A 57,671-nucleotide genomic window follows, 5' to 3' on the forward strand; every position below is an offset into this window, starting at 1 on the left:
AGACGTCACACACCGGCAATATGGGTTCTGTTGCCCGTGCCATGAAAACAATGGGATTAACCAATCTGTGGTTGGTTAATCCACTGGTGAAACCTGACTCTCAGGCCATCGCGCTGGCGGCGGGAGCCAGCGATGTGATTGGTAATGCTCACATCGTCGATACGCTCGACGAAGCGTTAGCCGGTTGTAGCCTGGTGGTTGGCACCAGCGCACGCTCCCGCACGCTGCCGTGGCCGATGCTCGACCCGCGCGAATGCGGTCTGAAAAGCGTCGCTGAAGCGGCAAATACCCCGGTGGCGCTGGTTTTTGGTCGCGAGCGCGTCGGCTTGACCAATGAAGAGTTGCAGAAATGCCATTATCATGTCGCGATTGCCGCTAACCCGGAATACAGCTCGCTGAACCTGGCGATGGCGGTTCAGGTTATTGCGTATGAAGTGCGCATGGCCTGGCTGGCGACTCAGGAAAACGGCGAGCAGGTTGAGTATGAAGAGACGCCGTATCCGCTGGTCGATGATCTTGAGCGTTTTTACGGTCATCTGGAGCAAACGCTGCTGGCAACCGGCTTTATTCGTGAAAACCATCCGGGGCAGGTGATGAATAAATTGCGCCGTCTGTTTACCCGTGCGCGCCCGGAAAGCCAGGAGTTGAATATCCTGCGCGGGATTCTGGCTTCCATTGAGCAGCAGAATAAAGGTAACAAGGCTGAATAACAGTCGTTGCCTGATGCGACGCTTATCGCGTCTTATCAGGCCTGGAAGTGTACAGAACCCCAGGTCGGATAAGGCGTTCACGCCGCATCCGATAACAGGTACAAACGCCACGATAAAAAATGGCACTGAAGGTTAAATACCCGACTAAATCAGTCAAGTAAATAGTTGACCAAATTACTCGGGAATGTCAGACTTGACCCTGCTATGCAATACCCCCACTTTTACAATAAAAAACCCCGGGCAGGGGCGAGTTTGAGGTGAAGTAAGACATGAGACTGACATCTAAAGGGCGCTATGCCGTGACCGCAATGCTGGACGTTGCGCTCAACTCCGAAGCAGGCCCGGTACCGTTGGCTGATATTTCCGAACGTCAGGGAATTTCCCTTTCCTATCTGGAACAACTGTTTTCCCGTCTGCGTAAAAATGGTCTGGTTTCCAGCGTACGTGGACCTGGCGGTGGTTATCTGTTGGGCAAAGATGCCAGCAGCATCGCCGTTGGCGAAGTGATTAGCGCCGTTGACGAATCTGTAGATGCCACCCGTTGTCAGGGTAAAGGCGGCTGCCAGGGCGGCGATAAATGCCTGACCCACGCGCTGTGGCGTGATTTGAGCGACCGTCTCACCGGTTTTCTCAACAACATTACTTTAGGCGAACTGGTTAATAACCAGGAAGTGCTGGATGTGTCTGGTCGTCAGCATACTCACGACGCGCCACGCAGCCGCACACAAGACGCGATCGACGTTAAGTTGCGCGCATAAAAGATAAAAAGTATTCAGAATCAGGCCGGGGCGTATCGCGCTCCGTAAACACGGTCGTACATCCAGCCGGTAGCCTGATTCCTTGCATTGAGTGATGTACGGAGTTTATAGAGCAATGAAATTACCGATTTATCTCGACTACTCCGCAACCACGCCGGTGGACCCGCGTGTTGCCGAGAAAATGATGCAGTTTATGACGATGGACGGAACCTTTGGTAACCCGGCCTCCCGTTCTCACCGTTTCGGCTGGCAGGCTGAAGAAGCCGTAGATATCGCCCGTAATCAGATTGCCGATCTGGTCGGTGCTGACCCGCGTGAAATCGTTTTTACCTCTGGTGCAACCGAATCTGACAACCTGGCAATCAAAGGTGCAGCCAACTTTTATCAGAAAAAAGGCAAGCACATCATCACCAGCAAAACCGAACACAAAGCGGTACTGGACACCTGCCGTCAGCTGGAGCGCGAAGGTTTTGAAGTCACTTACCTGGCACCGCAGCGTAACGGCATTATCGACCTGAAAGAACTTGAAGCAGCGATGCGTGACGACACCATCCTCGTTTCTATCATGCACGTAAATAACGAAATCGGCGTGGTACAGGATATCGCGGCTATCGGCGAAATGTGCCGTGCTCGCGGCATTATCTATCACGTTGATGCAACCCAGAGCGTGGGCAAACTGCCTATCGACCTGAGCCAGTTGAAAGTTGACCTGATGTCTTTCTCCGGTCACAAAATCTATGGCCCGAAAGGTATCGGTGCGCTGTATGTGCGTCGTAAACCGCGCGTACGCATTGAAGCTCAAATGCACGGCGGCGGTCACGAGCGCGGTATGCGTTCCGGTACTCTGCCTGTTCACCAGATCGTCGGTATGGGCGAAGCCTATCGCATCGCAAAAGAAGAGATGGCGACCGAGATGGAACGTCTGCGCGGTCTGCGTAACCGTCTGTGGAACGGCATCAAAGATATCGAAGAAGTTTACCTGAACGGTGACCTGGAACATGGTGCGCCGAACATTCTCAACGTCAGCTTTAACTACGTTGAAGGTGAGTCGCTGATTATGGCGCTGAAAGACCTCGCGGTTTCTTCAGGTTCCGCCTGTACGTCGGCAAGCCTCGAACCGTCCTATGTGCTGCGCGCGCTGGGGCTGAACGACGAGCTGGCACATAGCTCTATCCGTTTCTCTTTAGGTCGTTTTACTACTGAAGAAGAGATCGACTACACCATCGAGTTAGTTCGTAAATCCATCGGTCGTCTGCGTGACCTTTCTCCGCTGTGGGAAATGTACAAGCAGGGCGTGGATCTGAACAGCATCGAATGGGCTCATCATTAATCGGTATCGGAATCAGGAGAATTTATAATGGCTTACAGCGAAAAAGTTATCGACCATTACGAGAATCCGCGTAACGTGGGTTCCTTCGACAACAACGACGAGAACGTGGGCAGCGGCATGGTGGGTGCACCGGCCTGTGGCGACGTGATGAAGTTGCAGATTAAAGTCAACGATGAAGGTATCATTGAAGACGCGCGTTTTAAAACTTACGGCTGCGGTTCCGCTATCGCTTCCAGCTCCCTGGTGACCGAATGGGTGAAAGGGAAATCTCTGGACGAAGCACAGGCGATTAAAAACACCGATATTGCTGAAGAACTTGAACTGCCGCCGGTGAAAATTCACTGTTCTATTCTGGCAGAAGACGCGATCAAAGCCGCCATTGCGGACTATAAAAGCAAACGTGAAGCAAAATAAGAGTTGAGGTTTGGTTATGTCGATTACACTGAGCGACAGTGCAGCAGCGCGAGTAAATACCTTTCTGGCTAACCGTGGTAAAGGGTTTGGCCTGCGTCTGGGCGTGAGAACCTCCGGGTGTTCAGGTATGGCTTATGTACTGGAATTTGTTGACGAACCGACGCCGGAAGACATCGTGTTTGAAGACAAAGGCGTGAAAGTCGTGGTCGATGGAAAAAGCCTGCAATTTCTGGACGGTACGCAACTGGACTTCGTAAAAGAAGGCCTGAACGAAGGGTTTAAATTCACCAACCCGAACGTCAAAGATGAATGTGGTTGCGGCGAAAGCTTCCACGTCTGATGCGCATACCGATAACCCCACCGTGGTCGCCTGCGCGTGGGGTTTGTTTTACCTGATTCGCCGCCATCGCGGCGGATCGCAGCCCTGAGAATGTTATGGATTACTTCACCCTCTTTGGCTTGCCTGCCCGTTATCAACTCGATACCCAGGCACTGAGCCTGCGTTTTCAGGATCTACAACGTCAGTATCATCCTGATAAATTCGCCAGCGGAAGCCAGGCGGAACAACTCGCCGCCGTACAGCAATCCGCAACCATTAACCAGGCATGGCAAACGCTGCGTCATCCATTGATGCGGGCAGAATACCTGCTTTCGTTGCATGGTTTTGATCTCGCCAGCGAGCAGCATACTGTGCGCGACACCGCGTTCCTGATGGAACAGCTGGAACTGCGCGAAGAACTGGACGAGATCGAACAGGCGAAAGACGAAGCGCGGCTGGAAAGCTTTATCAAACGCGTTAAAAAGATGTTTGATACCCGTCACCAGTTGATGGTTGAACAGTTAGACAACGAGACGTGGGACGCGGCGGCGGATACCGTGCGTAAGCTGCGTTTTCTCGATAAACTGCGAAGCAGTGCCGAACAACTCGAAGAAAAACTGCTCGATTTTTAATTTCTGGAAGCTAAACATGGCCTTATTACAAATTAGTGAACCTGGTTTGAGTGCTGCGCCGCATCAGCGTCGTCTGGCGGCCGGTATCGACCTGGGCACAACCAACTCGCTGGTGGCGACAGTACGCAGCGGTCAGGCCGAAACGTTAGCCGACCATGAAGGCCGTCACCTGCTGCCGTCTGTTGTTCACTATCAACAGCAAGGGCATTCGGTGGGTTATGACGCGCGTACTAACGCTGCGCTTGATACCGCCAACACCATTAGTTCTGTTAAACGCCTGATGGGGCGCTCGCTGGCTGATATCCAGCAACGCTATCCGCATCTGCCTTATCAATTTCAGGCCAGCGAAAACGGCTTGCCAATGATTGAAACGGCGGCGGGGTTGCTGAACCCGGTGCGCGTTTCTGCGGACATCCTCAAAGCACTGGCGGCCCGGGCAACTGAAGCCCTGGCCGGCGAGCTGGATGGTGTGGTTATCACCGTTCCGGCGTACTTTGACGATGCCCAGCGTCAGGGCACCAAAGATGCCGCGCGCCTGGCTGGCCTGCACGTCCTGCGCCTGCTTAACGAACCGACCGCTGCGGCTATCGCCTACGGGTTGGATTCCGGTCAGGAAGGTGTGATCGCCGTTTATGACCTTGGCGGTGGGACTTTTGATATATCCATTCTGCGCTTAAGTCGCGGCGTGTTTGAAGTGCTGGCGACCGGCGGTGATTCCGCGCTCGGCGGCGATGACTTTGACCATCTGCTGGCGGATTACATTCGCGAGCAGGCGGGCATTCCTGACCGTAGCGATAACCGTGTTCAGCGTGAACTGCTGGATGCCGCCATTGCAGCCAAAATCGCGCTGAGCGATGCGGACTCTGTGACCGTTAACGTCGCGGGCTGGCAGGGCGAAATCAGCCGTGAACAATTCAACGAACTGATCGCACCGCTGGTAAAACGTACCTTATTGGCCTGTCGTCGTGCGTTGAAAGACGCGGGCGTAGAGGCTGATGAAGTACTGGAAGTGGTGATGGTTGGCGGTTCTACTCGCGTGCCGCTGGTGCGTGAACGAGTGGGCGAGTTTTTCGGTCGTCCACCGCTGACTTCCATCGACCCAGATAAAGTTGTGGCCATTGGCGCGGCGATTCAGGCGGATATTCTGGTGGGTAACAAGCCGGACAGCGAAATGCTGCTGCTTGATGTGATCCCGCTGTCGCTGGGCCTCGAAACCATGGGCGGCCTGGTGGAGAAAGTGATCCCGCGTAATACCACGATTCCGGTGGCTCGTGCCCAGGATTTCACCACTTTCAAAGATGGCCAGACAGCGATGTCTATCCATGTTATGCAGGGTGAGCGTGAACTGGTGCAGGACTGCCGTTCGCTGGCGCGTTTTGCGCTGCGTGGTATCCCGGCGTTACCGGCTGGCGGCGCGCATATTCGCGTAACGTTCCAGGTCGATGCCGACGGTCTTTTGAGCGTGACGGCGATGGAAAAATCGACCGGCGTTGAGGCGTCTATTCAGGTCAAACCGTCTTATGGTCTGACTGACAGCGAAATCGCCTCAATGATCAAAGACTCAATGAGCTATGCCGAGCAGGACGTAAAAGCCCGTATGCTGGCAGAACAAAAAGTCGAAGCGGCACGCGTACTGGAAAGTCTGCACGGTGCGCTGGCTGCTGATGCCGCGCTGTTAAGCGCCGCAGAGCGTCAGGTCATTGACGATGCTGCCGCTCATCTGAGTGAAGTGGCGCAGGGCGATGACGTTGATGCCATCGAACAAGCGATTAAAAACGTAGACAAACAAACCCAGGATTTCGCCGCTCGCCGCATGGACCAGTCGGTTCGTCGTGCGCTGAAAGGCCATTCCGTGGACGAGGTTTAATATGCCAAAGATTGTTATTTTGCCTCATCAGGATCTCTGCCCTGATGGCGCTGTTCTGGAAGCTAATAGCGGTGAAACCATTCTTGATGCTGCGTTGCGTAACGGTATCGAGATTGAACACGCCTGTGAAAAATCATGTGCCTGCACCACCTGCCACTGCATCGTGCGTGAAGGTTTTGACTCGCTGCCGGAAAGCTCAGAGCAGGAAGACGACATGCTGGACAAAGCCTGGGGGCTGGAGCCGGAAAGCCGTTTAAGCTGCCAGGCGCGCGTCACTGACGAAGATTTAGTGGTCGAAATTCCGCGTTACACTATCAACCATGCGCGTGAGCATTAACAGAGGTTAGTATGGGACTTAAGTGGACCGATAGCCGCGAAATTGGCGAAGCACTGTACGATGCGTATCCCGATCTCGACCCGAAAACGGTTCGATTCACCGATATGCATCAGTGGATTTGCGATCTGGAAGATTTCGACGACGACCCGCAGGCATCTAACGAGAAAATCCTCGAAGCGATTTTGTTAGTCTGGCTGGACGAAGCTGAGTGAATAAACGGGCTGCCTGGGGGTGGCCCGTTTTGCTGTTAAACAAATAAGGATAACTAAAATGACAGAAGCGATGAAAATTACCCTCTCGACCCAGCCTGCCGACGCGCGCTGGGGAGAAAAAGCGACTTACAGCATTAATAATGATGGCATTACCCTGCATTTGAACGGGGCGGACGATCTGGGGCTGATCCAGCGTGCGGCGCGCAAGATTGACGGTCTGGGCATCAAACATGTTCAGCTAAGCGGTGAAGGCTGGGATGCGGATCGTTGCTGGGCATTCTGGCAAGGTTACAAAGCCCCGAAAGGCACGCGTAAAGTGGAGTGGCCGGATCTGGACGATGTTCAACGTCAGGAGCTGGATAACCGCCTGATGATCATCGACTGGGTGCGTGACACCATCAACGCACCGGCGGAAGAACTGGGGCCATCGCAACTGGCACAGCGTGCTGTTGATCTGATCAGCAACGTCGCGGGCGATCGTGTGACTTACCGGATCACCAAAGGCGAAGATCTACGCGAACAAGGCTATATGGGGCTGCACACCGTCGGGCGCGGTTCAGAACGTTCTCCAGTATTGCTGTCGCTGGATTACAACCCAACTGGCGATAAAGAAGCGCCGGTGTACGCGTGCCTGGTAGGTAAAGGTATCACCTTTGATTCCGGCGGCTACAGCATCAAACAGACTGCGTTTATGGATTCGATGAAGTCCGATATGGGCGGTGCGGCAACGGTTACCGGGGCGCTGGCATTTGCCATCACTCGCGGTCTGAACAAGCGCGTGAAGCTTTTCCTCTGCTGTGCGGATAACCTGATCAGCGGCAACGCGTTCAAGCTGGGCGATATCATCACCTATCGCAACGGTAAAAAAGTCGAAGTGATGAACACCGATGCGGAAGGGCGCCTGGTGCTGGCAGATGGCCTGATTGACGCCAGTGCGCAGAAACCAGAACTGATTATTGATGCCGCGACCTTGACCGGAGCGGCGAAAACCGCGCTGGGTAATGATTATCACGCGCTGTTTAGTTTTGACGATGCGCTGGCAGGGCGTTTGCTGGCGAGTGCCGCGCAAGAGAACGAACCATTCTGGCGTCTGCCGCTGGCAGAATTCCACCGCAGCCAGTTGCCGTCAAACTTTGCTGAACTGAACAACACCGGAAGCGCGGCGTATCCGGCAGGCGCGAGCACGGCGGCGGGCTTCCTGTCGCACTTTGTTGAGAACTATCAGCAAGGCTGGTTGCATATAGATTGTTCGGCGACTTACCGTAAAGCGCCGGTTGAACAGTGGTCTGCGGGCGCGACCGGGCTGGGTGTGCGCACGATTGCTAATCTGTTAACGGCGTAATCGTTTATGCCGGATGCGGCATAAACGCCTTATCCAGCCTACAAAGTATTGCAAATTCAACAAATTGCGATTCCTTTGTAGGCCTGATAAGCGTAGCGCATCAGGCACTTCCGCCCCGAACGTTGAATGAATTGTGGTTCTTATGTCCGAAACAAAAAACGAACTTGAAGACCTGCTGGAAAAAGCAGCAACCGAACCGGCGCATCGTCCGGCTTTTTTCCGTACTCTACTGGAATCCACCGTCTGGGTGCCAGGTACAGCGGCGCAGGGCGAGGCTGTGGTTGAAGATAGCGCGCTTGATTTACAACATTGGGAAAAAGAAGACGGCACCAGCGTCATTCCTTTTTTCACCTCGTTAGAAGCACTTCAACAGGCGGTTGACGGCGAACAGGCATTTGTCGTAATGCCCGTTCGCACATTGTTTGAGATGACCCTTGGCGAAACGCTTTTCCTTAATGCCAAACTGCCTACCGGTAAAGAATTTATGCCGCGTGAAATCAGTTTGCTGATCGGTGAAGAGGGTAATCCGCTGAGCAGTCAGGAAGTACTGGAAGGCGGCGAATCGCTGATATTATCGGAAGTCGCAGAGCCGCCAGCACAAATGATTGATTCACTCACTACCTTATTTAAAACTATTAAGCCGGTGAAGCGCGCTTTTATTTGTTCAATTAAAGAGAACGAAGAGGCACAGCCTAATCTGCTTATTGGCATTGAAGCCGATGGTGATATCGAAGAAATTATTCAGGCGACGGGAAGTGTAGCGACCGATACATTACCAGGCGATGAACCTATTGATATTTGCCAGGTGAAAAAAGGGGAAAAAGGAATTAGCCACTTTATTACCGAACATATTGCGCCATTCTATGAACGTCGCTGGGGTGGGTTTCTGCGTGATTTTAAACAGAATCGGATAATCTAAAATATGCCGCCCAAAAGGGCGGCATTCGGGCTTACTTGCTGTTCTGAAGGTTGTGAGCCACCAGTAAATTATTACCAGAGAGATTCCGGTTATTATTTACCAGGGAAAACAGCGCACCAGAAACAATAAGTACGATACAAAAGCACCGTATCTTCATTGTGCGGTCCATGCGAAGACCGCATCACGACAGCACCACTGGCGATATTGCCGCGATAGCAAGCACTGTGGGGTACCTGCATTTACGGTCATGGAACATCCTTTCCTAAAGCCAGCGCCCGTTTGCGAGACGGCGAAAAGGGCCGTCAAGAATAATACCCTCATGTTTGAATAATTACTCTATTTATTATCTTGACATGGCCAGGCATAAAAGAGAATATTTCAACACTGTGGGGTGCCTGCGTTGCTCCGGCAACACAAGTCAACCAGCTGGAAAGGCCGCGAACCAGACCAGCAACAAAAAACCGCCAAATTCGGCGGTTTTTTGTTGCCTGTAAAAAGCTTATTTCACTGGCTCAACCGGTAAATCTGCTCGCGCGCCCCATTCACTCCATGCGCCGTCGTACAGTTTCACGTTTGGCACATCCAGCGTAGCAAGTGCCAGCAACACAACGGCGGCCGTTACACCAGAGCCACAGCTGACAATGATCGGTTTGTCATAGCTGATACCGTAACCAAAAAATATCGCATCGAGTTCATCTGTCGTTTTCAGTTCACCTTCACGCACCAGTTCTGTCCACGGAACATTCAGCGCACCAGGAATATGCCCGCGACGTAAACCAGGGCGAGGTTCATCAATTTCAGCGTTAAAACGCGCAGCCGGACGGGCATCAATAATTTGTGCCGTTTTTTCATGGCTTGCCAGCAATACATCGGTTACTTTCACCACGGCTTCCGGGTTAAAGGCGGTGTTAAACTCTCCTTCTGGCAGCTCCACTTCGCCTTCTTCTAACAGTAGGTCATCACGCTGCCAGCCCGCCAGTCCACCGCCAAGAATCGACACTTTCTCCACGCCAAAGGTGCGCAGCATCCACCATGCTCGCGGGGCTGAGAAAAGATTACCTTCGTCATAGACAATCAGATGTTTGTCCTGATTAACGCCCAGTTCACGCATCGCTACGGCGAACGTTTCCGGGCGCGGCAGCATGTGCGGAAGCGGGGAGGTGTGATCGGAAAGAGCTTCGATATCGAAAAATACTGCGCCGGGGATATGCCCATTGAGATACTCCTGGGCAACGTTACGATCTTCCTGTCCGGGCGGTGCCATGCGGGCATCAATAATCTGAATTTCAGGATCATCAATATGTTCGGCGAGCCAGTCGGCTCCTACAAACCATGTCGTGGACATAGGCATCTCCATTTTTGCCGGGGTAGGCTAAATTGTCGGACGTTTAGTGAAAAGCGACAAGCAAAAGAGGCTGATTTGGCTGCCTGAGCCACATTTATCACCAAAATTCAGATTCTGTGGACGTGATACTGAATTACATAACGCTAATTCTCACGCATAATAATTATTCGACGTTGCTAACGGGCCATTGTGGCAGGGATGATAAATGAAAAAGTTACGCATAGCCGCCTGCATGTTAATGCTGGCGCTGGCAGGGTGCGACAACAACGATAACGCGCCAACAGCGGTGAAAAAAGATACCCCTTCTGAAGCTGCTAAAGGTACATCTTCAGAAAACGCGAGTTCTGCAAAACTCTCTGCGCCGGAGCGACAAAAACTGGCACAACAGAGTGCCGGTAAGGCACTGACATTGCTTGATCTCTCTGAGGTTCAACTCGATGGTGCAGCCACGCTGGTGCTGACTTTCTCCATCCCCCTTGACCCGGATCAGGATTTCTCGCGTGTTATTCATGTCGTCGATAAAAAGAGCGGTAAAGTGGATGGTGCCTGGGAGCTGTCAGATAATCTTAAAGAGCTGCGTTTACGCCACCTCGAACCTAAACGTGATTTGATCGTGACTATTGGGCAGGAAATGAAGGCGCTCAATAACGCAACCTTCAGTAAAGATTACGAAAAGACGATCACCACCCGCGATATTCAACCCAGCGTCGGTTTTGCCAGCCGTGGTTCGCTGCTGCCTGGAAAAGTCGTTGAAGGACTGCCGGTAATGGCGCTCAACGTTAACAATGTCGATGTTAACTTCTTCCGTGTTAAACCCGAATCTCTGCCAGCATTCATTAGCCAATGGGAATACCGCAATTCGCTGGCGAACTGGCAATCTGACAAATTGCTGCAGATGGCAGATCTAGTCTACACCGGACGTTTTGATCTCAATCCTGCGCGTAATACCCGTGAAAAATTATTGCTGCCGCTGGGTGATATCAAACCGCTTCAGCAGGCAGGCGTGTATCTGGCTGTGATGAATCAGGCCGGACGTTACGATTACAGTAATCCCGCGACTCTATTTACATTAAGTGATATCGGCGTATCGGCTCACCGTTATCACAATCGTCTGGATATCTTTACCCAAAGCCTGGAAAACGGTGCGGCTCAGCAAGGAATTGAAGTCTCGTTATTAAATGAGAAAGGGCAGACTCTGACTCAGGCGACCAGTGATGCACAGGGTCATGTACAGCTGGAAAACGACAAAAACGCGGCATTACTGCTGGCACGTAAAGATGGTCAGACAACGCTGCTCGATTTAAAACTTCCCGCGCTGGACTTAGCGGAATTTAACATTGCTGGTGCACCGGGTTATAGCAAACAGTTCTTTATGTTTGGCCCGCGCGATCTTTATCGCCCGGGTGAAACCGTAATCCTCAACGGCTTACTGCGTGATGCAGACGGTAAAGCATTGCCCGATCAACCCATCAAGTTAGATGTGATTAAACCTGACGGGCAGGTACTGCGTAGTGTCGTTAGTCAGCCGGAGAATGGCCTCTATCACTTTACCTGGCAACTGGATAGCAGTGCGGCAACCGGCATGTGGCATATTCGCGCTAACACTGGCGATAACCAGTATCGGATGTGGGATTTCCACGTCGAAGATTTTATGCCAGAACGCATGGCGTTGAACCTGACCGGCGAGAAAATCCCGTTAACGCCGAAAGATGAGGTGAAATTCTCCGTGGTGGGTTACTACCTGTACGGTGCGCCTGCTAACGGTAATACTTTGCAGGGGCAGCTTTTCCTGCGCCCTCTGCGTGAAGCGGTTTCTGCATTACCTGGTTTCGAATTTGGCGATATAGCTGCCGAAAACCTTTTCCGCACGCTGGATGAAGTTCAGTTGACGCTGGATGATAAAGGGCGCGGCGAAGTTTCTACAGAAAGCCAGTGGAAGGAAACGCATTCCCCATTGCAGGTTATTCTCCAGGGCAGTTTGCTGGAATCTGGCGGTCGCCCGGTGACGCGCCGTGCTGAACAGGCTATATGGCCTGCCGATGCGCTCCCTGGGATCCGCCCGCAGTTCGCCTTGAAATCGGTTTACGATTACCGTACTGACACGACTGTAAAACAACCCATTGTTAATGAAGGCAGCAACGCCGCTTTTGACATCGTTTATAGCGATGCGCAGGGCGTGAAAAAAGCCGTTTCGGGCTTGCAGGTGCGTCTGATTCGCGAACGTCGAGATTACTACTGGAACTGGTCAGAAGATGAAGGCTGGCAGTCACAGTTTGATCAAAAAGATCTGATCGAAAATGAACAAACGCTGGATCTCCAAGCGGATGAAACTGGTAAGGTAAGTTTTCCGGTAGAGTGGGGCGCTTATCGTCTGGAAGTCAAAGCGCCGAATGAAGCGGTTAGTAGCGTGCGTTTCTGGGCTGGCTATAGCTGGCAGGACAACAGCGACGGTAGCGGTGTGGTACGTCCGGATCGCGTCACGATGAAACTGGATAAAGCCAGTTATCGTCCTGGCGATACCATTAAGTTGCACATTGCCGCGCCAACGGCGGGTAAAGGCTACGCGATGGTCGAGTCCAGTGAAGGGCCGCTGTGGTGGCAAGAGATTGATGTTCCGGCACAAGGGCTGGATTTAACGATTCCGGTCGATAAAACCTGGAATCGGCACGACCTCTATTTAAGTACGCTGGTGGTGCGTCCTGGCGATAAATCTCGCTCTGCGACGCCAAAACGCGCGGTTGGCGTGTTGCATTTGCCGCTTGGCGATGAAAACCGTCGTCTCAGTCTGGCGCTGGAAACACCGGCAAAAATGCGCCCCAATCAGCCATTAACTGTGAAAATCAAAGCCAGCAATAAAAATGGTGAGATGCCAAAACAGGTGAATGTACTGGTGTCTGCCGTTGATAGCGGTGTGCTGAATATTACTGATTACGTTACGCCAGATCCGTGGCAGGCGTTCTTCGGTCAGAAACGCTATGGCGCAGACATATACGATATTTACGGTCAGGTCATTGAAGGACAGGGACGCCTGGCAGCACTGCGTTTTGGTGGCGATGGTGATGAACTGAAACGTGGTGGTAAGCCACCGGTCAATCACGTCAATATTGTCGCGCAACAGGCACAGCCGGTAACGATCAACGAACAGGGCGAAGGTACGGTTACACTGCTGATTGGCGATTTTAACGGTGAATTGCGCGTCATGGCGCAAGCCTGGACGGCAGATGACTTCGGCAGCAACGAAAGCAAAGTGATTGTTGCTGCACCAGTGATAGCCGAACTGAACATGCCGCGCTTTATGGCGAGTGGCGACACTTCGCGTCTGACGCTGGATATCACTAATCTTACTGATAAACCGCAAAAACTGAACGTTGCCCTGACCGCCAGCGGTTTGGTTGAACTAGTAAGCGATTCACCCGCACCTGTTGAATTAGCGCCAGGCGTGCGTACTACGCTGTTTATCCCGGTGCGAGCATTGCCGGGTTATGGCGATGGTGAAATTCAGGCGACTATCAGTGGCCTGAATTTGCCAGGAGAAACCGTTGCCGATCAGCATAAGCAGTGGAAAATTGGCGTCCGTCCGGCATTCCCGGCGCAAACCGTCAATTATGGTACGGTGTTGCAGCCTGGTGAAACATGGGCGATACCGGCGGGCGGACTGCAAAACTTCTCGCCTGTTACGCTGGAAGGGCAATTGTTGTTGAGCGGCAAGCCACCGCTGAACATCGCACGTTATATCAAAGAGTTAAAAGCATATCCGTACGGCTGTCTGGAGCAAACCACCAGCGGTCTGTTCCCGTCGCTCTATACCAATGCAGCCCAGCTACAGGCGTTGGGCATCAAAGGCGACAGTGATGATAAACGCCGTGCGGCAGTTGATATTGGCATTTCCCGTTTGTTGCAAATGCAACGCGATAATGGCGGTTTTGCGCTATGGGATAAATACAGTGACGAAGAGTACTGGCTGACGGCTTATGTGATGGATTTCCTGGTTCGCGCAGGTGAGCAGGGTTACAGCGTGCCGACAGAAGCTATTAACCGGGGTAATGAGCGTCTGCTGCGCTATTTACAAGATCCGGGCATGATGTCGATCCCGTATGCCGATAATCTCAAAGCCAGTAAATTCGCAGTACAGTCTTACGCGGCGCTGGTGCTGGCTCGTCAGCAAAAGGCACCGCTGGGTGCGCTGCGTGAAATCTGGGAGCGTCGTGCAGATGCCGCTTCTGGTTTACCGCTACTGCAACTTGGCATTGCGCTGAAAACCATGGGTGATGCGACGCGGAGTGTAGACGCAATTGCGCTGGCGCTGAAAACGCCGCGTAATAATGATGAGCGGATATGGCTTGGCGATTACGGTAGCCCACTGCGCGACAACGCGTTGATGCTCTCCTTACTGGAAGAGAACAAACTGTTGCCAGATGAGCAGAACACCTTGCTGAATACACTTTCGCAGCAGGTGTTTGGTGAACGCTGGCTATCAACTCAGGAAAGTAATGCGTTGTTCCTGGCTGCCCGTTCGATTCAGGATTTACTGGGTAAATGGCAAACGCAAACCTCTTTCTCTGCCGAGCCGCTGACTGGCGAGAAAGCGCAAAACAGCAATCTGAATAGCGATCAACTTGCAACTTTGCAGGTAACTAACAGTGGCACCCAGCCGTTATGGCTGCGTGTGGATGCCAGCGGTTATCCGCAATCCGCACCTTTACCTGCGAGTAATGTGCTGCAAATCGAGCGTCATATTCTTGGTACTGACGGTAAGAGCAAATCGCTGGACTCTTTACGTAGCGGCGATCTGGTACTGGTCTGGTTGCAGGTAAAAGCCAGTAACAGCGTGCCAGATGCGCTGGTGGTTGATTTGCTGCCAGCGGGTCTGGAGCTGGAAAACCAGAACCTGGCTAACGGCAACGCCAGTCTGGAGCAAAGTGGTAGCGAAGTGCAAAACCTGCTTAATCAAATGCAGCAGGCGAGCATTAAGCACATTGAGTTTCGTGACGATCGCTTTGTGGCGGCGGTTGCCGTTGATGAATACCAGCCGGTTACGCTGGTATATCTGGCGCGGGCGGTGACGCCGGGAACGTATCAGGTGCCGCAGCCGATGGTGGAATCGATGTATGTTCCTCAATGGCGGGCGACCGGCGCGGCTGAAGATCTGTTGATTGTCAGACCGTAAATGCCTCGTCTGTTAAGTAAACGCGGCTGCTGGATAACGCTGGCAGCTGCGCCCTTTATTATCATTCTGGCGGCGTGGGGAGCAGATAAACTCTGGCCTCTGCCGCTGCATGAAGTCAATCCCGCACGTGTGGTCGTGGCGCAGGATGGAACGCCGCTCTGGCGCTTCGCCGATGCTGACGGTATCTGGCGTTATCCAGTGACTATCGAAGATGTTTCTCCGCGTTACCTTGAAGCACTGATCAATTACGAAGATCGCTGGTTCTGGAAGCATCCGGGCGTAAACCCGTTCTCGGTGATGCGCGCCGCCTGGCAGGATCTAACTTCTGGTCGGGTTATCTCCGGCGGGAGCACGCTCACCATGCAGGTTGCTCGTTTGCTTGATCCTCACCCCAAAACGTTTGGCGGTAAAATTCGCCAGCTCTGGCGCGCGTTGCAACTGGAGTGGCATCTGTCTAAACGTGACATTCTGACCCTGTATCTTAATCGCGCCCCGTTTGGTGGCACGTTGCAGGGGATTGGAGCGGCAAGCTGGGCTTATCTTGGAAAATCGCCCGCGAATTTAAGCTATTCCGAGGCAGCAATGCTGGCTGTGTTACCGCAAGCGCCCAGCCGACTGCGCCCGGATCGCTGGCCGGAGCGTGCTGAGGCCGCGCGTAATAAAGTGCTCGAACGGATGGCTGTGCAAGGTGTGTGGTCCCGCGAGCAGGTAAAAGAGTCAAGGGAAGAACCCATCTGGCTGGCACCCCGACAAATGCCGCAACTGGCACCGCTGTTTTCACGGATGATGCTCGGTAAAAGTAAAAGCGACAAAATTGTTACTACGCTGGATGCCGGTCTTCAGCGGCGTCTGGAAGAACTGGCGCAAAACTGGAAAGGACGATTGCCACCGCGCAGTTCACTCGCGATGATCGTGATTGATCATACCGATATGCGTGTTCGCGGCTGGGTGGGATCGGTCGATCTCAACGATGATTCACGCTTTGGTCATGTTGATATGGTCAATGCGATCCGATCGCCAGGATCAGTGCTCAAACCCTTTGTTTATGGTCTGGCGCTGGATGAGGGATTGATCCATCCGGCATCGCTGTTGCAAGACGTCCCACGACGCACTGGTGATTACCGGCCTGGAAACTTTGACAGCGGTTTTCATGGCCCGATCAGCATGAGTGAGGCGCTGGTACGCTCGCTGAACTTACCTGCTGTGCAGGTGCTGGAAGCCTATGGCCCGAAACGGTTTGCGGCAACATTACGCAATGTTGGGTTGCCGTTGTATCTGCCCAATGGTGCTGTGCCGAATCTTTCGCTCATTCTCGGCGGTGCTGGCGCAAAACTGGAGGATATGGCGGCAGCGTACACCGCTTTTGCCCGCCACGGTAAGGCAGGAAAATTGCGCTTACAGCCTGACGATCCGCTGCTTGAACGCCCCTTAATGTCGCCGGGCGCCGCATGGATCATCCGCCGAATCATGGCTGATGAAGCGCAGCCCTTGCCGGACGGTGCCTTGCTGCGCGTCGTACCCCTGGCGTGGAAAACGGGCACCAGCTACGGCTATCGTGATGCCTGGGCGATAGGTGTAAACGCTCGCTATGTGATTGGCATCTGGACTGGCAGACCGGACGGCACGCCCGTTGTCGGTCAGTTTGGCTTTGCCAGCGCCGTACCGTTGTTGAATCAGGTTAATAATATTTTGTTGTCGCGCAGTGCAAATCTGCCGGAAGATCCGCGCCCGAACTCAGTCACTCGTGGCGTTATCTGCTGGCCTGGCGGGCAGTCTTTACCAGAAGGTGACAGTAACTGTCGCCGTCGTCTGGCAACCTGGTTATTGGATGGAAGCCAGCCGCCAACCCTGTTACTGCCAGAGCAAGAAGGGATTAATGGCATCCGTTTTCCCATCTGGCTGGATGAAAATGGTAAACGCGTCGCCGCCGATTGCCCACAGGCGCGACAAGAAATGATGAATGTCTGGCCACTACCGCTGGAACCCTGGTTGCCTGCATCAGAACGCCGCGCTGTGCGCTTGCCACCAGCCTCGACAATTTGCCCACCGTACGGTCACGACGCTCAGCTCCCGCTGCAATTGACTGGCGTTCGTGATGGCACCATTATCAAGCGTTTACCTGGTGCGGCGGAAGCGACTTTGCCGGTGCAATCCAACGGTGGTGCCGGAGAACGCTGGTGGTTTCTGAATGGCGAACCGTTAGCTGAACGCGGGCGCAGTGTGACTCTGCATTTAACGGAAAAAGGTGATTATCAATTGCTGGTAATGGATGAAGTGGGGCAGGTAGCGACAGTGAAATTTGTTATGCAATAGCCTGTTTTCACCATGTTTGTTGCTTAAACTGGGTTTATTTTAAAAAAATGTTACCTTCATCAATAGTCAACGGCTCTGTTGCTCATTATAATCCGCGCCATCTCGTACGCTGGTACAGACAACAACAGAATAATTTACAGAGGTAAAAATGGCTATTGAACGTACTTTTTCCATCATTAAACCGAACGCGGTAGCAAAAAACGTCATTGGTAATATCTTTGCGCGCTTTGAAGCTGCAGGGTTCAAAATTGTCGGCACCAAAATGCTGCACCTGACCGTTGAGCAGGCTCGTGGCTTTTATGCTGAACACGATGGGAAACCGTTCTTTGATGGTCTGGTTGAGTTCATGACCTCTGGTCCGATCGTAGTTTCCGTGCTGGAAGGTGAAAATGCCGTTCAGCGTCACCGCGATCTGCTGGGCGCGACCAACCCGGCGAACGCTCTGGCGGGAACTCTGCGCGCAGACTACGCTGACAGCCTGACTGAAAACGGCACTCATGGCTCCGATTCTGTAGAATCTGCCGCTCGCGAAATCGCCTACTTCTTCGGGGAAGGCGAAGTGTGCCCGCGCACCCGTTAATAATTTCGTAAATGCCGCGTGCAAACGTGGCATCCGTGCGCCAGAATTTGTACAATGCAGCGCCCCCGGACGAGCAGCCGCTCACCGGGGCGTTTCTTTTTTCAACCCTCCAGGGGCCATAACGTGTAATAACGAGGCCGGAATAGCATATGTCTGAACAATTAGTCACACCTGAAAACGTCACCACGAAAGATGGAAAAATTAACCTGCTGGATCTCAACCGTCAGCAGATGCGGGAGTTTTTTAAAGATTTAGGTGAAAAACCCTTCCGCGCCGATCAGGTGATGAAGTGGATGTATCACTATTGCTGCGACAACTTTGATGAGATGACCGACATAAACAAAGTGTTGCGTGGCAAACTGAAAGAGGTGGCGGAAATCCGCGCACCGGAAGTGGTTGAAGAACAGCGTTCATCCGACGGCACCATCAAATGGGCGATTGCTGTGGGCGATCAGCGTGTCGAAACGGTGTATATCCCGGAAGACGACCGCGCCACGCTTTGTGTCTCCTCGCAGGTTGGTTGTGCGCTGGAGTGTAAATTCTGTTCCACTGCCCAGCAGGGTTTTAACCGTAACCTGCGGGTGTCGGAAATTATCGGTCAGGTGTGGCGTGCGGCGAAAATCGTCGGCGCAGCAAAAATCACTGGTCAGCGTCCGATCACTAACGTAGTGATGATGGGCATGGGCGAACCGCTGCTCAACCTGAACAATGTCGTTCCGGCGATGGAAATCATGCTCGATGATTTCGGTTTTGGTCTGTCTAAACGTCGCGTGACGCTTTCCACTTCCGGTGTGGTTCCGGCGCTGGATAAACTGGGCGATATGATTGACGTTGCGCTGGCAATTTCCCTGCACGCGCCGAACGACGAAATTCGTGATGAAATTGTACCAATCAACAAAAAGTACAATATCGAAACGTTCCTTGCTGCAGTGCGCCGTTATCTGGAGAAATCCAATGCTAATCAGGGGCGCGTCACTATCGAGTACGTGATGCTTGACCACGTTAACGATGGCACTGAACACGCGCACCAACTGGCGGAGCTGCTGAAAGATACGCCGTGTAAGATTAACCTGATCCCATGGAACCCGTTCCCGGGCGCGCCGTATGGTCGTAGTTCGAACAGCCGTATCGACCGCTTCTCAAAAGTGCTGATGAGCTACGGTTTCACCACCATTGTGCGTAAAACTCGTGGTGATGATATCGATGCCGCCTGTGGTCAGTTAGCGGGAGATGTCATCGACCGTACTAAACGTACTCTGCGTAAACGGATGCAGGGTGAAGCCATCGATATTAAAACGGTCTGATAGTTATTACGCCATGGTTACTTTATGTACCGTGGCGTAATGTTTTATGAATGTAGCATTAAGTTGCAATTGTCTGATCAATATTAACGGTGCGTTTTTGCTGACTTTAAGGCAGTATGTAACGATGCAACAGTAAGTTAGCTTTGATTCATGTGGGCTTTGTCACGAGCACACAGACAGTCTTATACTGTATGATAAAGGTTAACTTTACGGATGTTTCGCGGTGTGGGTGGGCGTGATGGTTCACCGGCATCCCAATTCTCTTTTAAACGTACCTGCAGCGAATGAATACTGAAGCCACGCACGACCAAAATGAAGCACTTACCACCGGCGCTCGCTTGCGTAATGCCCGTGAACAACTTGGACTTAGCCAGCAAGCCGTTGCCGAACGACTTTGTTTGAAGGTTTCCACGGTACGCGATATTGAAGAAGATAAGGCACCCGCCGATCTTGCTTCAACATTCTTGCGCGGGTATATCCGCTCTTATGCGCGTCTGGTCCATATTCCGGAAGAAGAACTGCTGCCGGGACTGGAAAAGCAGGCTCCACTGCGAGCCGCAAAAGTTGCGCCAATGCAGAGTTTTTCCCTCGGCAAACGCCGCAAAAAACGCGATGGCTGGTTGATGACTTTCACCTGGCTGGTGCTGTTTGTGGTGATTGGCCTGAGCGGCGCCTGGTGGTGGCAGGATCACAAAGCCCAGCAGGAAGAGATTAGCACCATGGCTGATCAATCCACTGCGGAGCTGAATAATAACCAGAGCCAGAGTGTACCGTTAGATACATCTGCTACCGAAACCCAGACGACTACATCGCCTGCGGCTGTAGATACCACCGCCACGAACACGCAAACACCAGCCGTGACGACGCCAGCACCCGCTGTAGCGCCGCAGCAGGACGCGGTTGTTCCTCCTTCACAGGCAAATGTTGATATCGCGGCTACTACTACAGCAGCGGCGCCGGTTGCAACAACAACGCCAGATGGCGCTGCGCCGTTGCCAATTGATCAGGCTGGCGTGACCACTCCAGCGGCTGATCCTAATGCGCTGGTGATGAACTTTACTGCTGATTGCTGGCTGGAAGTCACCGATTCTACCGGCAAAAAACTGTTTAGCGGGATGCAGCGTAAAGGCGGTAATTTGAATTTAAGCGGTCAGGCACCGTATAAACTGAAAATTGGTGCACCAGCCGCAGTACAGATCCAGTATCAAGGGAAACCTGTCGATCTGAGTCGTTTTATCAGAACTAACCAGGTTGCGCGTCTGACCCTCAATGCCGAACAATCACCGGCGCAGTAACAGACGGGTAACGCGGGAGATTTTTCATGCATAACCAGGCTCCAATTCAACGTAGAAAATCAACACGTATTTACGTTGGGAATGTGCCGATTGGCGATGGTGCTCCCATCGCCGTACAGTCCATGACCAATACGCGTACGACAGACGTCGAAGCAACGGTCAATCAAATTAAGGCGCTGGAACGTGTCGGCGCTGATATCGTTCGCGTCTCTGTACCGACGATGGACGCGGCAGAAGCGTTCAAGCTCATCAAGCAGCAGGTTAACGTACCGCTGGTGGCCGACATCCACTTCGACTATCGCATTGCACTGAAAGTAGCGGAATACGGCGTTGACTGTCTGCGCATTAACCCAGGCAATATTGGTAATGAAGAACGCATTCGCATGGTGGTTGACTGTGCGCGCGATAAAAACATTCCGATTCGTATTGGTGTTAACGCCGGATCGCTGGAAAAAGATCTGCAAGAAAAGTATGGCGAACCGACGCCGCAGGCGTTGCTGGAATCTGCCATGCGCCATGTTGATCATCTCGATCGTCTGAACTTTGATCAGTTCAAGGTCAGTGTGAAAGCATCTGACGTTTTCCTCGCGGTTGAGTCTTATCGTCTGCTGGCAAAACAGATCGATCAGCCGTTGCACCTGGGGATCACCGAAGCCGGTGGCGCACGCAGCGGGGCGGTGAAATCGGCCATTGGTTTAGGTCTGCTGTTGTCGGAAGGCATTGGCGACACGCTGCGCGTCTCGCTGGCGGCTGATCCGGTCGAAGAGATCAAAGTCGGTTTTGATATTTTGAAATCGCTGCGTATTCGTTCGCGTGGCATCAACTTCATCGCCTGCCCGACCTGCTCACGCCAGGAGTTTGACGTTATCGGTACGGTTAACGCGCTGGAGCAACGTCTGGAAGATATCATCACCCCGATGGACGTTTCGATTATTGGCTGCGTGGTGAATGGCCCAGGCGAGGCGCTGGTTTCTACGCTTGGCGTTACGGGCGGCAACAAGAAAAGCGGCCTCTATGAAGATGGCGTGCGCAAAGACCGTCTGGACAATAACGACATGATCGATCAGCTGGAAGCACGCATTCGTGCGAAAGCCAGCCAACTGGACGAAGCGCGTCGAATTGACGTTCAGCAGGTTGAAAAATAATAACGTGATGGGAAGCGTCTCGCTTCCCGTGTATGATTGAACCCGCATGGCTCCCGAAATATTGAGGGAAGCGTTGAGGGTTCATTTTTATATTCAGAAAGAGAATAAACGTGGCAAAAAACATTCAAGCCATTCGCGGCATGAACGATTACCTGCCTGGCGAAACGGCCATCTGGCAGCGCATTGAAGGCACACTGAAAAACGTGCTCGGCAGCTACGGTTACAGTGAAATCCGCTTGCCGATTGTAGAGCAGACCCCGCTATTCAAACGTGCGATTGGTGAAGTCACCGACGTGGTTGAAAAAGAGATGTACACCTTTGAGGATCGCAATGGCGACAGCCTGACTCTGCGTCCTGAAGGGACGGCGGGCTGTGTACGCGCCGGCATCGAGCATGGTCTTCTGTACAATCAGGAACAGCGTCTGTGGTATATCGGGCCAATGTTCCGTCACGAGCGTCCGCAGAAAGGACGTTATCGTCAGTTCCATCAGTTGGGCTGCGAAGTTTTCGGTCTGCAAGGCCCGGATATCGATGCCGAACTGATTATGCTCACCGCCCGCTGGTGGCGTGCGCTGGGTATCTCTGAGCACGTTACTCTCGAACTGAACTCTATTGGTTCGCTGGAAGCTCGCGCCAATTACCGCGATGCGCTGGTTGCGTTCCTTGAACAGCATAAAGAAAAGCTGGACGAAGACTGTAAACGTCGTATGTACACCAACCCGTTGCGCGTGCTGGATTCTAAAAATCCGGAAGTGCAGGCGTTACTCAACGACGCTCCGGCGTTGGGCGATTATCTGGATGAAGAGTCTCGCGAGCATTTTGCCGGTCTGTGCAAACTGCTTGAGAGCGCAGGCATTGCCTATACCGTAAACCAGCGTCTGGTGCGTGGTCTGGATTACTACAACCGTACCGTTTTCGAGTGGGTGACTAACAGCCTCGGTTCTCAGGGCACCGTATGTGCAGGCGGTCGTTATGACGGTCTGGTGGAACAACTGGGCGGTCGCGCCACACCGGCAGTCGGTTTTGCGATGGGCCTCGAACGTCTGGTGTTGTTAGTTCAGGCAGTTAACCCGGAATTTAAAGCCGATCCCGTTGTCGATATATACCTGGTGGCTTCGGGTACTGATACACAATCTGCGGCTATGGCATTAGCTGAGCGTCTGCGTGATGAATTACCTGGCGTGAAACTGATGACCAACCACGGCGGCGGCAACTTTAAGAAACAGTTTGCCCGTGCTGATAAATGGGGTGCCCGCGTTGCTGTGGTGCTGGGTGAGTCTGAAGTAGCTAATGGCACGGCAGTAGTGAAGGATTTGCGCTCTGGTGAGCAAACGGCAGTTGCGCAGGATAGCGTAGCCGCGCATTTGCACACGTTACTGGGTTAAGGAAGGAGAAGGACAGCGTGGAAATTTACGAGAACGAAAACGACCAGGTTGAAGCGGTTAAACGCTTTTTTGCTGAAAATGGCAAAGCACTGGCTGTTGGGGTGATTTTAGGCGTTGGCGCACTGATTGGCTGGCGCTACTGGAACAGCCATCAGGTTGAGTCCGCACGCTCCGCTTCTCTTGCCTATCAAAATGCGGTTACCGCAGTTAGCGAAGGCAAACCGGACAGCATCCCAGCGGCAGAAAAATTTGCTGTTGAAAATAAAAATACTTACGGCGCGCTGGCTTCTTTGGAACTTGCGCAGCAATTTGTTGACAAAAATGAACTAGAGAAAGCCGCCGCTCAATTGCAACAAGGGTTGGCGGACACGAGCGATGAAAATCTCAAAGCCGTGATAAATCTGCGTCTTGCCCGAGTTCAGGTGCAGCTCAAGCAGACTGATGCTGCGCTGAAAACCCTTGATACCATAAAAGGTGAAGGGTGGGCTGCCATTGTTGCCGACTTGCGTGGTGAAGCATTACTGAGCAAAGGTGATAAGCAAGGTGCGCGTAGTGCATGGGAAGCAGGCGTGAAAAGCGATGTGACCCCGGCACTGAGTGAAATGATGCAGATGAAAATTAATAATTTGTCCATCTGAGAGGGACCCGATGCAATTGCGTAAATTACTGCTGCCAGGAGTGCTTTCCGTTACCCTTTTAAGCGGCTGTTCGCTGTTTAACAGTGAAGAAGATGTGGTCAAGATGTCCCCATTGCCGACCGTTGAAAACCAGTTTACGCCGACCACGGCGTGGAGCACTTCCGTTGGTAGCGGCATTGGTAACTTCTACTCTAATCTTCATCCGGCACTGGCGGATAACGTTGTCTATGCAGCCGATCGCGCTGGTTTGGTAAAGGCGATGAATGCGGATGACGGTAAAGAAATCTGGTCTGTCAGCCTGGCTGAGAAAGATGGCTGGTTATCTAAAGAGCCGGCATTACTTTCTGGCGGTGTGACCGTCGCAGGTGGTCATGTCTATATTGGCAGTGAAAAAGCGCAGGTTTACGCGCTGAACACCAGCGATGGCACTGTGGCATGGCAAACCAAAGTAGCGGGTGAAGCACTTTCTCGCCCGGTGGTCAGCGACGGTCTGGTGTTAATTCACACCAGCAACGGTCAGCTGCAGGCGCTGAACGAAGCTGACGGCGCTGTTAAATGGACTGTTAACCTTGATATGCCTTCGCTTTCTCTGCGTGGAGAGTCTGCGCCAGCAACTGCATTTGGTGCGGCAGTCGTCGGTGGCGATAATGGTCGCGTCAGTGCTGTGTTGATGCAGCAGGGACAGATGATTTGGCAGCAGCGTATCTCCCAGGCGACCGGTTCAACCGAAATTGACCGTCTGAGCGATGTTGATACTACGCCAGTGGTTGTGAACGGTGTTGTTTTCGCGCTGGCCTATAATGGTAACCTGACGGCGCTTGATTTGCGCAGTGGTCAGATTATGTGGAAACGCGAACTGGGTTCGGTGAATGATTTCATTGTCGACGGTAACCGTATCTATCTGGTTGATCAAAATGACCGGGTAATGGCGTTGACCATCGATGGTGGCGTGACGCTGTGGACACAAAGCGATCTGCTGCACCGCCTGCTGACTTCTCCGGTGCTGTATAATGGCAACCTGGTGGTGGGTGATAGCGAAGGTTATCTGCACTGGATTAATGTGGAAGATGGACGTTTCGTTGCCCAACAAAAAGTTGATAGCTCCGGTTTCCAGACTGACCCGGTTGCCGCTGATGGCAAACTGCTGATCCAGGCAAAAGACGGAACCGTGTACTCCATTACACGTTAATCGTCTCTGTCGTTCACTTTGAAAACGGCTCCTGGACAGGAGCCGTTTTCCTGTTTTTAACAACGACGCGAAAATAGCGTGCGTTGTCTGATGATTTATAAAAATGAGGCTTTAAACATGGTACCTGTGGTCGCGCTTGTCGGGCGCCCTAACGTAGGAAAATCCACGTTATTTAACCGTCTAACTCGCACCCGAGATGCGCTGGTTGCGGATTTCCCGGGTCTGACTCGTGACCGTAAGTACGGTCGTGCGGAAATTGAAGGCCGCGAGTTTATCTGTATTGATACCGGCGGGATTGACGGTACAGAAGACGGTGTAGAAACTCGCATGGCGGAACAGTCGCTGCTGGCGATTGAAGAGGCGGATGTGGTGCTGTTTATGGTGGATGCGCGCGCGGGTCTGATGCCTGCGGATGAAGCCATTGCCAAACATCTGCGTTCTCGCGAAAAGCCAACCTTCCTGGTGGCGAACAAAACCGATGGACTGGATCCGGATCAAGCAATCGTTGATTTTTATTCACTTGGTTTAGGTGAAATTTACCCAATTGCCGCTTCGCATGGTCGTGGCGTATTAAGTCTGCTGGAGCACGTGCTGCTGCCGTGGATGGAAGATATCGCGCCGCAAGAAGAAGTCGACGAAGACGCTGAATACTGGGCGCAATTTGAAGCGCAAGAGAACGGCGAAGAAGAAGAGGAAGACGACTTTGATCCGCAAAGTCTGCCGATCAAACTGGCGATTGTTGGTCGTCCAAACGTCGGTAAGTCTACACTCACTAACCGTATCCTGGGTGAAGAGCGCGTCGTGGTTTACGACATGCCAGGCACGACGCGTGACAGTATCTACATTCCGATGGAACGCGATGGACGTGAGTATGTGCTCATTGACACCGCTGGCGTACGTAAACGCGGCAAAATCACCGATGCTGTAGAGAAATTCTCCGTAATCAAAACGTTGCAGGCGATTGAAGATGCCAACGTGGTGATGTTGGTGATTGACGCACGCGAAGGTATTTCCGATCAGGATCTCTCCCTGCTTGGCTTTATTCTCAATAGTGGGCGCTCACTTGTGATTGTGGTGAACAAGTGGGACGGCCTGAGCCAGGAAGTGAAAGAGCAGGTGAAAGAGACGCTGGACTTCCGTCTGGGCTTTATCGACTTCGCTCGTGTGCATTTTATCTCTGCATTGCACGGTAGCGGTGTTGGTAACCTGTTTGAATCAGTACGTGAAGCATATGACAGCTCTACCCGTCGTGTGGGGACATCTATGCTGACGCGTATCATGACCATGGCTGTTGAAGATCACCAGCCGCCACTGGTTCGCGGGCGTCGTGTGAAGCTGAAATATGCCCACGCTGGTGGTTATAACCCGCCGATTGTGGTGATTCACGGCAACCAGGTGAAAGACCTGCCTGACTCGTACAAACGTTACCTGATGAATTACTTCCGTAAATCTCTGGACGTGATGGGTACGCCGATTCGTATTCAGTTCAAGGAAGGGGAAAACCCGTATGCGAACAAGCGTAACACTCTAACGCCGACCCAGATGCGTAAACGTAAGCGTCTGATGAAGCACATTAAGAAAAGTAAGTAATTACTTATTGGGTTTCTCTTGCCATCCAGGAAGGGAAACCCAACCAATCGCGAGGAAGAAATATGGAACTCAACTGCCCAGTCTGCCAAAGCCCTCTCGAACGCAATGGCGAGACGGCTCACTGCACAACTTGCGATAAAGATTTCACTGTTCAGGCGCTTTGCCCTGACTGTCATCAGCCGTTACAGGTATTAAAAGCCTGTGGCGCGGTGGATTATTTCTGCCAGAATGGACACGGTTTAATTTCTAAAAAACGCGTTGAATTTACCACTGCTTAATATCACGGGAATATATATTTTTCTTTTATATATTCCCGGTATAAATTTTATGAGCTATTTTCTATTACTTTAACACGTAATTAGAGTGAACAAACTCCCATTATTATAACTTTAAGAATATATTTAGCATTTCTGGTGTGCAATCTCTGAACTATCTGGAATACAATGCCGAAGCTAATTTCAGATTATAAAATAGTTACAGGGAAAAGGCATGTTGCGATGGATACGCTATTTTATGCTAATTTTTATCTCTGGTGCTGCTTATGCGGAGCCAGAGATAAATGTTAAGAAAAGTGACTCTTCATTACCGGATTTGGGAAGCGAAGCTGCCTTACAAGAAGAACAAAATAATAAAGGTAAATCCTTCAAAGAGCGTGGTGCCAACTACGTCGCCGAATCCGCCCAGCAGGGGTTTGAGAACCTGACCCCAGAAGCTCTGGAATCCCAGGCCAGAAGCTATCTGCAAGGGCAAATCACCTCATCTGCACAGTCTTATATTGAAGGTGCGCTTTCTCCATACGGTAAAGTCCGCTCAAATCTTTCTATCGGTCAGGATGGCTCGCTGGACGGTAGTTCAATCGACTATTTTGTTCCTTTATATGACAATCAAAAAAGCGTTTATTTCAGCCAGTTATCCGCTCAACGTAAAGAGGAACGCACGATAGGTAATATAGGTTTTGGGGTGAGGCATAATTTTGATAAATGGCTTCTGGGTGGAAATATATTTTACGATTATGATTTCACTCGCGGACATCGCCGTTTAGGGTTAGGGACTGAAGCCTGGACGGATTATTTAAAGCTTTCTGGTAACTATTACCATCCACTTTCTGACTGGAAAGACTCAAAAGATTTCGACTTCTATTTAGAACGACCTGCGCGTGGTTGGGATGTTCGTGCGGAAGCCTGGCTACCTTCTTATCCACAGTTGGGGGGCAAAGTTGTTTTCGAGCAATATTATGGTGACGAAGTTGCGCTGTTCGGCACTGATAATTTAGAGAAAGATCCGTATGCGGTGACGCTTGGAGTTAACTATCAACCAGTTCCGTTATTGACAGTCGGGACGGAATATAAAGCAGGCACTGGAGATAACAGTGATCTTAGTATTAACGCTACTGTTAACTATCAGTTCGGTGTACCACTTAAAGATCAACTGAATAGCGATAATGTCAAAGCAGCCCACTCGCTGATGGGTAGCCGACATGACTTTGTTGAGCGAAATAATTTTATTGTTCTGGAATATAAAGAAAAAGACCCTCTCGACGTTACGCTCTGGCTAAAGGCTGATTCCACTAACGAACATCCAGAATGTGTTATCAAGGACACCCCGGAAGCTGCGGTGGGACTGGAAAAATGTAAGTGGACCATTAATGCGCTGATCAACCACCACTATAAAATTGTCGCCGCCTCCTGGCAGGCGAAAAACAATGCCGCCCGCACGCTAGTGATGCCTGTGGTGAAAGCCAACACCATCACCGAGGGTAACAATAATCACTGGAATCTGGTGTTGCCTGCCTGGCAATACAGCTCTGATCAAGCCGAACAAGAAAAGCTCAACACCTGGCGAGTGCGTCTGGCGCTGGAAGATGAAAAGGGTCATCGGCAAAACTCCGGTGTGGTGGAAATTACCGTACAGCAGGACCGTAAAATTGAGCTGATCGTTAATAATATTGCTAACGTGCCTGAAGAAAACAATCACAGCCATGAAGCCAGCGCCCAGGCGGATGGTGTCGATGGTGTGGTGATGGATCTCGATATCACTGACAGTTTTGGTGATGACACGGATCGTAACGGTGATCCGCTTCCAGACAATGGTCTGAGTCCACAACTTTATGATGCACAAGACAAAAAAGTCACGCTCGCCAATAAGCCCTGCTCAACCGATAACCCCTGTGTCTTTATCGCGAAGCAAGATAAAGAGAAAGGAACCGTCACACTCTCCAGTACGTTACCCGGCACTTTCCGTTGGAAAGCAAAAGCTGCTCCGTATGACGACAGCAACTATGTGGATGTGACATTCCTTGGTGCCGGGGAGAATGATGTTAATGCGTTTATCTACCGTATATCTGCGACTAACCCCGTCAATCTTATCGACAATGAGAAAGAGCATTTGCCTGTGGATAACGCCTACCGTTTTGTCTTATGGCGTGACGCCAATAAAGATGGCGTTTTCCAGCAGTCGGAAAAACTGACGGAAGAAGAGATGGCGCAATACGACTACCAGTGGGAATTTACCGGGCACAGCGTTAATGGCTACACCGGTGCGCAATCGAATACCAGTAATGAAGATATTGTCATCCCTGCCACCAACGACGAGGCCGTGCAGAAGTTCGGTGCTCAAAAAGAAGATGGCGTGCAGGGATATGGATTACGTGTGGTTTACAGCAAGCACTAGATCGGCGTAATGGCCGATCGGCCAGCCGCTGGAAATTAATCAAGGAGAGAGTTGAATGAAACATTATTTAAAGCGACCGATGACCAAAGTCGCGCTGGCACTGGCTCTGGCAGGGTACTGCGCAGTACCTGCCGCCATGGCAGAAGGGCAGGGCAATCTAAGAGCTGGCCAGTGGCAATCAGAGACGCAATCAACCGGAACGATTCAGGGTACAGTGCCATGGATAACCCGTAGCGCGACAGAAATCACCGACGCCGATAAATCTCATGTGTCCATAACCGTTGATCGCGGTGGTCGTACTGCATCTACGGATGGCGAAAAGCAATTTCATGTTGGCGATAAGTTAACGGCAAACTGGGCCATTGGCGATACCCAGGGCGATCTTGATGACAACAACACCGCGACAAAAGCGACGCTGCAATGGATGAGCTTTAGTGACCAGGCGGGGGGCGATCCGAAGGAGATCGGTACTGCTGGCAGTGATACTTACACCATTGCCGCAGCAGATGCTGACCGCTATATCGGTTTGAAAATTACCCCAACCACGACAACCGGCGACCCTAACGTCGCAGAACAACTGGTGCTGTTGGATCTCTCTACTAACGCAGGCGGTGGTTCTGACAGCGATGATATTCCTGAAGGGCCAGTATTTGATGACGCAGTTAAAGTTGTCATTCACGAGAAGGATATCAATACCAACCTGCTGGGTAAAGATACCAAACTTAAAACGAATACCACCTATCAGGTCATGCTGTGGAAAGATAAAAACAGCAACGGTTCCTACGATACGGGTGAAGAGGTTACCAGCCAGTACAACTACCGCTGGCGCTTTACCGGCACCAGTCTACAGTTGCGGACGGCGGGGGGGATTGTCAACCCGAGCTACAACAACAGCGACCTGGTTATCCCGGTTACCAATGCCGAAGCGAAGACTGCGTTCGACTACAGCGAAGGCGGCCTCACAATTGGCGCAGATGGTGTTCAGGGCTACGGTTTGTCCATCGACTACCAGAGAAAATAATCGTCACCGGCACCATTCCCCTAGGGGAATGGTGCTTTTCCGCGCACTTTGCTTAACCTGCGTTAAGCAAAGTGGGTTGAGGTGAAAAAGTAACTTTAAACGGGCAGGTTTCAATTATGGGCGGGGCTTTGAAACTGATAAAAGCGATAACGGCGGTTTTACTGCTCTCCCTTTCTTTTCAGGTAGTGGCAGTGTTAAAAGGTGGCCAGTGGCAACAAACGGGTATCTCGACCGACGCAATCAATGGCACTGTGCCTGGTGCAGAGAACGCCAGTGTACCCGTTTATCAGGGCAGCACCCTGCTTGAACCGACAGAACCTCACGATGTTCAGGCCTTTGCAAAACCCAGTGAATTTAGCGTAGATGATACGGCTACGCAGATGATCTTACAGAACCCTCTGGATACTGAAGGGGACGTTTTCGCCACGCCACCGCTGCTGCGTTGGGAAAATCAAAATCCACCTTCTGTTTCTCTGGTGTGGGCTGAGGCCGCCACGCCGGATACGCCGTTAGATCCACAGCCGCGCCCAGACAGGTCATTTTGTGCCCAGGATCTGGCTGGACATTCTCTGGTTGCCTGGCCGCGAATTGACCAACAACAAACGATACCTTTACTTTATCTCTTTACCTTAACGGGCGTACCTAATCAGGGGTCAGTGCCGTTGGTTGATAATAAAGTGACGCTGAACATCGCGGCTGCACAGGGTGATCTGGTTACCATTACCGCTAACGGATATGACGATACGCTGAAAGCGGCAAAAACGACCGTAGATGGTTCAATTACGCTAACGGTGACGACGAAAGACTGTCAGGGCAATCTGGCAGGAAATATTCCTTTTATTATCAAACGTCGGGATGCAGAAAACCGTCAGGGCGTGGTGAATAACATCGGTCCGGTAAAACTGGGGAGTACGGAACTTACCACCACGGCAACGGAATATCACGGCACGACGGATGAAAATGGTACGGCGACGGTAACGGTGGCTCAACCGAACGGGCAAGGCGTAAAAACGCCGCTGGTCGTAAGCCTGTCTGGCATTAGCCAAACCAGCGAAACGGCGGTCATTTTTAGCGTTCTCACCAGCCCGGACGTACCACAGGCAAACATGTGGGGTCATATGGCGGATACGCTCAAGGCTCGGGATTATACCTTCAGCCGTCCGAAACTGGCGGCTGAAGTCGATAATGAAGCAGGCAGTGTCGACGATCATAATGAAACCTGGTCAATCTTCACCTGGAGTGGCGCAGATAATCACTGCGATATTTTGCCAGGTATGCGCCAGTTTGGCGCGATGGCGACGGTGGTTCCTACATCAATTCAGGAAGTCGCTGGCTGGCCGATGCAGGGAGATTATTACTGGTCATCCCTCGCGGGCATGACCGGACAGCATCATGCGGCAGATGTGTCTAACCGTAGCGAAGCGCAAAAACCGGACGATACAAAACTTATTGTTAGCTGTGTGGATAAAGAGGCACCGGACGTTGAACCAAAACTGATTCTCACACCTGCAAGCTATGACTCAACGGTACAGGCGATGAAGGTTAAGGTGGGTGAAGATGCCTCTATGCGACTGACAATCACCGATAACAAAAATAATGGTCAGCCGCTGGCTTACTACTATTTCTCGCTGCATCTGGATGATGGCATCAACCGAAAGAATCAATCCGACGACGCATGGGAAGCGCATCCGGTGCAAATAACGGGAGGAGCCAATTTTCACCAGGTTGATGCGCATACTTATGAAGGGATAACAGATGTTAACGGTCAGGCCTCATTGAGGTTGAGTCAGCCCGATGGCGCTGGCGTTAAAACCCATATTACGGCGAGAATGCGTAGTGACTTCACTGCGTCTGATGCGAAAGATGTCATTTTCACAGTAGTAACCAGTCCGGACAGCGATAAGGCCAGAATGTGGGGGCATATGCTCGGGATTATCGAATCTGGTAGCGTCTTTAAACGCCCGCTGCTGGCGGATGAAACTGCTCATGAACTGGGTTCTATGCGGGAAAATAACGAAGACTGGGCACTGTTTGACCAAAATGGCTCTATGCAGGCGGAATGTAGAACTGGACATATTCCGCGCCAGAGTTCGCTGGAAAGCCTGTACAACGCTTATCCTGCTAATGTTATAGGCACAAAATACGGTTGGCCAACGGCAAAACAAGATTACTTAAGCGCGGTGGAGCAGGCGACGCATTCATCGGTCAGTTTCAAAACGGGGCTGGTCGATAGTTACTCTGGCTTTAAACGAAATTACCTTTCCTGTTCAGGTAATGAAATGGTCGCGCAGGTGGCGGTCACGACCGATCATGATGTTGCTATTGGAAGCCGGGCGCAGGCTAAAGTCGGTGAAAAAATTGTCATGACAGTGCGAACCTATAACGCATTAAATGACGCGGCTGTGCCGTTTACAAATTTCACCATCACCAAAGGCATGGGGTATAACCGTCCAGGGCAGGTTACTGGGTTTGATGATCCAACCAGCGGCGCGATAGAGATGAACGGTACTTTCTACGGTACTTCTCAGCCCACAACTGTCTATTCCGGTACAACCGACGCTCGAGGTATAGCAACGGTGGACATTGAGCAGCCGCAAGGCGTTGGGCTGGGGACTCCTCTGGATATCACGCCGACTAACTCTTATGTTCCCAATACCGTTAACTACAACGTGATTTTTACTACCCCCACCAGCCCGGATGTAGCCAGTGCGCAAATGTGGGGTCACATGGACGAATCCATCACTGTGGATTCTATAACTTTTAAGCGACCGAAATTATTCTCTGAAGTGAGCGCAGGAAACCGTTCACTTGTGGAAAATAACGAAACCTGGGTACGTGTGGCGCAGTCTGATATCGAAAATATCGCGGCTGGCGGTTGCGAGAAAAATAAAGTGCCACGCCAGTCACAGCTTACCGCTCTATACAACGCCAACAGTAACAATACGATTCAAACCGTTCATGGTTGGCCCACCTTGCGTGAACAATACTGGAGCGGCACGCCGATGGATAAAGTTCCGCACCTTGCCTCCGTCTGGTTGAATAACGGGAACGTACAGAATGCTGCCGATGACTCGATTTATATGAGTTGTCTGAAAGATGCTAACCCTCCCGCAAGCATCATTACACTGGAAGTGGTGGATCAGGCGCAGTGGAATAGTTCGCTTAATGCGGCAAAGCTGAAAAAGGGCGAGACGTTACAGGTGAAGGTGACGGTCAAAGACGTTGCCGGTAACCCGATGGCAGATATGCCATTTACCCTGAAACGTGGCGATGGATATACCCGTTCTGGTGAACGTCATACGGCAGGTAGCGGTGATGGGATTGTTTCATCGGTGGTGGTTGATGCGGGTCTGCCTGATGAGATGGTGCTCAACGATACAGCGACAGCATATGTGGCACTAACCGGTAGCGACGGAAGTAAAATTCTCAATATTACGCGCCCGGATACCCACGGCACGAAAACGGCGCTCACCGCCGCGCTCTATTCCGATCCGACAAAAAAGGCTGCAATGGATACCATTTTCACCGTGGTTACCAGTCCGGATACCGATAAAGCGAATATGTGGGGCCACATGCCGGAAACGTTGAGCGCAGGTGGACTGACATTTAAACGGCCGATTCTGTTTACGGAACTAACCGATAGCCCTGCCGCCAAACGTAAGTCTGATGTAGAGGATAACGAAAGCTGGGCTCTGTTTACCGAAGATCAGGCGACGAAGGCCAGTAATGGCGGCTGTGGCGCGGATTATATTCCGACTCAGGACGCGTTACTCACACTCGCCAGTGAATGGCGTGGACATGCGGTAGATGGCTGGCCTGTCTTGCTAAAAAAAGGTTACGACTCTAGCACACCGGAAAAAGACAGTATCGAGGATCGCAAATATAAAAGCGTACAATTGAGCGACGGGACCAGCTACAGTCTGGCATCCACGGAGTTAGGGTATCTGACCTGCCAGGCAACGGCAAATCCGAAGGTGAGCACCATCGAATTAACGTCTGATAAAACGGCAAAGTATGACAACCTTGATGCAGTAAAAGTCAGAACAGACTACAGCAATACCGGGGATCAAATCACCATGACGGTGACCACTCGCGACGCCCAGGGAAATCCGAAAGGTTATGTGCCGATTACGTTGAATCATGGTTTCACCGTGGCTCGAACCTCAAATGCGACCAACAACGGCAAGATTACCAATCAGTCACGGCTGATTTATGTGCAAGACAGTTACAATAATTCCAACGGTTATTTTGATGACGGAAATAAATATTACAGCATGACCAGTGGTGACGGTACGGTCACTTTTATTCTACGCCAGATATATAAGGGAGACGGTACGCGTATCCCGCTCACCGCAGAAATTGATGACGGTAACGGCATTATCTCGAATACGCTGAGCGCGATTTTCACGATCGTTACCAGCCCGGATACGCCAAAAGCTAACTTCTGGGGTCATATGCCGGAGACCTTAACGGCTAAAAACGGCAAAGTCTTCCATCGCCCACAGTTAAAAGATGAAGTCGGTTCTTCCAATGGGCTTATTGTTAACAATGAATATTGGCAGCGACTGACTATCAATAATGCGCTGAGTGGTATGCAGGGAGGTTGTAAAGATAAACTGCCGTCTATTGGCGATCTGCAATCGTTATATGAGGCATACCCTTCAGGAACGATTGAAACGGCACAGGGCTGGCCGCTTGACAAGTCAACAGCGCCAAAGCCGTACTTCTGGTCACGAAGCGTTGTCTCCAGTTCAGGCGCTGTTAATCCTAATTATCAGTATATTAACCTCAAGGTGGGGAATACTGGACATGTCGCGTCGGATTCTGCAGATCTCAACTTCCAGACCTGTCTGGAAAGTGTGGAGTCGGTGGGCAATATTACCCTGACCACTGCGGAGGAAAACTGGGATAGTTCGTTACCGGCCGGGAAAGCACATAAAGGCTCACCGCTTCCGTTGACGATTACTGTGACCCGTGCGGATGGCTCGCCTGCACCATTTGAGTCGGTAGGGATTTTGCGTGCCGCCAGCTACAATCGCGCGGGCACATCGCTCAGCGAAACGGTAACGACGGATGATTTGGTGGCTGATACGTTCAACCCAGCACAAACCATACAAAGCGCCAGCATGAATGGTCGTAGTAATACCAGTTATCTGGTTATTCAGACTGATGCTCAGGGTAAAGCGACGCTGAATCTTCACCAGGATAGTACGACCGGTCTTAGAACGCCGATAACCGTAAAAGCACTGGGCTTCAGCCCTATGCCAACAGCCACGCTGGACGCGATTTTCACGGTTATCACCAGCCCGGACGTTAGCGTAGCCAACATGTGGGGGCATATGGGGGAAACGGTGACGGCGGCAGATGGCACCGTTTTTGTGCGGCCTAAAATAAAGGCTGAGTTAACGAACACCTCAGGCGTTCACGTTAAGGATTTAAATAGTGAAAGTTGGCTTGTGCCTACTGTTCAGGAAAGGGAACGTAGCGGCACGGCGGCGTGTGAGGCCGCGCGCTGGCCGACCAACGAGCAACTTATATCGCTGTATAACCGTCATCCCAATGGAACATTGATGGCTGATACCGGCTGGCCGGTGGAGTCATCGGGGTATGCCTGGTGGGCAGTGGACTCAACGTGTGATACCAGTGGAGTCAACAGATGCGCGACTGTCGATTTGTATAATGGCCAGGCTGAGGCGGCGAACAGAAGCCGCGCATTGCAGGCCTGCTTGCTGAACCCTAACGCTTCGGTGTCTGTGGTAACACTTACCTCACCAGCGTTTGATTCTTCTACTCAGGCTGCGAAAGTGAAGAAAGGGGAATCTATGCCTGTGACTGTCACCGTGAGAGACAGCGCCGGGAACCCAGTGTCAAACGTGGCCTTTAGCCTGAAACGCGGTGATGCAGCGCCGCGCAACCCAGGTGCGACTTTATATGGCGATGTGGCGGCAATGGATGATCTGACCGTTCAGCCGCCAACTGGCGCGACGGTCATAATGACTGATAGTGGTAATTCACTCCAGGGAACCACCGGTTCCGACGGTACAGCGACATTTATGATTAAACAGGATAATACGCCTGGATATAAAACGCCGCTGACGGTGACGCTGACCGATAACACCAGCATCAACGCGACGATGGACACTATTTTCACTGTTATCACCAGCCCGAACGTCTCCTCGGCTCATTTCTGGGGACATATGGCGGATACGGTGGGGGTGAATGGAAAAACATTACATCGACCATTGCTGTCGACGGAATTACCCTCTGGGGCACAAGCAGCCGGGACACCTGATATCAATAACGAAACGTGGGGTCTTGCACATGTCGTTGATTCGTCAAAATGGGATATCAAGAAACAGTGCGGTAGCATGGATAGTGCGCCGACATATAACGAGTTAGAGGTGTTATCTAACAGCTTTAATTCGTTAGGGTGGCCCTCATCCCCTAAAAACTTCCCTTACTTTTCAACCGATCGAGCCGGGGTATTATATTGCGGCATGTTTGAACAAAATAGTACTCAGGATTGTGGTATTGAGGCGGGTAAAACACCAGGTTTTGCCACCTGTTTCCAATAATGGCCTGGTTGCATCTGGTGCTGGCATGGTGATATTGCTGGATGCGATGCAGGCGCAGCTTATCCGGCCTACGAGTTCACCGCTTTTTTGCGTGATTTGCGTGTTTTCGTCACGTCGCTCACCACGCTGACCACCACGCCATCATTCAAACGCGTGGTCAATGTATCACCGGGTTTTACCTGCTTAACTTGCTTCAGCACTGTCCCATCGGCGGCGCTGGTGACACTATAGCCACGCGCCAGCGTGGACAGTGGACTCACGGCTTCCAGATGTGTCACTGCATTACCAAAGCGTTCACGCGTGGCACTAAGCTGTGCTCGCAGAGTTTCCGCCAGGCGATATTCCAGTTGTTGAATGCGAGTCTGCGCGCGATGAATGCGTGGTTGAGGATTTTGCTGATTCAGACGTTGTTCAAGTCGTTGCTGTTGCTGACCTGCCCGCTTCAACCGGTTTTCCAGCGCAAAGCTCATCCGCTTTTGCAGTCGCTCCAGCATGGTTTGCTGCCGCGCCAGACGTAACTGCGGATGTTGCTGCTGTAAACGGTGATGAATCTGCGTAAAGCGCCGGGTACGGTTGGCGAGATAATAATCCATCGCCATCTCCAGCCGCTGGCGGGCAGATTGCACCTGGCGCAGTAACTCCTGTTGATTGCGGCTCACGACTTCGGCGGCGGCAGAGGGCGTTGGTGCGCGCAGATCGGCAACAAAGTCAGCAATCGTCACATCGGTTTCATGACCGACGGCGCTGACAATCGGAATTCGGCTGGCAAAAATCGCCCTCGCTACGCGTTCGTCGTTAAAACTCCATAAATCTTCCAGCGAACCGCCGCCGCGACCGACGATCAAGACGTCGCACTCGTTACGCAGGTTCGCCAGTTCAATCGCGCGAACGATTTGCCCCGGCGCATCATCGCCCTGAACGGCAGTAGGATAAATAATCACCGGCAGTGAAGGATCTCGACGTTTTAACACATGCAAAATATCGTGCAGCGCCGCGCCGGTTTTGGATGTAATCACACCGACACAGTGCGCGGGGGAGGGGAGCGGTTTTTTTAGTTGCTGATCGAACAAACCTTCTGCCTGCAACTTCGCTTTTAGCTGTTCGTATTTCTGTTGCAACAAGCCTTCACCGGCTGGCTGCATACTCTCGACGATAATCTGATAATCACCGCGCGGCTCATACAGCGTAATGTTGGCGCGAACCAGAACCTGTTGCCCGTGCTGTGGGCGAAAGGTAACCCGGCGGTTGCTGTTGCGGAACATCGCGCAGCGAACCTGGGCGGTATCGTCTTTGAGCGTAAAGTACCAGTGACCGGAGGCCGGTTGTGTGAAGTTCGAGATTTCACCGCTGATCCACACTTGTCCCATCTCCTGCTCAAGCAGCAGACGAACCGTTTGATTCAGGCGGCTAACGGTAAAAATTGCAGGGGATTGAGACGGTAACATGTGAGCGAGATCAAATTCTAAATCAGCAGGTTATTCAATCGATAGTAACCCGCCTTCTGGGGATAGCAAGCATTTTTTGCAAAAAGGGGTAGATGCAATCGGTTACGCTCTGTATAATGCCACGGCAATATTTATTAACCACTCTGGTCGAGATATTGCCCATGCTACGTATCGCTAAAGAAGCTCTCACATTTGACGACGTTCTCCTCGTTCCTGCTCACTCTACCGTTCTGCCGAATACTGCTGACCTCAGCACCCAGCTGACGAAAACTATTCGTCTGAATATCCCTATGCTCTCCGCAGCAATGGATACCGTAACGGAAGCGCGCCTGGCTATTGCTCTGGCTCAGGAAGGCGGTATCGGCTTTATCCACAAAAACATGTCTATTGAACGCCAGGCTGAAGAAGTTCGCCGTGTGAAAAAACACGAGTCTGGCGTGGTGACTGACCCACAGACAGTTCTGCCAACCACGACGCTGCGCGAAGTGAAAGAACTGACTGAACGTAATGGCTTTGCGGGCTACCCGGTCGTTACCGAAGAAAACGAACTGGTCGGCATCATCACCGGTCGTGACGTGCGTTTTGTGACCGACCTGAACCAGCCAGTTAGCGTTTACATGACGCCGAAAGAGCGTCTGGTGACTGTGCGTGAAGGCGAAGCCCGCGAAGTTGTGCTGGCAAAAATGCACGAAAAACGCGTTGAGAAGGCGCTGGTGGTTGATGACGAATTCCACCTGATCGGCATGATCACCGTGAAAGACTTCCAGAAAGCGGAACGTAAACCGAACGCGTGTAAAGACGAACAAGGTCGTCTGCGTGTTGGTGCAGCGGTTGGCGCGGGTGCTGGAAACGAAGAGCGTATTGATGCACTGGTTGCCGCAGGCGTTGACGTTCTGCTGATCGACTCCTCTCACGGTCACTCTGAAGGCGTTCTGCAGCGTATCCGTGAAACTCGCGCTAAATATCCGGATCTGCAAATCATCGGCGGTAACGTAGCAACAGCTGCTGGTGCCCGCGCGCTGGCAGAAGCAGGTTGCAGCGCGGTTAAAGTCGGTATCGGCCCTGGCTCTATTTGTACGACTCGTATCGTTACTGGTGTGGGGGTTCCGCAGATCACCGCCGTTGCTGACGCAGTAGAAGCCCTGGAAGGCACCGGTATTCCGGTTATCGCTGACGGTGGTATTCGCTTCTCCGGCGATATTGCGAAAGCTATCGCTGCTGGTGCAAGCGCGGTGATGGTAGGTTCCATGCTGGCAGGTACTGAAGAATCTCCGGGTGAAATCGAACTCTACCAGGGGCGTTCTTACAAATCTTACCGTGGGATGGGCTCTCTGGGCGCAATGTCCAAAGGTTCTTCTGACCGTTACTTCCAGAGCGACAACGCCGCTGACAAACTGGTGCCGGAAGGTATCGAAGGTCGCGTAGCGTACAAAGGCCGCCTGAAAGAGATCATCCACCAGCAGATGGGCGGCCTGCGCTCCTGTATGGGGCTGACCGGCTGTGGTACTATCGACGAACTGCGTACTAAAGCGGAGTTTGTACGTATCAGCGGTGCGGGCATCCAGGAAAGCCACGTTCACGACGTGACCATTACTAAAGAGTCCCCGAACTACCGTCTGGGCTCCTGATTCTCTTCGCCCGACTTCATGTCGGGCGATTTATATTATCTGTTTCACTTGCCTCGGAATAAGCGTCAATGACGGAAAACATTCATAAGCATCGCATCCTCATTCTGGACTTCGGTTCTCAGTACACTCAACTGGTTGCGCGCCGCGTGCGTGAACTGGGTGTTTACTGCGAACTGTGGGCGTGGGATGTGACAGAAGCACAAATTCGTGACTTCAATCCAAGCGGCATTATTCTTTCCGGCGGCCCGGAAAGTACCACCGAAGAAAACAGCCCGCGTGCGCCGCAGTATGTCTTTGAAGCAGGCGTACCGGTATTCGGCGTTTGCTATGGTATGCAGACCATGGCGATGCAGTTGGGTGGTCACGTTGAAGCCTCTAACGAACGTGAATTTGGTTATGCGCAGGTTGAAGTACAAACTGATAGCGCGCTGATTCATGGTATCGAAGATGCATTAAGCGCAGATGGCAAACCGCTGCTTGACGTGTGGATGAGCCACGGTGATAAGGTAACTGCAATTCCTCAAGATTTCGTTACCGTAGCCAGCACCGAAAGCTGCCCGTTTGCCATTATGGCTAACGAAGAAAAACGCTTCTACGGTGTGCAGTTCCACCCGGAAGTGACTCACACCCGTCAGGGTATGCGTATGCTGGAGCGTTTTGTGCGTGATATCTGCCAGTGTGAAGCCCTGTGGACTCCGGCGAAAATTATCGACGACGCGGTAGCCCGCATCCGCGAACAGGTGGGCGACGATAAAGTGATCCTTGGTCTCTCTGGCGGCGTGGACTCTTCCGTAACCGCAATGCTTCTGCACCGTGCAATTGGTAAAAACCTGACCTGCGTATTTGTCGACAACGGCCTGCTGCGTCTCAACGAAGCAGAGCAGGTTCTGGATATGTTTGGCGATCGCTTCGGCCTGAACATTGTTCACGTTCCGGCAGAAGATCGCTTCCTGTCAGCACTGGCTGGCGAAAACGATCCGGAAGCAAAACGTAAAATCATCGGTCGTGTCTTTGTTGAAGTATTCGATGAAGAAGCCCTGAAACTGGAAGATGTGAAGTGGCTGGCGCAGGGAACTATCTACCCTGACGTTATTGAATCTGCCGCGTCTGCGACCGGTAAAGCGCACGTTATTAAGTCTCACCACAACGTGGGTGGCCTGCCGAAAGAGATGAAGATGGGCCTGGTTGAACCGCTGAAAGAGCTGTTCAAAGACGAAGTGCGTAAGATTGGTCTGGAGCTGGGTCTGCCGTATGACATGCTGTATCGCCATCCGTTCCCGGGACCGGGCCTTGGTGTGCGCGTGCTGGGCGAAGTGAAGAAAGAGTACTGCGACCTGCTGCGCCGTGCGGATGCCATCTTCATTGAAGAGCTGCGTAAAGCAGATCTGTACGACAAAGTCAGCCAGGCGTTCACCGTCTTCCTGCCAGTACGTTCCGTTGGCGTAATGGGCGATGGTCGTAAGTATGACTGGGTTGTTTCTCTGCGTGCTGTCGAAACCATCGACTTTATGACCGCACACTGGGCGCACCTGCCGTACGATTTCCTCGGCCGCGTTTCCAATCGAATTATCAATGAAGTGAACGGCATTTCCCGCGTGGTGTATGACATCAGTGGCAAGCCGCCAGCGACTATTGAGTGGGAATGATTTCCCTATAATTGATTAATGATCATGGCACAAGGATAAGTGCCATTATTAAATATTCTTCACATCTGAATTAAGATACTACTCTGTCTTAATACATCCATTTTTCCACCAACGCATCACCTAATTTCTCGCGTAACATTTCTTCATTATCTTCCTCACCATGCACTGTGAGCAGACATTTAAACATGATCAGGTCGAGATACTGACCAACATCACTGAACATTTGTGTCAGCATCAGTGGACAGTCGTGATCAAAATACCAGACTTCGCCTGTTACCCGGTGAAAACACCACAAATTTCCATTCCCCAAATAGTCGCCAAAAGCGATAAGTTGGTCGACAAGATTCCTCAGTTCATCACTATCAGGAAGATCTTCCAGAAGATCTGTAATCCCTGGGTACGCGTCTATTAATGGTTCAATTGCCACATAAGAGGCAGGTTGTACACTGCAAAGCGTTTCCGCTAGTTCAAGAGTGCCAATGTGTTCATGATACGTGCGAAGTAATGGGGGGATTGCACAACCCAAGCGTTGTTCGAGTGAATCAATTTCACTGGCGGGAACAGGGGAAATGGGCGAGAGTCGGTTCCACTCTGCACTCCAGGCAAGGGCACAGGCGCGCCACCAGCCTATGCGTGCTTTAAGATCAGTAAATTCGGGCCAAACCAGAGGAGGTATATCATTGTCAAATTGTGGAGTTGTAGCATTTGTATCCATGTCATACCCTGCTCTAAATGAAGGAGAGTTAGAAACGTATATTGCAATAAAAAAGCCCATAATCCTCACAAATCATAGGCTTGAAGTTACTGACATCAATTAATTAAACCAACTGTCCGATTTATTCTCTTCTGCTTTACCCACGCTCTTCATCAAATCGCGGCCGCCTTCAGTCATATTCCTGTTAGCGTCAGCTTCAGATTGCACAACATCGGTTTGCGCGGCTTTGTGCTTCAGTTCCTGATCGATAAATTCGTTCTCACGCTTAACGCGGGCTTCTTCTTTTGCCAGCGCCAGTTTTTGCTTCTGAATCTCTAAGCTGCGCAGCTCATCTTCATAACTTTGATCGCGCTTTTTATCCGCAGTGGCCTCGGCGTCCCGTTTATCCTGGCGAGCTTTTTTATCCGCTGCTGCTGCTGCCGCTCTTTTATTTGCTGCAGCCTGCGCATTTGCACGCCGTTGCTTCTCTTGCTGGATTTCCCTGTTGCGCTCCGCTACCCATTCGTCATGCTGCCTTTGCTCTTCATTTTTACCTTGTTGTTCCGCTTCTGCGACAGCAGAGAGTTGATCCTGTAATGAAGAGGCGAAAGTTGAACTACTTAAGGCGGCTAAGATGGCGCAAAGTAAAACCTTCTTCATGAATCCTCCTGATTATTAGCTTTTTTCAGGACATTTTGTATTTGGCTGAATACGCGTTTCGTTATACGTAGTGGTAATAACAACGGCTAAACCCGTCGTGAACTGGCATTCTTTACCCACCTGGGTGGAGGTATACACTTTGGTGCCTTCTTTGTATGTTAAAGAAACACCTTCCACTAATGTTTTATCATTCACCATAGAACCAGCCGCCGCACCTACGGCTCCGCCGCCAACTGCACCTGCCGTCGTTCCGGAGTTACTGCCGGAGCCGACGTTATGGCCGATAACGCCGCCAGCGACGACCCCAATAAGTGCGCCGAAGGCTTGTGCGTTCCGTTTATTTTGTGAGTTGTCTACGGCAACTTTGGCGGGAAGAATGGAAATAATATTAACGGTTTTGGTTTCTTGTTTTGTATTCAGTTGATCGGTTTGATAAACATCGGCGGCATGATCGTCAGCATTTGACTGGCATCCTGCCAGGGTGAATGACGCTAAAATTGCCACAGGCAGAAGACATTTTTTAAATTTCATCACTATTCCTTGTTATACACATTACGAAAAATAAGATATTTAAGATCATCAAAAGAGGAAAGTAAATGTATTGTGTATAAACTAATAGATTAAATTTATTAAAATTCACGCGGAAAATAAATCATTAAAGAAGTATAATTTAAATATATGTATTAATTTAGAGCGTATTACTTCTTAGGCAGGATCTACGTCAGTCAGGACAATGGGTGAAATTTAAGGTGAAAGAATGCCTGCCGCTTTGTTAACTACAAAGAGCAAAAACATCGGGCAGCAATGCGCCGTCTTGCTAAGTTAAAATGGAGAAGGTAACCGCTAACGTTGTACCGGGGATTCGATAGAGAGTGTGGATTGCTGCGCTTCTTTTTTGCTCTGATGATGCTGCCAGGCACCAACAGACGAGTAGATAAAGCGACCAAAGAAGAAGATAAAGCTGATGAGTAGTACGATACGGGTCATGCGACTGTTAAATCGGTGTCGTTTTCGCATACTGGTTGCCTGACTCACAAAAGGTTCCTTGAAGTATGTCCCACTCTGTGGACGGTACTTACATTAAGGCACACCTGGGCAAAATGGTCAATTCTTCATTATGTAAAAAAGCGTCAGTGGATACATATTCCAATGTTATGGAAGTTAATTTAATTATTTACAATAATGATGTAATAATGATGGCTTAACATGATAAACGTAATAATTCATTAATCAGGGTTGTTTTGTTTGATATATATCAATTGGAACTTTCATATGACACTTAGAATCGATACTCTCTATAGTGATGAATAATCATCCGTCGAATTCAGGTGGGATGCCTGTCTGAATACACCCCTTTCAGGATGTGGGGAATTCTGTTGAGCATCTATGAAACTGAATGCAACTTATATAAAAATACGTGATAAATGGTGGGGGCTTCCGCTGATCCTGCCTTCTTTAATCTTGCCCGTTTTCGCACAAATAAATACTTTTGCGCATATTTCCTCCGGTGAAGTTTTTCTCTTTTATCTGCCCCTGGCTCTGATGATCAGCATGATGATGTTTTTTAACTGGGCAGCATTACCGGGTATAGCATTAGGCATTTTTGTTCGTAAGTATGCGGAGCTTGGCCTGTATGAAACGCTTTCGTTAACGACTAATTTTATTATCATTGTCATTATTTGTTGGGGTGGTTACAGAGTTTTTTCTCCCCGGCGTAACAACGTTGCACATGGGGATACCCGCTTAATTTCCCAGCGAATTTTCTGGCAGATTGTTTTTCCGGCAACGTTGTTCCTGGTACTTTTCCAGTTTGCTGCGTTTGTAGGGTTACTGGCAAGCAGAGACAATCTGGTAGGGGTTATGCCCTTTAACCTCGGGACATTAATCAATTACCAGGCCTTGCTGGTAGGTAATCTTATCGGCGTCCCATTGTGCTACTTCATCATTCGGGTGGTGCGGAATCCGTTTTATTTACGTAGCTATTATTCGCAATTAAAACAGCAGGTTGACAAAAAGGTTACCAAAAAAGAATTTGCGATCTGGTTGCTTGCATTGGGTGCGTTGTTGTTGTTGCTATGTATGCCGTTAAATGAAAAAAGCACAATTTTTAGCACCAACTATACGTTATCGTTATTGCTACCGCTGATGATGTGGGGAGCAATGCGCTATGGCTATAAGTTTATATCGCTGCTCTGGGCGGTAGTGCTGATGATCAGCATTCACAGCTATCAGAACTACATTCCCCTTTATCCTGGATATACCACGCAACTGACCATAACTTCCTCCAGTTATCTGGTATTTTCATTTATTGTCAATTACATGGCTGTTCTGGCAACCCGTCAGCGAGCGGTGGTCAGACGCATTCAGCGGCTTGCATATGTGGATCCGGTTGTTCATCTGCCAAATATTCGCGCCCTGAACCGTGCATTGCGTGATGCACCATGGTCCGCGCTATGTTATTTACGCATCCCTGGCATGGAAATGTTGGTAAAGAACTATGGCATCATGCTACGCATTCAATATAAACAAAAACTTTCACACTGGCTGACACCGTTGCTGGAACCGGGCGAAGCTGTTTATCAGCTTTCCGGTAACGACCTTGCGTTGCGACTGAATACAGAATCATACCAGGAGCGCATTACCACGCTGGATAATCATCTGAAGCAGTTTCGTTTCTTTTGGGATGGAATGCCGTTACAGCCTCAGATTGGCGTCAGTTATTGCTATGTCCGCTCACCGGTTAATCATATATATCTGCTGCTGGGAGAGCTAAATACGGTTGCCGAACTTTCTATCGTGACCAATACCCCGGAAAATATGCAGCGTCGCGGGGCAATGTATTTACAACGTGAATTGAAAGACAAGGTGGCGATGATGAATCGGCTACAACAGGCGCTCGAGCATAACGATTTTTGCCTGATGGCCCAGCCGATTACAGGGGGGCGCGGTGATGTTTATCATGAAATTCTGCTGCGCATGAAAGGAGAGAATGGCGAACTCATCAATCCTGACAATTTCTTACCGGTCGCGCATGAATTTGGCTTATCGTCCAGCATCGACATGTGGGTTATCGAGCATACACTGCAATTTATGGCGGAAAATAGAGAAAAAATGCCTGCTCGCCGATTTGCTATTAACCTGTCGCCCACTTCCGTTTGTCAGGCGAGTTTCCCTTTAGATGTCAGTAAATTTTTGAATAAATATCAAATAGAAGCGTGGCAGCTTATCTTTGAGGTAACCGAGAGTAATACCCTGACCAATGTTAAGCAGGCACAGAATACACTGCAGCATCTTCAGGAGTTAGGATGCCAAATTGCAATTGATGATTTCGGCACCGGCTACGCCAGTTATGCGCGGCTAAAAAATGTGAATGCCAATTTATTAAAAATTGATGGCAGCTTCATACGCAATATTGTCTCGAATAGTCTGGATTACCAGATAGTGGCATCAATTTGTCATCTGGCGCGAATGAAGAAAATGCAAGTGGTTGCGGAATATGTTGAAAATGAAGAGATTCGCCAGGCGGTTCACTCTTTGGGTATTGATTACCTGCAAGGCTTTTTGATTGGTGAACCGCAGCCGTTAGTGGCGATGTTGGGTGAAAGAGAACCGGTTCGGGAAAGCGCGTAATTTATTTGGGCCAACATAACATGTTGGCCCGTTTTCATTTCATATTAAGCCGCAATTTCAGGCGTGCTTTCTTCTTCAATTTTTAACCGCCAGCCAGCCACGCCTTCCCAGTATTCTTGTTCCTTTTCCAGATCAAGCAATACCAGCGCGTTCTGGCTAAACCAGTCATGCGGAAAACGCAAGGTCCAGTGGCTGTCATCGGTAATCAGCGTTAATGTTGGCGGCGTGGTAGTCGCCTGACGTTGATTGTTGAGCAATACGCCAAGGCGCAATAGCTGAATCAGTGGCAGGAACTGTTTCTTCTTAAACAAGGTAAAGCGCGGCAGATCGTCGAGCTTAATCGCTTTACGGTGATAGCGTACCAGTGTCGCCATCATCAGCTGCTGCTCCTGATTAAATCCCGGTAAGTCGCTGTTTTGTAAAATATATGCAGAATGTCGATGCAGACCACTATGGTTGATATTCAACCCGACTTCATGCAGCATAGCGGCCCATCGCAGCAATGCTTCGAGCTGTGGATGCGCCAGTTTCGGTTGCTGTTCCCGCCACTGTTCGTACATCTGCATGGTGGTATCCAGCACCCGTCGGGCCTGTTCACTGTCGATGTGATACTGGTTAGCCAGACTACTGGCGGTGCGGCTACGCACATCCTGATGGCGGAAACGTCCTTCCATTTCATACAGCACGCCTTCGCGTAACGCCCCGTCAGAAAGTCGCAGTTCACGGATGGCTAAGGCATCAAACACACCGCATAAAATTGCCAGTCCTGGAACGAAGACAGTTTTCCTCTCTTCGGAAAGACCCGGTAAACTCAGCGATGCGAAATTACGGTGCCGTAAAACTTCTTTTACCAGTTTTTCCAGACGTTCCGGGGTAATTATCCCGTCTTTCTCGCCCATTTCCATCAACACTTCATGAGCAGCTTTAATGGTGCCGGAAGCGCCCATTGCCACATTCCAGCCCTGGATACGGAATTGCCAGGTTAAGGTTTCCAGTTTTTGCGCTGCCGCCATGCGTGCGCGCTGAAAATTCTCTTTATTGATGATGCCGCCCTGGAAATAAAGCTGGGCAAAGCTGACGCAACCCATCCGGCGACTTTCCACGAGAATCGGTTCGAAATTTTCACCAATCACCAGTTCTGTTGAGCCGCCACCAATATCAATAACCAGTTTGCGGCCCTTTTCCGGCTGGGTATGCTCCACGCCCATAAAAATCAGACGCGCTTCTTCGTTGCCGGAAATAATTTCAATCGGGTAGGGAATAACCTTTTCTGCTCGCTTCAGAAAGTCAGTGGCATTCAGCGCCTGACGTAGCGTATGGGTTCCGACAATACAGACGCTGGAAGGAGAAAACCCCTGCAGGCGTTCGGCAAACAGCGACAGGCAGTTTAAGCCACGCGTCATCGCTTCTTCACTCAACATATTATCTGGCCCCAGACCATCTGCCAGATGCACCCGTTGTTTCAGGCGGCCAATAATCTGCATTGCGCCATCCACCACACGGGCAATGACCATGTGGAAACTGTTTGAACCAAGATCGACCGCAGCGAACTCCTGCGGACGAGGGGATTTGTCGTGTATTGGCATAGGGTTATTCAGATTGTTCGAGTGATTTGATGTAGTCGTAGATCGCCAATTGCGCCCGTACTTTGCGGCGGTTACCACGGGGGACGTAGCGATTACTGAGTTCTTTATCGATATAACGCGCTTTGACTGTATCGCTGAACAGAATTTCGATGATGTCCAGCACCCGTTGCTTCAGTCGGGGATCGAGCAGCGGTGTAGCCACTTCAATACGATAATCAATATTGCGTGTCATCCAGTCGGCGGAAGAAAGGTAAACTTTTTTATCGCCGCCGTTTTCAAAAATATAAACCCGATCATGTTCAAGGTAACGATCGACAATACTAATAGCACGAATATTGTCGCTAATACCTTCCAGATTGGGGATCAGCGAACACATCCCGCGTACCAGGAGATTCACCGGCACGCCGGAACTGGAGGCCGCATACAGACGATCGACCAGACCTTTATCGACCAGGTTATTCAGTTTCAGGGTAATACCGCAAGGCAGCCCTTGTTGAGCGTTGGCTATCTCACGGTCAACCATTTCATACAGCAAACGACGGGAGTTTTGCGGCGACACCATTAAATAATCGAAAGTTACCGGACGGTATGGATTTTCAATAAAGTTGAACACCCGGCGTACTTCGTTGGTGATGCGCGCATCGGCGGTCAGCAGCGAGTAGTCGGTATAAAGACGCGCGGTTTTTTCATTAAAGTTCCCGGTTCCGATATGCGCGTAACGCACAACCTCACCGTTTTCTTTACGCGAAATCAGGAACAATTTGGCGTGAATTTTCAGCCCCGGCGCAGAGAAAATCACGTGTACGCCCGCTTCAGTCAGCCGTTTTGCCCAGTGAATGTTGGCTTCTTCGTCGAAACGCGCCTGTAACTCAACCACCACGGTGACTTTCTTACCGTTGTGAGCGGCGTGGATCATCGAGTCGATGATGCGCGAATCTTTCGCTACGCGGTAAATATTAATTTTAATCGCCAGTACGCTTGGGTCGAACGAGGCCTGGCGTAGCAGTTCCAGCACATGTTCAAAAGTGTGATAAGGATAATAGAGCAGCACATCGTGTTCGCGAATGGCATCAAAACCGTTACGGAACTGGGCTTTATCAAACCAAATGTGACGTAAACGCGGCAGTGGTTTATTCACCAGATTGGCTTTGCCGACATTGGGGAAATTAATAAAGTCTTTAAAATTATGATAACGGCCACCGGGTACGATGGAGTCGTAGCGGGAAATAGTCAGTTTTTCGCGCAACACCTCAACCAGCGCACTGGGCATATCGCGCTGATAAACAAAACGCACCGGTTCTGCGGTTAAACGCTGCTTCAGACTGGAAGACATCAGCTCCATCAGGCTGGCTTCCATCTCGTGCACTAAATCGTATTCGGCATCGCGGGTCATCTTCATTGAATAGGCATTCAGCGCGTCATAATCAAAGAAGCCTTTGAAAATATCATCAAGGCAGTAACGCAGAATGTTATCCAGAAGAATCATGGGTTTGCGTCGGCGCGGTGCTTCCGGCGGCAAATTAACAAAGCGCGGCACTTTATCTGAGGGGATCTCCAGCAGCGCATAACGGATGGTATCGCCACGGATTATTTCCACCGCCAGATAAGTGTAATCATCTTTCAGAAATTGCACTAAGTCAGTGTCAGGGTTGATTAAAATCGGCGTAATGTGCTGACGCAGATACTGCTTAAAATAATGACGCAGCCAGTTTTGTTGATTGACGGAGAGCTGGCGTTCATTAATCAGGAAAATCTGGTTGCGCGCCATCTCCAGCAACAGTTCGTTGTAGAGGCCGTCGAATTCCTGATCGGCTTTCAGCACGCGGGACTGAATTTTGCCCAGTAAATGGCGGGAATGAGAGTTGGAGCCTTGTTCTTCGCTAATAATGATGCGTCGCTTCAGTTCAGCGAAGCGGACTTTATAGAACTCATCAAGGTTATTGGAATAGATCCCCAGGAAACGCATCCTTTCAATCAGCGGGTTAGATTTGTCCGCCGCTTCCTGAAGCACGCGTTCATTGAACGATAACCAACTGAGCTCTTTTTCGATGTATAGCTTTTCCTGACCCATTACCACTTTTACTCCGTTTTATTCACGGGACACTGCCTGGATATTATGGCGAGCAATATTGGCAGATGTCCAACTATGCCAGAAAAGGGAGAAAAAAACTGCTGGAGCCTGCGATTTACAGGTGAATTGAAAAACGCCAACGGCAGGGCTGGCGCTTTAACTACGAGGGAATTACTCGTCGGCAGCGTAGCCCTGCGGCGGCAGACGCTGACCATCCAGCCACGCGGCGTTTTCGTGCATCTTCAGACGACCATCGGCAAACCAGCTAATCACCAGCGGATAAATGGCGTGCTCCTGGGTTTGTACGCGGGCGGTGATGTCATCTTCCGTATCACCGGCAAATACCGGGACTTTCGCCTGTAAAATAACCGGACCACCGTCCAGTTCATCGGTGACGAAATGCACCGATGTACCGTGTTCCTCATCGCCATTTTCCAGCGCCTGCCGATGGGTGTGCAAACCGGGATATTTTGGCAGCAGGGAAGGGTGAATGTTCAGCAAACGCCCGGCATAATGGGAGACAAACGCCGGGCTGAGAATGCGCATAAAACCGGCCAGTACAACCACGTCGGGAGCGTACATATCAATCTCATGAATCAACTCCCGGTCATAGGCTTCACGACTGTCAAACGCGCTGGCGATGAGCGTATGCGTTGCAATACCGGCTTTGCGGGCGCGTTCAAGGCCGAACGCGTCGGCCTTATTACTGAAAACTGCCCGTAGGGTGCCTTTGATTTTGTTGGTTTTGCAGGCGTCTATAATTGCCTGCAAATTACTTCCGTTACCGGAAATAAGCACCACAATATTCATTATTCGATAACCACGCGTTGTTCGGAATCAGAGGTTTTGATGATACCGATTTTCCACGCGTTTTCACCGTTGGCATTAAGCAGAGTGAGAGCTTTGTCCACTTCCGGAGCAGGCAGGGCGATAATCATCCCGACGCCGCAGTTGAAGGTGCGATACATTTCATGGCGCTCGACATTACCTGCCCTTTGCAGCCAGTTGAACACTTCCGGCCACTGCCAGGAGGATTCATCAATCACTGCCTGGGTGTTTTCCGGCAATACGCGCGGAATGTTTTCCCAGAAGCCGCCGCCGGTCAGGTGCGCAATAGCGTGCACGTCGACCTTTTCGATCAACTCCAGTACTGACTTCACGTAAATACGGGTCGGTGCCAACAGATGATCGGCTAATGGTTTGCCGTCGAGTTCGGTGGTTTGTGGATCACAACCGCTGACTTCGAGAATTTTGCGCACCAGCGAATAGCCGTTCGAGTGCGGGCCGCTGGAGCCGAGCGCAATCAGCACATCACCGTCGCTAACTTTAGAACCATCGATGATTTCTGATTTTTCTACCACGCCAACGCAGAAACCAGCAACGTCATAATCTTCACCGTGATACATCCCCGGCATTTCTGCCGTTTCGCCCCCCACCAGCGAACAGCCCGATTGCAGACAACCTTCGGCGATGCCGCTGATCACTGATGCAGCAGTATCAACATCCAGCTTTCCGGTTGCGTAATAGTCGAGGAAAAACAGCGGTTCAGCGCCTTGCACCACCAGATCATTAACGCACATGGCGACCAGATCGATACCAATGGTGTCGTGACGTTTTAAGTCCATCGCCAGACGCAGTTTAGTGCCCACGCCGTCAGTGCCGGAAACCAGCACGGGTTCGCGATATTTTTGCGGCAACGCACACAGCGCACCGAAGCCGCCCAGACCGCCCATCACTTCCGGGCGACGCGTTTTCTTCACTACGCCTTTGATTCTTCCAACCAGAGCATTACCCGCGTCAATATCAACACCGGCATCTTTGTAGCTAAGAGAGGTTTTATCGGTCACTGCTTGGGTCCCCACGCGTTACTTGCGGTAGAAAAATAAAAATTCGGCGCAATTCTAACAGGGAAAGCAAACGTTTGCGAGACTGCTTTACACAACCTTTTTTAACCTCTTTTTACCGAGAGAGTGACAAAAAAAGGTGTACATAGAGGGGATGAATGATTTTTTGCCAGGATAATTACCGTTATTAACTGTTTGATTATGAAATAACTTTATCTAAAATTTTTATGGTTTTGACTAAAATCAACGAAAATAATATTGCCGCCTTAAAGAAAGGAGGTATAATCCGTCGATTTTTTTTGTGGCTGCCCCTCAAAGGAGAAAGAGTATGAAGATCGTGGAAGTCAAACACCCACTCGTCAAACACAAGCTGGGACTGATGCGTGAGCAAGATATCAGCACCAAGCGCTTTCGCGAACTCGCTTCCGAAGTGGGTAGCCTGCTGACTTACGAAGCGACCGCTGACCTCGAAACTGAAAAAGTAACCATCGAGGGCTGGAATGGCCCGGTGGAAATCGACCAGATTAAAGGTAAGAAAATTACCGTGGTGCCAATTCTGCGCGCCGGTCTGGGGATGATGGACGGCGTGCTGGAAAACGTTCCGAGCGCGCGCATCAGCGTAGTCGGTATGTACCGTAATGAAGAAACGCTGGAACCAGTACCGTACTTCCAGAAACTGGTTTCTAACATTGATGAGCGTATGGCGCTGATCGTTGACCCAATGCTGGCAACTGGTGGTTCCGTTATCGCGACCATCGACCTGCTGAAAAAAGCGGGCTGCAGCAGCATTAAAGTGCTGGTGCTGGTGGCTGCGCCAGAAGGTATCGCTGCGCTGGAAAAAGCGCACCCGGACGTCGAGCTGTATACCGCATCAATTGACCAGGGATTGAACGAGCACGGATACATTATTCCGGGGCTTGGCGATGCCGGTGACAAAATCTTTGGTACAAAATAAAGAATAAAAATAATTAAAGCCGACTTTAAGAGTCGGCTTTTTTTTGAGTAAAGCGCCTATAACACATAATACAGAGGAATATACTATGACGCGCCGTGCTATCGGGGTGAGTGAAAGACCGCCACTTTTACAGACAATCCCGCTTAGTTTGCAACATTTGTTCGCCATGTTTGGTGCAACCGTCCTGGTGCCCGTCTTATTTCATATTAACCCGGCGACCGTACTGTTATTTAACGGTATCGGGACGCTGCTGTATCTCTTCATCTGTAAAGGTAAAATCCCGGCTTATCTCGGCTCCAGCTTTGCCTTTATTTCACCGGTATTGTTACTGTTGCCGTTGGGTTATGAAGTCGCATTGGGCGGCTTTATTATGTGTGGCGTGCTGTTCTGTCTGGTTTCTTTCATCGTGAAGAAAGCGGGAACCGGCTGGCTGGACGTGCTGTTTCCACCTGCGGCAATGGGCGCAATCGTTGCCGTCATCGGTCTGGAGCTGGCGGGCGTAGCTGCTGGTATGGCCGGTTTACTCCCGGCTGAAGGGCAAACGCCAGATTCCAAAACCATCATCATTTCTATTACCACGCTGGCGGTCACGGTTTTAGGTTCCGTGCTGTTCCGTGGTTTCCTGGCCATTATCCCGATTTTAATTGGCGTGCTGGTGGGGTATGCGCTCTCTTTCGCAATGGGAATTGTCGATACCACGCCGATTATTAATGCTCACTGGTTTGCTCTGCCAACTCTCTATACGCCGCGCTTCGAGTGGTTCGCCATTCTGACTATTCTGCCAGCGGCGTTAGTGGTTATTGCCGAACATGTAGGGCACCTGGTAGTAACGGCTAACATTGTCAAAAAAGATCTGCTGCGCGATCCGGGTCTGCACCGTTCGATGTTTGCTAACGGCCTGTCGACCGTGCTCTCCGGCTTCTTTGGTTCCACGCCAAACACCACCTACGGGGAAAACATTGGCGTTATGGCGATCACTCGCGTTTACAGTACCTGGGTTATCGGCGGCGCGGCGATTTTCGCTATCCTGCTTTCCTGTGTAGGTAAACTGGCTGCCGCTATCCAGATGATCCCACTGCCAGTAATGGGCGGTGTTTCGCTGCTGCTTTACGGTGTCATCGGTGCTTCCGGTATTCGTGTGTTGATCGAATCGAAAGTGGATTACAACAAAGCACAGAATCTGATCCTGACTTCCGTGATTTTGATCATCGGCGTCAGTGGCGCGAAGGTAAACATTGGCGCGGCAGAGCTGAAAGGCATGGCGCTGGCGACTATCGTCGGTATCGGCTTAAGTCTGATCTTCAAACTGATTAGCGTGCTGCGCCCTGAAGAAGTGGTGCTGGACGCAGAAGACGCGGATATAACAGACAAATAATGTACTGACCGGACAGTGCTGCTGCCCGGTTCAAACATCATGGGATTCTGTGGTAAACTTCTCGCGATTTTGTGAAATCCTGGTTGAGGTATCTCTGAACACACCGGCACAGCTCTCTTTGCCACTTTATCTTCCTGACGACGAAACCTTTGCAAGTTTCTGGCCGGGGGATAACTCCTCTCTACTGGCCGCGCTGCAAAACGTGCTGCGTCAGGAACATAGCGGTTACATCTATCTCTGGGCACGCGAAGGCGCGGGGCGCAGCCATCTGCTGCACGCGGCTTGCGCGGAATTGTCGCAGCGTGGCGATGCGGTGGGCTATGTCCCGCTGGATAAACGCACCTGGTTTGTCCCGGAAGTGCTCGACGGTATGGAGCATTTGTCGCTGGTTTGCATCGACAACATTGAGTGTATTGCCGGCGATGAGTTGTGGGAGATGGCGATTTTCGATCTCTACAATCGGATTCTGGAGTCGGGTAAAACACGGTTGTTGATCACTGGCGATCGTCCACCGCGTCAGTTGAATCTGGGATTACCGGATCTCGCGTCGCGTCTTGACTGGGGGCAGATCTACAAATTGCAGCCACTTTCTGATGAAGATAAGTTGCAGGCGCTACAGTTACGCGCGCGTTTGCGTGGTTTTGAACTGCCGGAAGATGTGGGACGCTTCTTGCTGAAGCGGCTCGACAGAGAGATGCGCACGCTATTTATGACACTGGATCAGCTGGATCATGCGTCGATTACCGCACAGCGTAAGCTGACCATTCCGTTTGTGAAAGAGATTCTGAAGCTGTAGGCAGGGTGTTTATTGTCGGATGCGGCGCGAACGCCTTATCCGATCTATGCGAAGCGCGTCCAATGCAATCACAGGCCGGACAAGACGCGGCAAGCGTCGCATCCGGCAATGTGCCTTAACTAGCGATGGGGCACATCTTAACCCACGATTTCCAGCACTTGTTCCGGTGGACGTCCAATGCGCGCTTTGCCATTGGCGACCACAATCGGGCGCTCCATCAGCTTCGGATTATCCACCATCGCCTGAATCAGCGCCTCTTCGCTAAGCGAACTGCCAGCCAGGTTCAGCTCTTTATAAAGCTCCTCTTTCTGGCGCATCAATTCACGGGCGCTATTCATCCCCAGCATTTTCAGCAAATCGCGCAGCGTTGCCGCATCGGCGGGTGTCTCAAGGTAGAGCACCACTTCTGGCTCCACGCCGTTTTCTTTCAGCAGGTTCAGCGTTTCACGGCTCTTTGAACAGCGTGGGTTATGGTAGATTTTTACCTGTTTGGTCATTGTTCTTCCTTTAATGCAAATTACATCTTGGTATAAGGCTTAAAGCGTTCCTGCAACTGGCGCAACTGGTCGATGCGCGCATCGTAACGCGCTTGTTGCAGGCTGCCTAATTTCACCTGCGAACTGGCGCTACTCAACAAGGAAATGGCCTGATCGAGTCGCCCTGCGAGTGCATAACCTTCTGCTCGCGCTGCCAATTCCTGATCGCGGTTATTTAGCGCGGCTTCTGCCTGTGCCAGCAAATCCCAGCCATTGCTGTCATCTTTATTATTAAAAGTGTAGCGATTCAGAATATTAGCCGCTTCCTGTGGCTGCCCACCTTGCAGATAAGCGTTTGCCAGGTTGAGCTGCAACACCGGATTGGTGCGTAAATCACGGGCATTTTTCAGGCGATTGATCGCATCATTGGCTTTGTTTTGCCCAAGGTCGATATCGGTAGCTAGATCGAGATACCACGCGTTGCCGGGTTCTGCCGCCAGTAACGGTTGCAGCGTTTTCCGTGCCTCGTCGTATTTATTGGCTTCCATCGCCTGTAAAGCACGACCATATTGCGCCGCCCGTTGCTGACGAACGTTACCTTTCGCCCATTCATCCAGCAAATCACTGGTGAGCTGGTTACGTCCGGAATTGTACATCCCCAGTGTGCGCGCTTTTGCCAGATAGAAATCTTCCGACGACTGCACCACCATCGGGCGCATCTGATTAGCACGGTTGCGGGCATCTGCCAGGCGGCTCTCCGGTAACGGGTGAGTCAGCAGAATTTCCGGCGGACGCGAAGAGTAGCGCGCCTGATCGAGTAATTTTTCGAGGAAGGTCGGCATCGCCTGCGGATCGAACCCCGAGCGTTGCAGCACCTGAATACCAATACGGTCTGCTTCCTGTTCATTTTGCTGGGTGAAGCTGATCATCCCCTGGCGCGTTCCCGCCAGCGTACCGGTCAGCGCCGCCATCCCCGCCTGCGGGCTGGCCATTGCCAGTAAAATAGAACCTAACGCCCCGACCCAGGTAAGCGGCGCGCTGCGTTGCTGATCTTCCATCGCTCGCGCCAGGTGACGTTGGGTGACGTGGGAGATTTCGTGCGCCATGACCGAAGCCAGTTGACTTTCGTTATCGGAATAACGGAACAAGGCAGAGTGCAGCACCACGTTGCCGCCAAAGAAAGCAAAGGCGTTGATTTCGTCGTTATTGATCAGAAAGAAATGGAACGGCGTCTTAACGGAGTTTGCATGTGAAACCAGGCGCATCCCCAGCGAATTAATATATTGCGTTAATAGTGGGTCATTAATTAACGGCGCGCTGCCGCGTAGCTGGCGAACATAATAGTCGCCCATCTGCATTTCCTGACCAATGGAAAGCGTGCTTCCTGCGGAGGTTCCCATATCCGGCAAAGTGTCTGCGCTATCGGCAAACGCCGGGGCTACCTGACCGATGGTCATAGCAGCAATGAGGGTTGCAACCAGGTTTTTTTTCAACTGCCTGAACATAACCTCTGTCCTGTATTTCTGGAGATAGTCATTTGACCGATACTGTGAAATATCGTTCCCACCGCGCCGCCTTTGAGTGTAGCGACGAAGATTAGCCCACTCAAATGACTTTTCAGTTTCCTGAATCCGTCATAAAAAGCGAAGTCTTTTTTGTGACATTTCGATACAATTGCGGATCGCAATCCCGCTCTTGAGGTTCAGGGAAGGTCTTTATGCTCGAAATGTTGATGCAATGGTATCGCCGCCGTTTTAGTGATCCGGAAGCGATTGCCTTGCTGGTTATTTTAGTTGCCGGATTTGGCA

At 51.1% G+C, this 57,671-nt stretch carries 46 protein-coding genes (2 of these 46 cut by a window edge); 33 read left to right on the forward strand and 13 right to left on the reverse strand.

Annotation, left to right across the window (positions count from 1 at the left end; all coding sequences use genetic code 11):
• The 11 genes from trmJ to sseB form a co-directional block, all read left to right on the forward strand.
• Nucleotides 1–710, forward strand: the 3' portion of a protein-coding gene (gene trmJ, locus C3D30_RS07185) for a tRNA (cytosine(32)/uridine(32)-2'-O)-methyltransferase TrmJ (protein WP_000940022.1). 31 nt of this gene lie to the left of the window's left edge; only the last 710 of its 741 coding nucleotides appear in the window; its start codon lies beyond the left edge, outside the window; the stop codon is at nt 708–710.
• 269 nt (nt 711–979) lie between these two features.
• Complete coding sequence (iscR, locus tag C3D30_RS07190; RefSeq protein ID WP_001241355.1) at nt 980–1,468, forward strand: Fe-S cluster assembly transcriptional regulator IscR; 489 nt, start codon at nt 980–982, stop codon at nt 1,466–1,468.
• 115 nt (nt 1,469–1,583) lie between these two features.
• Entirely contained in the window at nt 1,584–2,798 is a 1,215-nt protein-coding gene (gene iscS, locus C3D30_RS07195; RefSeq protein WP_001295373.1) for a cysteine desulfurase, read from the forward strand.
• A 27-nt stretch (nt 2,799–2,825) separates the two neighbouring features.
• Nucleotides 2,826–3,212: a Fe-S cluster assembly scaffold IscU gene (iscU, locus tag C3D30_RS07200; RefSeq protein ID WP_000331707.1), complete on the forward strand. Its 387-nt coding sequence runs from the start codon at nt 2,826–2,828 to the stop codon at nt 3,210–3,212.
• Between the two features lie 16 nt (nt 3,213–3,228).
• Nucleotides 3,229–3,552, forward strand: a complete 324-nt coding sequence (gene iscA / locus C3D30_RS07205) for an iron-sulfur cluster assembly protein IscA (RefSeq protein WP_000028953.1) — start codon at nt 3,229–3,231, stop codon at nt 3,550–3,552.
• Nucleotides 3,553–3,647: 95 nt separating this feature from the next.
• Nucleotides 3,648–4,163, forward strand: a complete 516-nt coding sequence (gene hscB, locus C3D30_RS07210) for a co-chaperone HscB (RefSeq protein ID WP_000384413.1) — start codon at nt 3,648–3,650, stop codon at nt 4,161–4,163.
• A gap of 16 nt (nt 4,164–4,179) precedes the next feature.
• Nucleotides 4,180–6,030 carry a Fe-S protein assembly chaperone HscA gene (hscA, locus tag C3D30_RS07215; protein ID WP_001196613.1) on the forward strand — a complete coding sequence of 617 codons (1,851 nt, stop codon included), beginning with the start codon at nt 4,180–4,182 and terminating at the stop codon, nt 6,028–6,030.
• 1 nt (nt 6,031) lies between these two features.
• Nucleotides 6,032–6,367: an ISC system 2Fe-2S type ferredoxin gene (fdx, locus tag C3D30_RS07220; protein ID WP_001124469.1), complete on the forward strand. Its 336-nt coding sequence runs from the start codon at nt 6,032–6,034 to the stop codon at nt 6,365–6,367.
• A gap of 11 nt (nt 6,368–6,378) precedes the next feature.
• Nucleotides 6,379–6,579, forward strand: coding sequence for a Fe-S cluster assembly protein IscX (iscX, locus tag C3D30_RS07225; protein WP_000523616.1), 201 nt, complete (start codon nt 6,379–6,381; stop codon nt 6,577–6,579).
• Between the two features lie 58 nt (nt 6,580–6,637).
• Nucleotides 6,638–7,921, forward strand: a complete 1,284-nt coding sequence (gene pepB, locus C3D30_RS07230; protein WP_105286667.1) for an aminopeptidase PepB — start codon at nt 6,638–6,640, stop codon at nt 7,919–7,921.
• A gap of 142 nt (nt 7,922–8,063) precedes the next feature.
• On the forward strand, nt 8,064–8,840 hold the full coding sequence (gene sseB / locus C3D30_RS07235; protein WP_105286668.1) for an enhanced serine sensitivity protein SseB: 777 nt from the start codon (nt 8,064–8,066) through the stop codon (nt 8,838–8,840).
• 31 nt (nt 8,841–8,871) lie between these two features.
• On the opposite strand, the gene timP is transcribed toward sseB, so the two are convergent.
• Nucleotides 8,872–8,997: a small toxic inner membrane protein TimP gene (timP, locus tag C3D30_RS20715; protein ID WP_286131878.1), complete on the reverse strand. Its 126-nt coding sequence runs from the start codon at nt 8,995–8,997 to the stop codon at nt 8,872–8,874.
• 342 nt (nt 8,998–9,339) lie between these two features.
• Nucleotides 9,340–10,185, reverse strand: a complete 846-nt coding sequence (sseA, locus tag C3D30_RS07240) for a 3-mercaptopyruvate sulfurtransferase (protein WP_000108603.1) — start codon at nt 10,183–10,185, stop codon at nt 9,340–9,342.
• A gap of 205 nt (nt 10,186–10,390) precedes the next feature.
• Between sseA and yfhM the strand changes: the two genes are divergently transcribed.
• The 14 genes from yfhM to C3D30_RS07315 all read left to right on the forward strand — a co-directional run bounded on the left by yfhM (nt 10,391) and on the right by C3D30_RS07315 (nt 37,057).
• Complete coding sequence (gene yfhM / locus C3D30_RS07245) at nt 10,391–15,352, forward strand: alpha2-macroglobulin (RefSeq protein WP_105286669.1); 4,962 nt, start codon at nt 10,391–10,393, stop codon at nt 15,350–15,352.
• A complete protein-coding gene (pbpC, locus tag C3D30_RS07250) occupies nt 15,353–17,665 on the forward strand; it encodes a peptidoglycan glycosyltransferase PbpC (protein ID WP_105286670.1) in 2,313 nt (770 codons plus the stop codon).
• Nucleotides 17,666–17,813: 148 nt separating this feature from the next.
• Nucleotides 17,814–18,245 (forward strand): nucleoside-diphosphate kinase, encoded by a 432-nt coding sequence (gene ndk, locus C3D30_RS07255; RefSeq protein WP_000963837.1) that lies wholly within the window; start codon nt 17,814–17,816, stop codon nt 18,243–18,245.
• A 149-nt stretch (nt 18,246–18,394) separates the two neighbouring features.
• On the forward strand, nt 18,395–19,549 hold the full coding sequence (gene rlmN / locus C3D30_RS07260; RefSeq protein WP_000003311.1) for a dual-specificity RNA methyltransferase RlmN: 1,155 nt from the start codon (nt 18,395–18,397) through the stop codon (nt 19,547–19,549).
• A 284-nt stretch (nt 19,550–19,833) separates the two neighbouring features.
• The gene (gene rodZ, locus C3D30_RS07270) at nt 19,834–20,844 is read left to right on the forward strand and encodes a cytoskeleton protein RodZ (RefSeq protein WP_105286671.1); all 1,011 of its coding nucleotides are present in this window, start codon (nt 19,834–19,836) and stop codon (nt 20,842–20,844) included.
• 26 nt (nt 20,845–20,870) lie between these two features.
• Entirely contained in the window at nt 20,871–21,989 is a 1,119-nt protein-coding gene (ispG, locus tag C3D30_RS07275; protein ID WP_000551807.1) for a flavodoxin-dependent (E)-4-hydroxy-3-methylbut-2-enyl-diphosphate synthase, read from the forward strand.
• Between the two features lie 110 nt (nt 21,990–22,099).
• Nucleotides 22,100–23,374 (forward strand): histidine--tRNA ligase, encoded by a 1,275-nt coding sequence (hisS, locus tag C3D30_RS07280; RefSeq protein ID WP_016158779.1) that lies wholly within the window; start codon nt 22,100–22,102, stop codon nt 23,372–23,374.
• Nucleotides 23,375–23,391: 17 nt separating this feature from the next.
• Nucleotides 23,392–24,012 carry an ancillary SecYEG translocon subunit YfgM gene (yfgM, locus tag C3D30_RS07285; protein ID WP_105286672.1) on the forward strand — a complete coding sequence of 207 codons (621 nt, stop codon included), beginning with the start codon at nt 23,392–23,394 and terminating at the stop codon, nt 24,010–24,012.
• A 10-nt stretch (nt 24,013–24,022) separates the two neighbouring features.
• Nucleotides 24,023–25,201 carry an outer membrane protein assembly factor BamB gene (gene bamB, locus C3D30_RS07290; RefSeq protein ID WP_001177079.1) on the forward strand — a complete coding sequence of 393 codons (1,179 nt, stop codon included), beginning with the start codon at nt 24,023–24,025 and terminating at the stop codon, nt 25,199–25,201.
• Nucleotides 25,202–25,318: 117 nt separating this feature from the next.
• Entirely contained in the window at nt 25,319–26,791 is a 1,473-nt protein-coding gene (gene der, locus C3D30_RS07295) for a ribosome biogenesis GTPase Der (protein WP_016158778.1), read from the forward strand.
• Between the two features lie 62 nt (nt 26,792–26,853).
• Nucleotides 26,854–27,069: a zinc ribbon domain-containing protein gene (locus tag C3D30_RS07300; protein ID WP_000422360.1), complete on the forward strand. Its 216-nt coding sequence runs from the start codon at nt 26,854–26,856 to the stop codon at nt 27,067–27,069.
• A gap of 211 nt (nt 27,070–27,280) precedes the next feature.
• The gene (sinH, locus tag C3D30_RS07305) at nt 27,281–29,461 is read left to right on the forward strand and encodes an intimin-like inverse autotransporter SinH (protein ID WP_105286673.1); all 2,181 of its coding nucleotides are present in this window, start codon (nt 27,281–27,283) and stop codon (nt 29,459–29,461) included.
• A 55-nt stretch (nt 29,462–29,516) separates the two neighbouring features.
• On the forward strand, nt 29,517–30,482 hold the full coding sequence (locus C3D30_RS07310) for a SinI family autotransporter-associated protein (RefSeq protein WP_000683614.1): 966 nt from the start codon (nt 29,517–29,519) through the stop codon (nt 30,480–30,482).
• A gap of 116 nt (nt 30,483–30,598) precedes the next feature.
• Entirely contained in the window at nt 30,599–37,057 is a 6,459-nt protein-coding gene (locus C3D30_RS07315; RefSeq protein WP_105286674.1) for an adhesion domain-containing protein, read from the forward strand.
• A 68-nt stretch (nt 37,058–37,125) separates the two neighbouring features.
• Here C3D30_RS07315 and xseA read toward each other — a convergent pair whose 3' ends face one another.
• Nucleotides 37,126–38,502, reverse strand: coding sequence for an exodeoxyribonuclease VII large subunit (gene xseA, locus C3D30_RS07320; protein WP_105286675.1), 1,377 nt, complete (start codon nt 38,500–38,502; stop codon nt 37,126–37,128).
• Nucleotides 38,503–38,663: 161 nt separating this feature from the next.
• Here xseA and guaB point away from each other — a divergent pair, with 161 nt between their 5' ends.
• The gene (guaB, locus tag C3D30_RS07325) at nt 38,664–40,130 is read left to right on the forward strand and encodes an IMP dehydrogenase (RefSeq protein ID WP_010349860.1); all 1,467 of its coding nucleotides are present in this window, start codon (nt 38,664–38,666) and stop codon (nt 40,128–40,130) included.
• Between the two features lie 68 nt (nt 40,131–40,198).
• Complete coding sequence (gene guaA / locus C3D30_RS07330) at nt 40,199–41,776, forward strand: glutamine-hydrolyzing GMP synthase (protein WP_000138265.1); 1,578 nt, start codon at nt 40,199–40,201, stop codon at nt 41,774–41,776.
• An 88-nt stretch (nt 41,777–41,864) separates the two neighbouring features.
• Here the strand turns inward: guaA and C3D30_RS07335 are convergent, their stop codons facing one another.
• The 4 genes from C3D30_RS07335 to C3D30_RS07350 form a co-directional block, all read right to left on the reverse strand.
• Nucleotides 41,865–42,491, reverse strand: a complete 627-nt coding sequence (locus tag C3D30_RS07335; protein ID WP_105286676.1) for an SMI1/KNR4 family protein — start codon at nt 42,489–42,491, stop codon at nt 41,865–41,867.
• Between the two features lie 99 nt (nt 42,492–42,590).
• Nucleotides 42,591–43,130, reverse strand: coding sequence for a DUF5384 family protein (locus C3D30_RS07340; RefSeq protein ID WP_000756784.1), 540 nt, complete (start codon nt 43,128–43,130; stop codon nt 42,591–42,593).
• A gap of 15 nt (nt 43,131–43,145) precedes the next feature.
• Entirely contained in the window at nt 43,146–43,664 is a 519-nt protein-coding gene (locus tag C3D30_RS07345) for an outer membrane lipoprotein (RefSeq protein ID WP_105286677.1), read from the reverse strand.
• 309 nt (nt 43,665–43,973) lie between these two features.
• Nucleotides 43,974–44,165, reverse strand: coding sequence for a YfgG family protein (locus tag C3D30_RS07350; RefSeq protein ID WP_000075999.1), 192 nt, complete (start codon nt 44,163–44,165; stop codon nt 43,974–43,976).
• A gap of 17 nt (nt 44,166–44,182) precedes the next feature.
• Between C3D30_RS07350 and C3D30_RS20470 the strand changes: the two genes are divergently transcribed.
• Nucleotides 44,183–44,335, forward strand: coding sequence for a hypothetical protein (locus C3D30_RS20470; RefSeq protein WP_000019882.1), 153 nt, complete (start codon nt 44,183–44,185; stop codon nt 44,333–44,335).
• Between the two features lie 181 nt (nt 44,336–44,516).
• A complete protein-coding gene (locus tag C3D30_RS07360) occupies nt 44,517–46,760 on the forward strand; it encodes a bifunctional diguanylate cyclase/phosphodiesterase (RefSeq protein WP_105286678.1) in 2,244 nt (747 codons plus the stop codon).
• A gap of 44 nt (nt 46,761–46,804) precedes the next feature.
• Here C3D30_RS07360 and ppx read toward each other — a convergent pair whose 3' ends face one another.
• The 4 genes from ppx to purM all read right to left on the reverse strand — a co-directional run bounded on the left by ppx (nt 46,805) and on the right by purM (nt 52,264).
• Nucleotides 46,805–48,346 carry an exopolyphosphatase gene (gene ppx / locus C3D30_RS07365; protein WP_001121373.1) on the reverse strand — a complete coding sequence of 514 codons (1,542 nt, stop codon included), beginning with the start codon at nt 48,344–48,346 and terminating at the stop codon, nt 46,805–46,807.
• A gap of 4 nt (nt 48,347–48,350) precedes the next feature.
• Nucleotides 48,351–50,417, reverse strand: coding sequence for a polyphosphate kinase 1 (gene ppk1 / locus C3D30_RS07370; protein ID WP_010344570.1), 2,067 nt, complete (start codon nt 50,415–50,417; stop codon nt 48,351–48,353).
• A 171-nt stretch (nt 50,418–50,588) separates the two neighbouring features.
• On the reverse strand, nt 50,589–51,227 hold the full coding sequence (gene purN, locus C3D30_RS07375) for a phosphoribosylglycinamide formyltransferase (protein WP_001028604.1): 639 nt from the start codon (nt 51,225–51,227) through the stop codon (nt 50,589–50,591).
• On the reverse strand, nt 51,227–52,264 hold the full coding sequence (purM, locus tag C3D30_RS07380; protein ID WP_105286679.1) for a phosphoribosylformylglycinamidine cyclo-ligase: 1,038 nt from the start codon (nt 52,262–52,264) through the stop codon (nt 51,227–51,229). The genes purN and purM overlap by 1 nt, the downstream gene beginning before the upstream one ends.
• A 325-nt stretch (nt 52,265–52,589) precedes the next feature.
• Between purM and upp the strand changes: the two genes are divergently transcribed.
• The 3 genes from upp to C3D30_RS07395 all read left to right on the forward strand — a co-directional run bounded on the left by upp (nt 52,590) and on the right by C3D30_RS07395 (nt 55,387).
• Nucleotides 52,590–53,216: a uracil phosphoribosyltransferase gene (upp, locus tag C3D30_RS07385; RefSeq protein ID WP_001295473.1), complete on the forward strand. Its 627-nt coding sequence runs from the start codon at nt 52,590–52,592 to the stop codon at nt 53,214–53,216.
• Between the two features lie 85 nt (nt 53,217–53,301).
• Nucleotides 53,302–54,591 carry a uracil permease gene (gene uraA / locus C3D30_RS07390; RefSeq protein WP_010349867.1) on the forward strand — a complete coding sequence of 430 codons (1,290 nt, stop codon included), beginning with the start codon at nt 53,302–53,304 and terminating at the stop codon, nt 54,589–54,591.
• A gap of 94 nt (nt 54,592–54,685) precedes the next feature.
• On the forward strand, nt 54,686–55,387 hold the full coding sequence (locus C3D30_RS07395; protein WP_071599018.1) for a DnaA inactivator Hda: 702 nt from the start codon (nt 54,686–54,688) through the stop codon (nt 55,385–55,387).
• A gap of 137 nt (nt 55,388–55,524) precedes the next feature.
• Here the strand turns inward: C3D30_RS07395 and arsC are convergent, their stop codons facing one another.
• Complete coding sequence (gene arsC, locus C3D30_RS07400; RefSeq protein ID WP_105286680.1) at nt 55,525–55,884, reverse strand: arsenate reductase (glutaredoxin); 360 nt, start codon at nt 55,882–55,884, stop codon at nt 55,525–55,527.
• 20 nt (nt 55,885–55,904) lie between these two features.
• On the reverse strand, nt 55,905–57,368 hold the full coding sequence (gene bepA, locus C3D30_RS07405) for a beta-barrel assembly-enhancing protease (protein WP_000489665.1): 1,464 nt from the start codon (nt 57,366–57,368) through the stop codon (nt 55,905–55,907).
• A gap of 212 nt (nt 57,369–57,580) precedes the next feature.
• Here bepA and C3D30_RS07415 point away from each other — a divergent pair, with 212 nt between their 5' ends.
• Nucleotides 57,581–57,671, forward strand: the beginning of a protein-coding gene (locus tag C3D30_RS07415; protein WP_000892035.1) for an AI-2E family transporter. It continues 971 nt past the right edge of the window; 91 of the gene's 1,062 nt are visible here — the first part of the coding sequence; its start codon is at nt 57,581–57,583; its stop codon lies off the right edge, out of view.

It is taken from the genome of Escherichia sp. MOD1-EC5433, assembly GCF_002966005.1.
In the GTDB taxonomy this organism is placed as follows: domain Bacteria; phylum Pseudomonadota; class Gammaproteobacteria; order Enterobacterales; family Enterobacteriaceae; genus Escherichia; species Escherichia ruysiae.

Excerpts from the sequence above, each read along its gene's own strand:
- iscR (WP_001241355.1), top strand. The coding sequence starts at position 980 with ATGAGACTGACATCTAAAGGGCGCTATGCCGTGACCGCAATGCTGGAC.
- iscS (WP_001295373.1), top strand. The coding sequence starts at position 1,584 with ATGAAATTACCGATTTATCTCGACTACTCCGCAACCACGCCGGTGGAC.
- iscU (WP_000331707.1), top strand. The coding sequence starts at position 2,826 with ATGGCTTACAGCGAAAAAGTTATCGACCATTACGAGAATCCGCGTAAC.
- iscA (WP_000028953.1), top strand. The coding sequence starts at position 3,229 with ATGTCGATTACACTGAGCGACAGTGCAGCAGCGCGAGTAAATACCTTT.
- hscB (WP_000384413.1), top strand. The coding sequence starts at position 3,648 with ATGGATTACTTCACCCTCTTTGGCTTGCCTGCCCGTTATCAACTCGAT.
- hscA (WP_001196613.1), top strand. The coding sequence starts at position 4,180 with ATGGCCTTATTACAAATTAGTGAACCTGGTTTGAGTGCTGCGCCGCAT.
- fdx (WP_001124469.1), top strand. The coding sequence starts at position 6,032 with ATGCCAAAGATTGTTATTTTGCCTCATCAGGATCTCTGCCCTGATGGC.
- iscX (WP_000523616.1), top strand. The coding sequence starts at position 6,379 with ATGGGACTTAAGTGGACCGATAGCCGCGAAATTGGCGAAGCACTGTAC.
- pepB (WP_105286667.1), top strand. The coding sequence starts at position 6,638 with ATGACAGAAGCGATGAAAATTACCCTCTCGACCCAGCCTGCCGACGCG.
- sseB (WP_105286668.1), top strand. The coding sequence starts at position 8,064 with ATGTCCGAAACAAAAAACGAACTTGAAGACCTGCTGGAAAAAGCAGCA.
- timP (WP_286131878.1), bottom strand. The coding sequence starts at position 8,997 with ATGAAGATACGGTGCTTTTGTATCGTACTTATTGTTTCTGGTGCGCTG.
- sseA (WP_000108603.1), bottom strand. The coding sequence starts at position 10,185 with ATGTCCACGACATGGTTTGTAGGAGCCGACTGGCTCGCCGAACATATT.
- yfhM (WP_105286669.1), top strand. The coding sequence starts at position 10,391 with ATGAAAAAGTTACGCATAGCCGCCTGCATGTTAATGCTGGCGCTGGCA.
- pbpC (WP_105286670.1), top strand. The coding sequence starts at position 15,353 with ATGCCTCGTCTGTTAAGTAAACGCGGCTGCTGGATAACGCTGGCAGCT.
- ndk (WP_000963837.1), top strand. The coding sequence starts at position 17,814 with ATGGCTATTGAACGTACTTTTTCCATCATTAAACCGAACGCGGTAGCA.
- rlmN (WP_000003311.1), top strand. The coding sequence starts at position 18,395 with ATGTCTGAACAATTAGTCACACCTGAAAACGTCACCACGAAAGATGGA.
- rodZ (WP_105286671.1), top strand. The coding sequence starts at position 19,834 with ATGAATACTGAAGCCACGCACGACCAAAATGAAGCACTTACCACCGGC.
- ispG (WP_000551807.1), top strand. The coding sequence starts at position 20,871 with ATGCATAACCAGGCTCCAATTCAACGTAGAAAATCAACACGTATTTAC.
- bamB (WP_001177079.1), top strand. The coding sequence starts at position 24,023 with ATGCAATTGCGTAAATTACTGCTGCCAGGAGTGCTTTCCGTTACCCTT.
- der (WP_016158778.1), top strand. The coding sequence starts at position 25,319 with ATGGTACCTGTGGTCGCGCTTGTCGGGCGCCCTAACGTAGGAAAATCC.
- C3D30_RS07300 (WP_000422360.1), top strand. The coding sequence starts at position 26,854 with ATGGAACTCAACTGCCCAGTCTGCCAAAGCCCTCTCGAACGCAATGGC.
- sinH (WP_105286673.1), top strand. The coding sequence starts at position 27,281 with ATGTTGCGATGGATACGCTATTTTATGCTAATTTTTATCTCTGGTGCT.
- C3D30_RS07310 (WP_000683614.1), top strand. The coding sequence starts at position 29,517 with ATGAAACATTATTTAAAGCGACCGATGACCAAAGTCGCGCTGGCACTG.
- C3D30_RS07315 (WP_105286674.1), top strand. The coding sequence starts at position 30,599 with ATGGGCGGGGCTTTGAAACTGATAAAAGCGATAACGGCGGTTTTACTG.
- xseA (WP_105286675.1), bottom strand. The coding sequence starts at position 38,502 with ATGTTACCGTCTCAATCCCCTGCAATTTTTACCGTTAGCCGCCTGAAT.
- guaB (WP_010349860.1), top strand. The coding sequence starts at position 38,664 with ATGCTACGTATCGCTAAAGAAGCTCTCACATTTGACGACGTTCTCCTC.
- guaA (WP_000138265.1), top strand. The coding sequence starts at position 40,199 with ATGACGGAAAACATTCATAAGCATCGCATCCTCATTCTGGACTTCGGT.
- C3D30_RS07335 (WP_105286676.1), bottom strand. The coding sequence starts at position 42,491 with ATGGATACAAATGCTACAACTCCACAATTTGACAATGATATACCTCCT.
- C3D30_RS07340 (WP_000756784.1), bottom strand. The coding sequence starts at position 43,130 with ATGAAGAAGGTTTTACTTTGCGCCATCTTAGCCGCCTTAAGTAGTTCA.
- C3D30_RS20470 (WP_000019882.1), top strand. The coding sequence starts at position 44,183 with ATGTCCCACTCTGTGGACGGTACTTACATTAAGGCACACCTGGGCAAA.
- C3D30_RS07360 (WP_105286678.1), top strand. The coding sequence starts at position 44,517 with ATGAAACTGAATGCAACTTATATAAAAATACGTGATAAATGGTGGGGG.
- ppx (WP_001121373.1), bottom strand. The coding sequence starts at position 48,346 with ATGCCAATACACGACAAATCCCCTCGTCCGCAGGAGTTCGCTGCGGTC.
- ppk1 (WP_010344570.1), bottom strand. The coding sequence starts at position 50,417 with ATGGGTCAGGAAAAGCTATACATCGAAAAAGAGCTCAGTTGGTTATCG.
- purN (WP_001028604.1), bottom strand. The coding sequence starts at position 51,227 with ATGAATATTGTGGTGCTTATTTCCGGTAACGGAAGTAATTTGCAGGCA.
- upp (WP_001295473.1), top strand. The coding sequence starts at position 52,590 with ATGAAGATCGTGGAAGTCAAACACCCACTCGTCAAACACAAGCTGGGA.
- uraA (WP_010349867.1), top strand. The coding sequence starts at position 53,302 with ATGACGCGCCGTGCTATCGGGGTGAGTGAAAGACCGCCACTTTTACAG.
- arsC (WP_105286680.1), bottom strand. The coding sequence starts at position 55,884 with ATGACCAAACAGGTAAAAATCTACCATAACCCACGCTGTTCAAAGAGC.
- bepA (WP_000489665.1), bottom strand. The coding sequence starts at position 57,368 with ATGTTCAGGCAGTTGAAAAAAAACCTGGTTGCAACCCTCATTGCTGCT.